Origin of the sequence: Streptomyces triticagri, from assembly GCF_003429565.1 — a bacterium.
GTDB classification, from domain to species: domain Bacteria; phylum Actinomycetota; class Actinomycetes; order Streptomycetales; family Streptomycetaceae; genus Streptomyces; species Streptomyces triticagri.
Map to the genome: position 1 here is coordinate 1 of NZ_QUAK01000054.1, position 57671 is coordinate 57671.

Annotated in this window: 49 protein-coding genes and 1 pseudogene (1 of these 50 running past the window's edge); 23 read left to right on the plus strand and 27 right to left on the minus strand. The window is 72.1% G+C overall.

Going from position 1 to position 57671, the window contains the following annotated elements; translation table 11 throughout:
• Nucleotides 1-163: 163 nt before the first annotated feature.
• The gene (locus DY218_RS09990) at nucleotides 164-1021 is read left to right on the plus strand and encodes an alpha/beta fold hydrolase (protein WP_128555581.1); all 858 of its coding nucleotides are present in this window, start codon (nucleotides 164-166) and stop codon (nucleotides 1019-1021) included.
• On the opposite strand, the gene DY218_RS09995 is transcribed toward DY218_RS09990, so the two are convergent.
• The 5 genes from DY218_RS09995 to DY218_RS10015 all read right to left on the minus strand — a co-directional run bounded on the left by DY218_RS09995 (nucleotide 1004) and on the right by DY218_RS10015 (nucleotide 6098).
• The gene (locus tag DY218_RS09995; protein ID WP_128555582.1) at nucleotides 1004-2020 is read right to left on the minus strand and encodes an acetylxylan esterase; all 1017 of its coding nucleotides are present in this window, start codon (nucleotides 2018-2020) and stop codon (nucleotides 1004-1006) included. The two genes, DY218_RS09990 and DY218_RS09995, sit on opposite strands and share 18 nt — an antisense overlap.
• Nucleotides 2021-2513: 493 nt before the next feature.
• Nucleotides 2514-3569 carry an endonuclease/exonuclease/phosphatase family protein gene (locus tag DY218_RS10000; RefSeq protein ID WP_128555627.1) on the minus strand — a complete coding sequence of 352 codons (1056 nt, stop codon included), beginning with the start codon at nucleotides 3567-3569 and terminating at the stop codon, nucleotides 2514-2516.
• 23 nt (nucleotides 3570-3592) lie between these two features.
• Nucleotides 3593-4192 carry a M15 family metallopeptidase gene (locus DY218_RS10005; protein WP_128555583.1) on the minus strand — a complete coding sequence of 200 codons (600 nt, stop codon included), beginning with the start codon at nucleotides 4190-4192 and terminating at the stop codon, nucleotides 3593-3595.
• Nucleotides 4193-4324: 132 nt separating this feature from the next.
• A complete protein-coding gene (locus DY218_RS10010) occupies nucleotides 4325-5410 on the minus strand; it encodes a sensor histidine kinase (RefSeq protein ID WP_128555584.1) in 1086 nt (361 codons plus the stop codon).
• Nucleotides 5403-6098 (minus strand): response regulator transcription factor, encoded by a 696-nt coding sequence (locus tag DY218_RS10015; RefSeq protein ID WP_128555585.1) that lies wholly within the window; start codon nucleotides 6096-6098, stop codon nucleotides 5403-5405. Before DY218_RS10015 ends, DY218_RS10010 begins: the two co-directional genes overlap by 8 nt.
• Before the next feature lie 575 nt (nucleotides 6099-6673).
• Here DY218_RS10015 and DY218_RS10020 point away from each other — a divergent pair.
• From DY218_RS10020 to DY218_RS10050, 7 genes are all read left to right on the plus strand, one after another.
• Nucleotides 6674-7921, plus strand: a complete 1248-nt coding sequence (locus DY218_RS10020; RefSeq protein WP_128555586.1) for a sugar ABC transporter substrate-binding protein — start codon at nucleotides 6674-6676, stop codon at nucleotides 7919-7921.
• Between the two features lie 51 nt (nucleotides 7922-7972).
• Entirely contained in the window at nucleotides 7973-8965 is a 993-nt protein-coding gene (locus tag DY218_RS10025) for a carbohydrate ABC transporter permease (protein ID WP_128555587.1), read from the plus strand.
• On the plus strand, nucleotides 8962-9852 hold the full coding sequence (locus DY218_RS10030) for a carbohydrate ABC transporter permease (protein ID WP_128555588.1): 891 nt from the start codon (nucleotides 8962-8964) through the stop codon (nucleotides 9850-9852). Before DY218_RS10025 ends, DY218_RS10030 begins: the two co-directional genes overlap by 4 nt.
• A 60-nt stretch (nucleotides 9853-9912) precedes the next feature.
• Nucleotides 9913-11112, plus strand: a complete 1200-nt coding sequence (locus DY218_RS10035) for a glycoside hydrolase family 1 protein (RefSeq protein WP_128555589.1) — start codon at nucleotides 9913-9915, stop codon at nucleotides 11110-11112.
• Between the two features lie 195 nt (nucleotides 11113-11307).
• Nucleotides 11308-12717: a glucoamylase family protein gene (locus tag DY218_RS10040; RefSeq protein WP_128555590.1), complete on the plus strand. Its 1410-nt coding sequence runs from the start codon at nucleotides 11308-11310 to the stop codon at nucleotides 12715-12717.
• Nucleotides 12718-13060: 343 nt separating this feature from the next.
• A complete protein-coding gene (locus DY218_RS10045) occupies nucleotides 13061-15085 on the plus strand; it encodes a TPM domain-containing protein (protein WP_407703596.1) in 2025 nt (674 codons plus the stop codon).
• Nucleotides 15086-15239: 154 nt separating this feature from the next.
• Nucleotides 15240-15953 (plus strand): PspA/IM30 family protein, encoded by a 714-nt coding sequence (locus DY218_RS10050; protein WP_128555591.1) that lies wholly within the window; start codon nucleotides 15240-15242, stop codon nucleotides 15951-15953.
• Nucleotides 15954-15974: 21 nt separating this feature from the next.
• Here the strand turns inward: DY218_RS10050 and DY218_RS10055 are convergent, their stop codons facing one another.
• From DY218_RS10055 to DY218_RS10110, 12 genes and pseudogenes are all read right to left on the minus strand, one after another.
• On the minus strand, nucleotides 15975-18479 hold the full coding sequence (locus DY218_RS10055; protein WP_128555629.1) for a SpoIIE family protein phosphatase: 2505 nt from the start codon (nucleotides 18477-18479) through the stop codon (nucleotides 15975-15977).
• Nucleotides 18480-18688: 209 nt separating this feature from the next.
• Nucleotides 18689-19090, minus strand: a complete 402-nt coding sequence (locus DY218_RS10060; protein ID WP_128555592.1) for an ATP-binding protein — start codon at nucleotides 19088-19090, stop codon at nucleotides 18689-18691.
• Between the two features lie 149 nt (nucleotides 19091-19239).
• Complete coding sequence (locus tag DY218_RS10065; protein ID WP_233521462.1) at nucleotides 19240-19632, minus strand: NUDIX hydrolase; 393 nt, start codon at nucleotides 19630-19632, stop codon at nucleotides 19240-19242.
• 274 nt (nucleotides 19633-19906) lie between these two features.
• Nucleotides 19907-20089, minus strand: a complete 183-nt coding sequence (locus tag DY218_RS10070) for an SPOR domain-containing protein (protein WP_128555594.1) — start codon at nucleotides 20087-20089, stop codon at nucleotides 19907-19909.
• Between the two features lie 201 nt (nucleotides 20090-20290).
• Nucleotides 20291-21043, minus strand: a complete 753-nt coding sequence (urtE, locus tag DY218_RS10075) for an urea ABC transporter ATP-binding subunit UrtE (RefSeq protein ID WP_128555595.1) — start codon at nucleotides 21041-21043, stop codon at nucleotides 20291-20293.
• Nucleotides 21040-21807: an urea ABC transporter ATP-binding protein UrtD gene (urtD, locus tag DY218_RS10080; RefSeq protein ID WP_128555596.1), complete on the minus strand. Its 768-nt coding sequence runs from the start codon at nucleotides 21805-21807 to the stop codon at nucleotides 21040-21042. The genes urtE and urtD overlap by 4 nt, the downstream gene beginning before the upstream one ends.
• Nucleotides 21804-22943: an urea ABC transporter permease subunit UrtC gene (gene urtC / locus DY218_RS10085; RefSeq protein WP_128555597.1), complete on the minus strand. Its 1140-nt coding sequence runs from the start codon at nucleotides 22941-22943 to the stop codon at nucleotides 21804-21806. Before urtC ends, urtD begins: the two co-directional genes overlap by 4 nt.
• Nucleotides 22940-23836, minus strand: coding sequence for an urea ABC transporter permease subunit UrtB (gene urtB / locus DY218_RS10090; protein ID WP_128555598.1), 897 nt, complete (start codon nucleotides 23834-23836; stop codon nucleotides 22940-22942). The genes urtC and urtB overlap by 4 nt, the downstream gene beginning before the upstream one ends.
• Entirely contained in the window at nucleotides 23836-25026 is a 1191-nt protein-coding gene (gene urtA, locus DY218_RS10095; protein WP_128555630.1) for an urea ABC transporter substrate-binding protein, read from the minus strand. Before urtA ends, urtB begins: the two co-directional genes overlap by 1 nt.
• A gap of 350 nt (nucleotides 25027-25376) precedes the next feature.
• Nucleotides 25377-26129, minus strand: a complete 753-nt coding sequence (locus DY218_RS10100; RefSeq protein ID WP_128555599.1) for a GntR family transcriptional regulator — start codon at nucleotides 26127-26129, stop codon at nucleotides 25377-25379.
• A gap of 363 nt (nucleotides 26130-26492) precedes the next feature.
• The gene (locus DY218_RS10105; protein ID WP_158574004.1) at nucleotides 26493-27401 is read right to left on the minus strand and encodes a DUF4190 domain-containing protein; all 909 of its coding nucleotides are present in this window, start codon (nucleotides 27399-27401) and stop codon (nucleotides 26493-26495) included.
• Between the two features lie 170 nt (nucleotides 27402-27571).
• Nucleotides 27572-28795 (minus strand): annotated as a pseudogene (locus tag DY218_RS10110) (S8 family peptidase); the annotation flags it as partial.
• Nucleotides 28796-29094: 299 nt separating this feature from the next.
• Here DY218_RS10110 and DY218_RS10115 point away from each other — a divergent pair.
• The 6 genes from DY218_RS10115 (at nucleotide 29095) to DY218_RS10140 (ending at nucleotide 35636) form a co-directional block, all read left to right on the plus strand.
• The gene (locus DY218_RS10115; RefSeq protein ID WP_128555602.1) at nucleotides 29095-30180 is read left to right on the plus strand and encodes a threonine synthase; all 1086 of its coding nucleotides are present in this window, start codon (nucleotides 29095-29097) and stop codon (nucleotides 30178-30180) included.
• A 277-nt stretch (nucleotides 30181-30457) separates the two neighbouring features.
• The gene (locus DY218_RS10120; protein ID WP_128555603.1) at nucleotides 30458-32365 is read left to right on the plus strand and encodes a right-handed parallel beta-helix repeat-containing protein; all 1908 of its coding nucleotides are present in this window, start codon (nucleotides 30458-30460) and stop codon (nucleotides 32363-32365) included.
• Between the two features lie 160 nt (nucleotides 32366-32525).
• A complete protein-coding gene (locus DY218_RS10125) occupies nucleotides 32526-33110 on the plus strand; it encodes a TerD family protein (RefSeq protein ID WP_128555604.1) in 585 nt (194 codons plus the stop codon).
• Between the two features lie 126 nt (nucleotides 33111-33236).
• On the plus strand, nucleotides 33237-34139 hold the full coding sequence (locus DY218_RS10130; RefSeq protein ID WP_199566684.1) for a LysR family transcriptional regulator: 903 nt from the start codon (nucleotides 33237-33239) through the stop codon (nucleotides 34137-34139).
• Nucleotides 34140-34288: 149 nt separating this feature from the next.
• Complete coding sequence (locus DY218_RS10135) at nucleotides 34289-35263, plus strand: DUF1648 domain-containing protein (protein WP_128555606.1); 975 nt, start codon at nucleotides 34289-34291, stop codon at nucleotides 35261-35263.
• 4 nt (nucleotides 35264-35267) lie between these two features.
• Nucleotides 35268-35636, plus strand: a complete 369-nt coding sequence (locus tag DY218_RS10140; protein WP_128555607.1) for a GntR family transcriptional regulator — start codon at nucleotides 35268-35270, stop codon at nucleotides 35634-35636.
• Here DY218_RS10140 and DY218_RS10145 read toward each other — a convergent pair.
• Nucleotides 35621-36181 carry a dihydrofolate reductase family protein gene (locus DY218_RS10145; protein ID WP_128555608.1) on the minus strand — a complete coding sequence of 187 codons (561 nt, stop codon included), beginning with the start codon at nucleotides 36179-36181 and terminating at the stop codon, nucleotides 35621-35623. The genes DY218_RS10140 and DY218_RS10145 overlap by 16 nt on opposite strands.
• Before the next feature lie 206 nt (nucleotides 36182-36387).
• Between DY218_RS10145 and DY218_RS10150 the strand changes: the two genes are divergently transcribed.
• The 4 genes from DY218_RS10150 to DY218_RS10165 all read left to right on the plus strand — a co-directional run bounded on the left by DY218_RS10150 (nucleotide 36388) and on the right by DY218_RS10165 (nucleotide 41048).
• Nucleotides 36388-36951, plus strand: coding sequence for a toxin-antitoxin system, toxin component (locus DY218_RS10150; protein WP_128555609.1), 564 nt, complete (start codon nucleotides 36388-36390; stop codon nucleotides 36949-36951).
• 3 nt (nucleotides 36952-36954) lie between these two features.
• Nucleotides 36955-38118: an MAB_1171c family putative transporter gene (locus tag DY218_RS10155; protein ID WP_128555610.1), complete on the plus strand. Its 1164-nt coding sequence runs from the start codon at nucleotides 36955-36957 to the stop codon at nucleotides 38116-38118.
• Nucleotides 38119-38196: 78 nt separating this feature from the next.
• Entirely contained in the window at nucleotides 38197-39396 is a 1200-nt protein-coding gene (locus tag DY218_RS10160; protein WP_128555611.1) for an MAB_1171c family putative transporter, read from the plus strand.
• Between the two features lie 95 nt (nucleotides 39397-39491).
• Nucleotides 39492-41048 (plus strand): FAD-dependent oxidoreductase, encoded by a 1557-nt coding sequence (locus DY218_RS10165; protein WP_128555612.1) that lies wholly within the window; start codon nucleotides 39492-39494, stop codon nucleotides 41046-41048.
• 19 nt (nucleotides 41049-41067) lie between these two features.
• Here DY218_RS10165 and DY218_RS10170 read toward each other — a convergent pair whose 3' ends face one another.
• Nucleotides 41068-42186 carry a serine hydrolase domain-containing protein gene (locus DY218_RS10170; protein ID WP_233521463.1) on the minus strand — a complete coding sequence of 373 codons (1119 nt, stop codon included), beginning with the start codon at nucleotides 42184-42186 and terminating at the stop codon, nucleotides 41068-41070.
• Between the two features lie 154 nt (nucleotides 42187-42340).
• Between DY218_RS10170 and DY218_RS10175 the strand changes: the two genes are divergently transcribed.
• Nucleotides 42341-42991 (plus strand): TetR/AcrR family transcriptional regulator, encoded by a 651-nt coding sequence (locus DY218_RS10175; protein WP_128555614.1) that lies wholly within the window; start codon nucleotides 42341-42343, stop codon nucleotides 42989-42991.
• Between the two features lie 46 nt (nucleotides 42992-43037).
• Here the strand turns inward: DY218_RS10175 and DY218_RS10180 are convergent, their stop codons facing one another.
• The 5 genes from DY218_RS10180 to DY218_RS10190 are packed head-to-tail and all read right to left on the minus strand — an operon-like array spanning nucleotide 43038 to nucleotide 49239.
• Entirely contained in the window at nucleotides 43038-43373 is a 336-nt protein-coding gene (locus DY218_RS10180) for a hypothetical protein (protein WP_128555615.1), read from the minus strand.
• Nucleotides 43373-46006: an Hsp70 family protein gene (locus DY218_RS10185; protein ID WP_158574006.1), complete on the minus strand. Its 2634-nt coding sequence runs from the start codon at nucleotides 46004-46006 to the stop codon at nucleotides 43373-43375. The genes DY218_RS10180 and DY218_RS10185 overlap by 1 nt, the downstream gene beginning before the upstream one ends.
• Nucleotides 46003-46608 carry a hypothetical protein gene (locus tag DY218_RS34180; RefSeq protein ID WP_158574008.1) on the minus strand — a complete coding sequence of 202 codons (606 nt, stop codon included), beginning with the start codon at nucleotides 46606-46608 and terminating at the stop codon, nucleotides 46003-46005. Before DY218_RS34180 ends, DY218_RS10185 begins: the two co-directional genes overlap by 4 nt.
• Nucleotides 46605-47249, minus strand: a complete 645-nt coding sequence (locus DY218_RS34185) for a hypothetical protein (RefSeq protein ID WP_158574010.1) — start codon at nucleotides 47247-47249, stop codon at nucleotides 46605-46607. Before DY218_RS34185 ends, DY218_RS34180 begins: the two co-directional genes overlap by 4 nt.
• 25 nt (nucleotides 47250-47274) lie before the next feature.
• Nucleotides 47275-49239 carry a hypothetical protein gene (locus DY218_RS10190; protein WP_128555617.1) on the minus strand — a complete coding sequence of 655 codons (1965 nt, stop codon included), beginning with the start codon at nucleotides 49237-49239 and terminating at the stop codon, nucleotides 47275-47277.
• A gap of 98 nt (nucleotides 49240-49337) precedes the next feature.
• Between DY218_RS10190 and DY218_RS10195 the strand changes: the two genes are divergently transcribed.
• The 3 genes from DY218_RS10195 to DY218_RS10205 all read left to right on the plus strand — a co-directional run bounded on the left by DY218_RS10195 (nucleotide 49338) and on the right by DY218_RS10205 (nucleotide 51961).
• Complete coding sequence (locus tag DY218_RS10195; protein WP_128555618.1) at nucleotides 49338-50150, plus strand: inositol monophosphatase family protein; 813 nt, start codon at nucleotides 49338-49340, stop codon at nucleotides 50148-50150.
• A gap of 159 nt (nucleotides 50151-50309) precedes the next feature.
• Entirely contained in the window at nucleotides 50310-50960 is a 651-nt protein-coding gene (locus DY218_RS10200; protein ID WP_128555619.1) for a phosphotransferase, read from the plus strand.
• Nucleotides 50961-51181: 221 nt separating this feature from the next.
• Nucleotides 51182-51961: a M23 family metallopeptidase gene (locus DY218_RS10205; RefSeq protein WP_233521464.1), complete on the plus strand. Its 780-nt coding sequence runs from the start codon at nucleotides 51182-51184 to the stop codon at nucleotides 51959-51961.
• Nucleotides 51962-52028: 67 nt separating this feature from the next.
• Here the strand turns inward: DY218_RS10205 and DY218_RS10210 are convergent, their stop codons facing one another.
• A complete protein-coding gene (locus tag DY218_RS10210; RefSeq protein WP_128555620.1) occupies nucleotides 52029-52622 on the minus strand; it encodes a TetR/AcrR family transcriptional regulator in 594 nt (197 codons plus the stop codon).
• Between the two features lie 168 nt (nucleotides 52623-52790).
• Here DY218_RS10210 and DY218_RS10215 point away from each other — a divergent pair, with 168 nt between their 5' ends.
• The gene (locus DY218_RS10215; protein WP_128555621.1) at nucleotides 52791-55271 is read left to right on the plus strand and encodes a glycoside hydrolase family 3 protein; all 2481 of its coding nucleotides are present in this window, start codon (nucleotides 52791-52793) and stop codon (nucleotides 55269-55271) included.
• Here DY218_RS10215 and DY218_RS10220 read toward each other — a convergent pair.
• Together DY218_RS10220 and DY218_RS10225 are read right to left on the minus strand one after the other, a co-directional pair.
• Nucleotides 55268-55927: a response regulator gene (locus DY218_RS10220; protein ID WP_128555622.1), complete on the minus strand. Its 660-nt coding sequence runs from the start codon at nucleotides 55925-55927 to the stop codon at nucleotides 55268-55270. The two genes, DY218_RS10215 and DY218_RS10220, sit on opposite strands and share 4 nt — an antisense overlap.
• Nucleotides 55928-56412: 485 nt before the next feature.
• Nucleotides 56413-57671: the 3' portion of a sensor histidine kinase gene (locus DY218_RS10225; RefSeq protein ID WP_233521465.1), read on the minus strand. The gene runs 88 nt beyond the window's last position; the window shows 1259 of its 1347 coding nt (coding positions 89-1347); the start codon falls outside the window, past its right edge; its stop codon occupies nucleotides 56413-56415.

The following is a 57671-nucleotide window of genomic DNA, read 5'->3' on the forward strand; positions in this document are numbered from 1 at the left end:
GAGGTTCGCCGCGGGACCCGCTCCGGGCGGCGGGCGGCGGGCGGCGGGCGGCGGGCGGCGGGCGGCACGAAGGGTGTCGTGGTGGTCCGCGGCGCGTCATGCTGGGGCACGGCCGGGACACGCCGGGGCCCGGTCGCCGGAACGCCGACGGGAGGACCGCCTCATGCCACTCGCCACGACCGACTCTCCGCTGCTCCTTCTGCCCGGACTCTGGCACGGTTCGTGGTGCTGGAGCGAAGTGGTGGCGGAGCTCGCGGGTGCCGGACGGGCATCCGTCGCGGTGGACATGGCCGGGCACGGGCTGCAGGCCCGGCGCGAGCCCCGGTGGTACACCCGGCGGTCGTACGATCCGGAGGCGGTCGCCACCGAGGTCTCCCCCGTCGCGGATGTGCACCTCGACGATGCGGCCGAGCTGCTGACCGCGCAGATGCGGCTGGTCGGCGGCGGCGCGCCCGTCACGGTCGTCGCGCACAGCGCGTCGGGGATCGTCCTCACCAGGGTGGCCCAGGAGACACCCGAACTCCTGGCGCGTGCGGTGTACTTGACCGCCTTCATGCCCGCGTCCGGCGTGCCGCCCGCGACGTACAACGGGATACCCGAGGCGGGCGAATACCGACTCGGCCCGCTGTTCACCGGCGATCCGGCCGTGACGGGTGCCCTGCGGCTGGACCTCGCCACGGAGGATCCTGCGTATCGGGAGGCGTTCCGCGAGGTGATGTACCACGATGTCGCCCCGGACCTCGCCGATGCGGCGATGGGGCTGCTGACGCCGGATGCACCCGTCGGCATCACGCTCGGCACGACGACGCTGACGGCGAACGGCTTCGGTTCGGTGCCGCGGACGTACATCACCTGCTCGCGGGACGTGGCGCTGCGGCCGGCCGTGCAGGACCGGTTCATCGCCGAGGCCGACGCGGCCTTCCCGCACAACCCGACGTCCGTGGCCGACCTGCCCTCCTCCCACTCGCCGTTCCTGTCGATGCCGCGTGAACTGGCCTCGGTACTAAGGGATTTGGGCTGAGCCGGCGTCGGCGGACCGGCGGGTGAGGTGGCGGGCGAAGAACTCGGTGCGGGCGCGGCGCAGGGCGGCCAGCTCCTGTTCGGTGCCGTCGTGCTCGAAGTGGCCCGCCCGGAGGGGGAAGAGTTCGCCCACGCCCTGCAGGGCGTTGTGGACGGCGTACTGGCCCGGCGGAGGTACCGCGGGGTCGAAGGCGGCGGGGGCCGTCATCGTCGGGGTACGGATCAGGGTCGCGGCCGTGGCGGCGTCGAAGTAGGCGAGTACGTCCGTGACGTGGGGGTGGGTGCGGTGGTACTCGCGAACCGCCTCGCCGCTGCCGGTGCACGGCAGGGTGAGGCGCAGCGGATGGTTGCCGAAGGTGGGCACGGTGAGCTGCGCGGCGGCGAACCGGTCGTCCCAGGGCAGCGCGAGCGCGCCGAGCCCGCCGCCGAAGCTCTCGCCGAGCAGACCGAGACGGGGGCGGCCGCGGGCCTCGGTCAGTGACGGGACGAGTTCCAGGAGGGCCGAGGCCGCGCACCACAGGTCGGCCACGCAGTCGCCGATGACGTAGGTGTCGCGGGACTCGATGCCGTGCAGGACGTGTTCGGCGGCGAGTGAGGGGATGTCCGGGCGGAGGCTGCGCGTCCCCATGCCGCGTACGCAGGGCAGCAGGACGGCGGAGCGCGGGAGCGGAGGCGGCAGGTCGGGGCCCGGGGCGTCGCGTCCGCCGTAGCCATGGGCGATCACGAAGCCGTGCTCCACGGGGCCTTCGGCAGGCAGGGCGAGCCAGCCGCCGAGGCGGGTGCGGTCGGTGGAGGTGTAGGTCACGCTATGGATGCGGAGGCCGTCGCGGATCTCCTCGAGCTTCCCGAGCACGGGGGTGGTTGCGGTGGCGCGGGCTCTCTCGTGTCTGGCGCGCCAGTACTCCGTGAAGTGGGCCGGGGGTGGTGGGGCGACCACGGTCGCCAGGTCGGCGGTGGTGTGGCCGTGGGCGGGGTCGAAGGGGAAGCCGTGCGGCAGCATGCCGCGAGTATGCCCGTCCGGCACCGTCAGCCGGTCCGGCGTTTGAGGACACGGCCCGTCCAGGGCAAATCTTTCAGCCCGTTCAGGGCAAATCTCAGCCCGTCCGGCGTTTGAGGACACGGCCCGTCCAGGGCACATCTCAGCCCGTCCGGCGCTTGAGGACACGGCCCGTCCAGGGCAAATCTTTCAGCCCGTTCAGGGCAAATCTCAGCCCGTCCGGCGTTTGAGGCCACGGCCCGTCCAGGGCACATCTCAGCCCGTCCGGCGCTTGAGGACACGGCCCGTCCAGGGGCCGTTTCGGTTCCAGGCATCGGCCTGGCGGCCTCGTCCTCAAACGCCGGACGGGCTTGATTTTGGCCTGGACGGCCTCGTCCTCAAACGCCGGACGGGCTGGAGATGGCCTGGACGGGCCGAAAGATGTCCTCAAACGCCGGACGGGCTGAAGTTGCCGGACCGGCCGAAGTTGCCGGACGAGCTGACGTTGCCGGATGAGCTACGAGTCGTCGGACACGCTGAGCGTCGTCGCAACCGCGCGGTGGTCGCTGGGGGTGCGTGGGAGAACCCACGCGTCAGCGGGCCGTACGCCCCGTACCAGGACATGATCGATCCGGGCCACCGGGAAGGCCGACGGCCACGTGAAGCCGAAGCCGGATCCGGCCACGTCATGGGCCGGCGTCAGCCGCGACGTGAGCCCGGCGAGCGCCCGGTCGTCCGTCGTGCCGTTCAGGTCACCGAGCAGCACCACCCGTTCATTCCGCTCCGCGGCGATCGCCGCGGCAAGCGCCCGCGCGTTCCGGTCGCGGGTGTCCGTCGAGAAGCCCGCCCGGGGGCTGACCCGTACGGACCCCAGGTGGGCCACATACACCGCGACGGGACCGTGCTCCGTGGTCACCGTGGTGCGCAGTGCGCGATTGCCGACCAGCGTCGCCTCCGCCGGCTTGGCGTCCCCCAGCGGACCGACGTCCTGCTCCGTGTCGACCGGCGAGCTGCCGGACAGCGGCAGCTTGCTCCACAACCCGACGGTGCCCTGCACCGTGTGGTGCGGATAGGTCTTCGCCAGCTCCTTCTCGTACGTGCCACGGGCCTGCTCACTGACCTCGACGAGCGCGAGCACGTCCGCTCCGGAGTCGGCCAGCTCACGTGCGGTACCGGTCGGATCGGGGTTCTCCGCGCCGACGTTGTGGCTGACCACCATGAGGTCGCCGGCCCCCTCGGACCTGCCCCCGAAGGCCTGCCCGCCGAAGAGGCTCAGCCACACCACGGCGGGCAGCAGCAGCGCGACCACCGCGGAGGCGGACCGGCGCCACAACGCACCGAGGAGGAGTACGGGGACGAGGACCCAGCACCACGGCAGGAACGTCTCCACCAGACTCCCGAGACCCCCGACTCCGGGTATCTGCGCATGCAGCAGCATGACCAGGCCGAGCAGCAGCGCGAACACGGCGACCACGAGGCCGCGCCTCCAGGGGCCCGGCGAGCGGGTGTTCTCCGGACCGGGCCCCACCGAGTCCACCCGGGGCGTCGTCGCTGTCGTCGCTGTCGTCGCCATGGTCGTCGTGCTCCCGCTGTCGTTCACTGCTGCATCCTCGGGTCCTCGGTGGGGTCGGCGTACATCTGCGGGCAGCCGCCGTCGACGGCCTCGGGGCGCAGCTCGTAGTGCCAGGGTTCGTTCCGGTAGATCCGGCACAGCCCGTACCGGGCGCCGTGCTCGGACAGCCACGCCGTCGCGGTGGCGCGCCCCAGGTCGACCGCCTCCCCCGACACATGGGGGGACGTCTCCGCGGTGGCCACCCAGCGCGCGGCCTCGCGCTCGGACCCGTACTCGGAGACCGCCTCGCGCAGCAGCTGGTCCTGGTAGTCCGGGGAGCGCCAGCCGCTGTTGACGTAGAAGGTGACTCCGGCGTCCGCCGCGTCCGCCGCGGCCCGGCGGAGCGCCTCGAGCAGTTCGGCGTCGAGTCTCGCGACGGCCGGGATCCGACCGTCGAAGACGGTCGTGCCATCGGGCACGACCCCATCGGCCTCACCGGCCGGTGACGACGCGGAGAGCTCGGCCGACGACGACTTCGACTCCTGGTGGCCGAGGGCCACGGCGATCACGGCCACCGCGACCAGCAGACCGGCGGCGAGCCGAACCAGCCGTGTCCGGGTGGTTGCTGGGGTGGTTCGATTCATACGGCCAGTCAAGGCAACGCGATGTTGCCGTCCCGTATGCGCTTTTCGATACACCGGCGATACACCGGCGAGATGCCCTGACTCGGGGCCCCGGGGCCGTTCCCGTGCGGACCGCCGAGGCCGGCCCGAGGCTCACCCTCCCCGTGCCGCGGGAAGCTCCACCGTGACGCAGAGCCCGCCGGCCGGGCGCGGGGTGAGCGTGAGCGTCCCGTCGTGTGCCTCGGTGATGGTCCTGACGATGGCCAGGCCGAGGCCGACGCCCGCCTGGTCGGTGTGGATGCGCTCGGTGCCGCGCCGGAAGGGTTCGGTGAGGGTCGCGATCCGTTCCGGGGTGAGCCGTTCGCCGGTGTTCTCGACGGTGAGGACCACCGCCCCGGGGCGGGCGCCGGTGTGGACGCGTACGGTGCCGCGCTCCGGCACGTTGTGGACGATCGCGTTGTGTACGAGATTCAGGCTCAGCTGCAGCAGGAGCGCGGGCGAGCCGCTGGTGGGCGTGATGTCGCCGCTGGTCTCGACGGCGACGCCGTGCTTGTCCGCGAGCGGTTGCAGCGTCTCGGCCGCTTCCTCCGCGACGAGGGACAGGTCGACGTGTTCCCGGGTGAAGGACCGCTGGTTGGCGCGGCTCAGCAGGAGTAGTGCCTCGGTGAGGTCGATGGCCCGGGAGTTGACGGTGTGCAGGCGGTCGACGAGCTCGCCCGTGTCGTGGTTCGGATCGGCGCGGGCGACGTCGAGGAGTGTCTTCGAGATCGCCAGCGGGGTGCGCAGCTCGTGCGAGGCGTTGGCGGCGAATCTCTGTTGCTCGGCGACATGCGCTTCGAGCTGGGCAAGCATCGTGTCGAACGCGTCGGCGAGCTCGCGGAACTCGTCCTTGCGGCCCGGCATACGGATCCGGTGGGACAGCGATCCGGTCGCGGCGGTACGGGTGGCGTGGGCGATCCGGTCCAGGGGGGCGAGCATGCGTCCGGCGAGGAACCATCCGCCCACCAGGCCGAACACCATCAGAAACACCATGATCACGGCCGCCACGGGCCCGAACCCGCGCACGAAGTCGATGCCCGGCGATGCTCTCCACGCGCCCGATTCGTTGGTCTGAAGCCACCCCTGCCGCAGCAGGAAGAGCCCCACCCCGACGAGCAGCAGCACACCCGCGAGCACCAGGAATCCGGCGTAGCTGAGGGTGAGTTTGAGGCGGACGCTCAAGCCCGGCTGCCTAGGCACGGTCACTGCCCTCTTGCCCGGGGCCGGGTGCGGTGTCGATGCGGTAGCCGACGCCGGGCACGGTGGCGATGATCCAGGGTTCGCCGAGGCGTTTGCGCAGGGCGGAGACCGTGATGCGTACGGCGTTGGTGAACGGGTCGGCGTTCTCGTCCCATGCGCGCTCCAGCAGCTCCTCGGCGCTGACGACACCGCCTTCGGCCGCGACGAGGACGTCGAGCACCGCGAACTGTTTGCGGGTGAGTGCGATGTAGCGGTCGTCGCGGTACACCTCGCGGCGGAACGGATCGACGCGCAGGCCCGCGATCTCGCGTACGGGGGGCCGGTTGTGGGCGCGACGGCGGTCCAGGGCCCGGAGCCTGAGTACGAGCTCCAGGAGGTCGAAGGGTTTGGTGAGGTAGTCGTCGGCGCCGAGCTCGAATCCGGAGGCCTTGTCGTCGAGCCGGTCGGCGGCGGTCAGCATGAGTACGGGCATGCCGGTGCCGGAGGCGACGATGCGTTTGGCGACCTCGTCGCCGGAGGGGCCCGGGATGTCTCGGTCGAGGACGGCGATGTCGTACGTGTTGATGCCGAGCAGCTCCAGGGCGGTGTCGCCGTCGGCGGCGATGTCGGCGGCGATTGCCTCCAGGCGGAGGCCGTCACGGATGGCTTCGGCCAGATACGGCTCGTCCTCGACGATCAAGACACGCATCCCTCAAGGCTACGAGGAGACCCATATCGTCCGCGTATCCAGAAAGAGCCCGTCCGACGTTTGCGGACACGGCCCGTCCAGGGCCGTTCCCTCCAGCCCGTCGGGCACCTCCAGCCCGTCCGGCACCTCCAGCCCGTCCGGCGTTTGAGGACAAGGCCCGTTCAGGGCCGTTCCGGTCCCAGGCATCGGCCTGGCGGCCTCGTCCTCAATCGCCGGACGGGCTGAAATTGGCCTGGACGGCCTCGTCCTCAAACGCCGGACGGGCTGAAGATGCCGGACCGGCGGAGGTGCCGGACCGACTGAAGATGCCGGACCGGCTGAAGATGCCGGACGGGCTGAGGTGCCGGACCACCGAACACCACGGATCACCCCGGACCGCAGGAAATCGGTCACAAAGTTCCCGCACCCCGCACCCGGGGTGATTCATTGGGTGGCGGGTGGGCCCGGAGATGACCCGCCCGTTACGGGAGTGTGACCAAGACCCCCCTTGCAACACCCCCCACCCCTGAACGACAGTGATGTATGCGCTTACAGACAGCGCATACATCCAGGTAGTGCTCAAGGAGGAGCCGCCCATGCAGCGCGCAGCCAGAACCGCTTCGGCCGTCATCGCCGCCAGCACGGTGTTCGCCGTGACGGCCTGCGGCGGCTCCTCCGGCGCCGAGGTGTCCGCCGGCGAGAAGCAGACGCTGACCGTCTGGGCGATGGGCGCCGAGGGCGAGAAGCTCGGCGACGTCGCGAAGGCGTACCAGAAGGCGAACCCGAACATCACCGTGAAGGTGACCCCGGTCGGCTGGGACGTGGCCCACCAGAAGCTGGTGGCGGCCGCCGCGGCCGGGAACCTCCCGGACATCGCGCAGATGGGCGGCAGTTACATGGGCGAGTTCGCCGAGCTCGGCGTGCTCGAGCCGGTGGACACCGAGACCTTCGACGAGAAGGACTTCTTCCCGGCCGGCTGGCAGCAGGGCGAGGTGGACGGCGAGGTCTACGGCGTCCCGTGGTACGTCGACACCCGGGTCCTCTACTACCGAACCGACCTCGCCGAGCAGGCCGGCGTCGACAAGGCGCCGACCACCTGGAAGGAGATGCAGGACCTCGCCGCGGCCTACCAGAAGAAGGCCGGCACCAAGTGGGGCCTGTCCATCCAGCCCAGCGGCCTGGACACGGTGCAGAACTTCTACTCGTTCCTCTACTCGGCCGGCGGCGAGATCGTCGACGAGAAGGGCAAGGCCGTCGTCGACAGCCCCGCGGCGGTCAAGGCGCTCGAGGAGTACGCCTCGTACTTCGACAAGGGCCTCGCCAACAAGTCCGTGCAGCCGGGCTACGACGTGGTCAAGGACTTCGGCAACGGCCGGGTCCCGATGTTCCTCGGCGGCCCCTGGCACGTGACGCTGCTCGACGAGGGCCAGCCCGGCATCAAGGGCAAGTGGGCCGTCGCCGAGGTGCCCGCGGACAGGACATCCACGTCGATGGCCGGCGGTTCCTCGCTGACGATCTCGAAGGACAGCGAGCACAAGCCCGCGGCCGAGAAGTTCATCAAGTACCTGACCGACACCAAGGGCCAGGCCGACTGGTACGAGCGCACCAAGGACCTGCCGGCCAACACCTCCGCCTGGAAGTCGGGCGATCTGACCGCCGACCCGCATCTGCAGGTCTTCGAGAAGCAGATGAAGACCGCCAAGTCCTCGCCGTCGCTGCCCAATTGGTCCGAGATCACCGACAAGGTCGACATCGCGATCGCCAAGGCCACCCAGGGCAAGGCGAGCGCGAAGGAGGCGCTCGGCGACGCGCAGTCCCAGATCGAGGGACTGCTCGAGAAGTAGGACGTACGGCAGGAGCACGCCGGCGCCGGAATCAGGAGCGAAGCAGGAGCCATGAGCACTACGACCGGACGGGCCGCCGAAGCGGCCGAGGTTCCGGCCGGGTCCCCCGCCGCGGGCGCCCCGGCCGGAGCCGGTGGCGACCGCCGCAGCCGCAGACGGCCTCGGCTCGGCGTGCAGAACGCAGCCGGCTGGCTGTTCTCCACTCCCTTCCTGGCGCTGTTCACGGTGTTCATGGCGTTCCCGATCGTCGCCACCCTGCTGATGAGTTTCACGGACTTCGGTCTGCGGAACGTCACGAATCCGCTGGACGCGGAGTTCATCGGCCTGGAGAACTACACGAAGCTCTTCGGTGACGAGCGGTTCCTCAAGTCCCTTTTCAACACCGCGTACTTCGTGGTGGTGGGCGTACCGCTGACCATCGGAATCGGCCTGGTCGTCGCGGTGCTGCTCAACAACGGCATCGACCGGGCGCGGACCTTCTTCCGGGTCGGCTTCTACGCCCCGGTCGTCACCTCGATCGTCGCGATCGCCGTGGTCTGGCGCTTCGTACTCGATCCGAGCGACGGTCTGATCGCCGGCCTCGCCTCCGAAGTGGGCCTGACCTCACCGGACTTCCTCGGTTCCGAGCTGCTCGCGATGCCGTCGATGATCGTGATGGCGGTGTGGCGGAACCTGGGCACGGTGATGGTCCTGTTCATCGCCGGTCTGCAGGCCATCCCCACCGAGACGCGGGAGGCCGCCCGCCTGGACGGCGCAGGACCCTGGCAGGAGTTCCGGCGGATCACCGTGCCGCTGCTCAGGCCGACCATCCTCTACGCGACGGTGATCACCACGATCGGCTATCTCAATGTCTTCGAGGAGCCGTTCGTGATGACCCAGGGCGGTCCGTCCGACGCCACCCTGACCGTCTCCCTGAACATGTACCGCGAGGGCTTCAACTTCTTCCACATGGGCTACGCGAGCGCGATGGCGTACGTGCTGTTCGTGGTGATCATGGCCATCACGGTGCTGCAGCTGCGACTGCTGAAGGACAACACCGAATGAGCGCCCCCACCCAGGCCCCGGCCGGGCACCGTACGCAAGCCGGCCCGCAGCCCCGCCGCCCGAAGCGCCGTGCGCGCAGACCCCTGACGTACGTCCTGCTCTCGGTCGGTCTGCTCGTGATGTCGGCCCCGTTCCTGTGGATGGGTCTGTCCGCCTTCAAGACGGGGAGCGAGCTGACCGCCAGCCCGCCGGTGTGGATCCCCACCGAGTGGACGCTGAGCAATTTCCGGCAGCTGCTCGACGACCTCGATCTGCCGCTGTACTTCATGAACTCGGTGATCGTGGCCGTCCTGGTCACCGTCTCCAACCTGGTGTTCTGCTCGATGCTCGGCTACGCCCTGGCCAAGCTGAAGTTCGTCGGGCAGAACAAGGTGTTCGCGATCGTGCTCGGCGCCCTGATGGTGCCCGGCAATCTGATGCTGCTGCCGCTCTTCGTCCTGATGAGCAGGCTGCAGCTGATCGACAGCTACGCCGGTCTTGTACTGCCGTTCGCCGCGGGTGCCTTCGGGGTGTTCCTGATGCGCCAGTTCATGCAGTCCATCCCGGACGAGCTGCTCGAGGCGGCCCGGATGGACGGCGCCGGCGAGTGGTACATCTTCTGGCGGATCGCGATGCCGCTGGTCAAGCCCGCGCTCGCGACGCTGTCAATCTTCACCTTCCTCGGCTCCTGGAACAACTTCGTCTGGCCGCTGATCGCGACCAACAACCCGGACAAGTACACGCTGCCGGTGGCCCTCGCCACCTTCGCCACCGACCCCAACAAGGCGGGCGGGTCGAACGGTGTCCTGATGGCCGGATCGTTCCTGATCGTGCTGCCCGTGCTCGTGGTGTTCATCGCCATGCAGCGGCACTTCACCCAGGGCATCGCCACGGCCGGCATGAAGTAGTCCGCGCCCGCTTCCCGTACCCACCTCGCCCTCCCCCACGTATCAGAAAGACATGCCGCGATGACGCACAGCACCATCCCGTTCCCCGAAGGCTTCCTGTGGGGCGCATCCACCGCCGCCCACCAGATCGAGGGCAACAACACCAACAGCGACTGGTGGGTGAAGGAGCACTCCACCGGCACGCACATCCAGGAGCCGAGCCTGGACGCCTGCGACAGCTACCACCGCTGGCCCGAGGACATGGATCTGCTCGCCTCGCTCGGCTTCACCGACTACCGGTTCAGCATCGAGTGGGCGCGGATCGAGCCGGCCGAGGGACAGTTCTCGAACGCCGAACTCACCCACTACCGGCGGATGGTGGACGGCGCGATCGAGCGCGGCCTCCGTCCGATGGTGACGCTGCACCACTTCACCGTGCCGCAGTGGTTCGAGGCGCGCGGCGGCTGGACCGCGGAGGGTGCGGTCGAGCTGTTCGCCCGCTACGTCGCCGCCTGTGCGCCGGTCATCGGCGAGGGCGTACGGCATGTGTGCACGATCAACGAGCCCAACATGGTGTCCGTGACCGCGGGCCTCGCCAAGCGCGGCGAGATCGGCTTCCCGCCGGCCGGCCTGCCCACGCCGGACGAGGAGACCACGCACGCGGTGATCGCCGCGCACAAGGCCGCCGTCAAGGAGGTCCGCGCGATCAACTCCGAGATCCAGGTGGGCTGGACCGTCGCCAACCAGGTGTACCAGGCGCTGCCCGGCGCCGAGGACGTCACGGCCGCCTACCGCCACCCGCGCGAGGACATCTTCATCGAGGCCGCCCGGGACGACGACTGGGTCGGCGTGCAGTCCTACACCCGTACGGAGATCGGCCCCGAGGGCCCCATCCCGGCGCCGGAGCATGTCGAGCGGACCCTGACGCAGTGGGAGTACTACCCGACGGCCGTCGGGTACGCGCTGCGGCACACCGCCGAGATCGTCGGGGACGTCCCGCTGATCGTCACCGAGAACGGCATCGCCACCGGTGACGACAGCCGCCGCGTCGACTACTACACGGGCGCGCTCGGCGAGGTCGCCGCGGCGATCGAGGACGGTCTGAACATCCAGGGCTATCTGGCGTGGAGCGCCCTCGACAACTACGAATGGGGCTCCTTCAAGCCGACGTTCGGCCTCATCGGCGTCGACCGGGAGACCTTCGAGCGCACCGCACGGCCGTCCGCCGAGTGGCTGGGCAGCCTCGGCCGCAGCCGCGAGCTGCCGCGGCGGGCCGCCTGACGGGCGCGGAGCGCCTCCGCTCCGCACAGGCGCCCTTCGACTCGGGGGCCGGCGGTCCTGACGCCTCCGGTCCCCGCAGCACCCCGGCCGGTCCTGCACCAACCCCCGCCCCGTCGGGGCCGGCCGGTTCCTTCCTTCGTCTCGATCTCGTACGTCCTGTCACTGCCCCTTCCCTCCGCCAACGGGAGCCGCACCATGGATCGTCGTACGTTTCTCACCGCCGCGTCGGTCACCGCCGCCGGGTCGGTGTTCGCCCTGTCGGGCTCGCCCGCGCTCGCTTCGAGTTCCGGTCAACGGGCCCTGCTCCGCAGGTGGTTCACGGACACCTACCGCTCGCTGACCACCATGACCACCGACTTCGGCCTCACCACGGACAAGATGGACGTCAGTGGCGCGGTGCCCGAGCTGTCCCGGCAGACCTCGCCGACGAACATCGGCTGCGGACTGTGGTCGACGGTGGCCGCGGCGGGCCTCGGGGTGATCGGTGCGGCCGAGCGCCGGCGGCGGCTCACGCATACCGTCTCCGCGGTGGAGCGGCTCGAGCGATTCCACGGGTGGTGGGTCAACTGGTACGACGCTTACGACGGTTCGGTGCTCAGCAGCTGGCCGGGGACGGGTGAGACGGTCCGGCCCTTCCTCTCCTCGGTCGACAATGCGTGGCTGGTCACCGGCCTGCGGATCGCCGCCGATGCGGAGCCGTCACTGCGGGCCCGTGTCGCGCGGCTGCTCGCCGATGCGGACTGGTCGTACTTCTACACGCCGTACGACGCGGCGGACCCGGTGGCGAACCCGGGGCAGCTGCGCGGCGGCTACTGGGTGGACGAGCCCGGCAAGGGCGAGCCGACCGAGCATCACTACGGTGCGCTCAACACCGAGCCCAGGATGGCAAGTTACCTCGGCATCGCGGACGGCTCGCTGCCCGCGGACCACTACTGGCACCTGCTGCGCACGATGCTCCCCGAGCATGAGCAGGAGCAGCGGCCCGGTGGGTCGTACGTGACGGTGGACGGCATCCGGGTGTGGCAGGGCCACTACACCTACCGGGGGCGGAAGCTGGTGCCCAGCTGGGGCGGCTCGATGTTCGAGGCGCTGATGGTGCCGCTGTTCGTGCCCGAACCGGAGTGGTCGCCCCGGTCCTGGGGGCGGACCCACGAGCGGTATGTGCGCAGCCACATCGAGCACGGGCTCTTCGAGGAGCGCTACGGCTACTGGGGCTTCTCGCCGTCGAACACGCCTGACGGTGGGTACGGCGAGTACGGGGTCGATGCGATCGGGATGCAGGTGGAGGGGTACAACTCGCTGGGTGTGGTGACCCCGCACGCCTCCTTCCTCGCGATGCCGTACGCGCGCGACGAGGCCGTCGCGAATCTGCGGGCGCTTGCGGCGGACTTCGGGGCGTACGACGAGCGGTTCGGGTTCCGGGACTCGGTCGATGTCGGGGGTGACGGTCGGGTGAGCGACTTCGTCCTTGCGCTTGATCAGGGGATGGTGGCGGCGGCGGTGACGCAGAGCCTGCGGCCGGGGCTTCTGAAGCGGGCCTTCACGGGTGGGGGGTTCGCTCGGCGCCTCCGCCCTCTGTTGCGGGCAGAGCGCTTCCACATCTGACGCCGGCCCGTCCGGCATCCTCAGCCCCGTCGGCGACCTCAGCCCGTGGGGCACCCCTGGCCCGTCGGCACCCCTAGCCCGTCCGGCGTTTGAGGACAAGGCCCGTTCAGGGCCGTTCCGGTTCCAGGCGTCGGCCTGGCGGCCTCGTCCTCAAACGCCGGACCGGCTGAGATTGGCCTGGACGGCCTCGTCCTCAGACGCCGGACCCGCTGAAGGTTGGCCGGACGGCCCCTGTGTCGCGGAAGGGGCAAATCGGCCATACGCTCCCCGTGTGAGGTCGAGCCCGTCGTCAGGTGATACCCGGGGCCGGAGGCCGCGTCGTCGCCGCTGGGCCCCCGCCGCGATCCTCGCGCTCACCGTCGCCCTGGGCCCCGCGGGCCCCACCGCGGCGGAGGACCCCGTACCCCTGTCGCGGGACGGACAGATCACCGACCGCAGCGACGCACTCGGCGTGCGGAAGGACGACGCCGTCGCCGCCCTCGACCGGCTCTACGAGGAACACGGCCTGCAGCTCTTCGTCGTGTACGTACGCGACTTCTCCGGCCGGCCGGCCCAGGCCTGGACCGACGCCACGGCCGAGCGCAACGGCCTCGGCGCCGACGATCTGCTGCTCGCGGTCGCCACCCACGACCGCCAGTACGCCTACTCGGCCGACCCCGGCTCCGGCCTCGGCCCGCAACAGCTGCGGGACGTCGCCCGTACCGCCGTCGAGCCGGCGCTGCGCGCGAACGACTGGCCGGGTGCCGCGATCGGCGCCGCCGACGGCTACGCGGCCGCACTGTCCGGCCGGCCCGTGCCCACCCCCGCGATCACCCCCGGCAGGAGCGACCCGGGCGGCGGCTCCGGCTCCGGGGCCGATCTGGCGCTGCCACTGATCGCCGCGGCCGGCGCGGGCGGGGTGGCCCTGTATGCGTACACCCGGCGCAGGCGCCGCGCCGCGACCCGTACGACCCCGCACGGCGGGACGCCGGAGCCGGTCACTCCGCTCCCCGAGCTCGATGCGCAGGCCCGCCGCCTCCTGGTCGGGACGGACGACGCGGTGCGTACCAGCGAGGAGGAACTCGGCTTCGCCGCGGCCCAGTTCGGGGACGAGGCGGCAGCGCCATTCGCCGCCGCCCTGGCGTACGCGAAGACCGAGCTGACCGCGGCCTTCCGGATCCGTCAGGAGCTGGACGACGCCTTCCCCGAGGACGATGCGACCAAGCGCCGGATGCTGGAGGAGATCGTCGCGCGCTGCACCGCCGCGAACGGCCGGCTCGACACGGAGGCGGCCGCCTTCGACGAGCTGCGGGCCCTGGAGCAGCGCGCACCCGACGCCCTGGCCCACGCGGAGCAGGCATTCCGGGATCTCGCCGGCCGCGCCGGCCGCGCCCGGGACACCCTGGCCACGCTCGGCGAGACATACACGGACACGGCGTACGCGCCGGTGGCCGGCCACCCCGCGGAGGCCACCGAGCGCCTCGCCTTCGCCGAGGCCCAGCTGACCGCGGCCCGTACCGCGGTCGACGCCGGCGACAACAGCGCGGCCGCCGTGCCCCTGCGGGCCGCCGAGGCCGCCGTCGACCAGGCCGGGACCCTCGTGGAGGCCGTCGACCGCCTCGCGGGCGAGCTGTCCGAGGCCGCGGAACGCCTGCCCGGTGCACTCACCGAGACCGAGACCGACCTGGCGGACGCCCGCGGCATGCTGCGCGGCACCGCCGAGGGCACCTCGACCGCCGATCTGCAGGGCCGGATCGCCCGCGCGGAGTCCGTGCTCGACGAGGTGCGCCGGGAGAGCGCCGGCCGCTACGACCCGATCGCTGCCCTGCGCCGCCTGGAGGAGGCGGACACGGCCCTCGACGAGGCGCTCGCGGGCGCCCGCGAGCGCGAGGCCGCCGGTCTGCGGGCCCGCGGGCTGCTCGACCAGGCTCTGCTCACCGCCCGCAGCGCCATCGCGGCGGCCACGGACTACATCACCACGCACCGCGGCGCGGTCGGCAGTACGGCGAGGACCCGGCTGGCCGAGGCCCGGCGCCGTCTCGACCGGGCCCGTGAGCTCGGCGTCCCCGACGCCTCCGCCGCGCTCGCCGAGGCGCAGCAGGCCGATGCCCTGGCCCGGCAGGCGCAGCAGCTCGCCGAGCAGGACGTGCGGTCGTACGGCGGGCCCGGCGGACCGTTCGGCGGCGCGGGAGGCGGTCGTGGCGGTACGGGCGGTGCGGTGCTCGGCGGGATCCTGATCGGCCAGATCCTCGGCGGGATGGGCGGGCGCGGGCCCCGCGGTGGCGGGGGCTTCGGCGGGGGTGGCGGTGCCGGCGGCGGTTTCGGCGGTCCAGGGAGCTACGGCGGCGGGGGCACCCGGGGACGGATGGGAGGTGGCGGACGGTTCTGACCGACGGCCGACGGCCGACGGCCGACGGCCGACGACCGGCGACCGGCGACCGGCGACCGGCGAGCAGCGCAGCACTCCGCGCCGCCCCGTACTGCGTACCCGCCCCGGCCCCCCGGCCCCGCACCCCCGACACCCCGTACCGCAGGAGTTCCTCATGACCAAGCAGACCATCCTCGGCCGTGTGACCCAGCTGGCGAAGGCGAACATCAACGCGCTCCTGGACCAGGCCGAGGACCCGCAGAAGATGCTGGACCAGCTGATCCGCGACTACTCGGGCAACATCCAGGAGGCCGAGGAGGCCGTGGCGACGACGATCGGCCAGCTGCGTCTCCTGGAGGCCGACCACCAGGAGGACGTCGAGGCGGCCGGCGCATGGGGCGGCAAGGCGCTCGCGGCCAGCAGCAAGGCGGACCAGCTGCGCGCCGACGGGAACGGCGCGGAGGCCGACCGGTTCGACTCGCTCGCGAAGGTCGCGCTGCAGCGCCAGTTGCAGTCCGAGCGGGAGGCCAGGGACGCGGAGCCGACGATCGCCGCGCAGAACGAGGTGGTGGCGAAACTCAAGGACGGCCTCGCCCGGATGAACGAGAAGCTCTCCGAACTGCGGGCGAAGCGCGACGAGTTGGTGGCCCGCGCGAAGACCGCCGAGGCGCAGAACAAGATGCTGGACGCGGCGGCGAGCATCGACGTCCTCGACCCGGCGAGCGAGCTCGGCCGGTTCGAGGACAAGGTGCGGCGCGAGGAGGCCAGGGCGCTCGGCAAGCAGGAGCTGGCGGCCTCGTCCCTCGACGCGCAGTTCGAGGAGCTCGACGCGCTCGGCGACCGTGCGGAGATCGAGGCCCGCCTCGCGTCCCTCAAGGCGACGACCTGACGCAGCGGGCCACGCCCCCGGTCAGAACATGCTCAGCAGTTGCTCCACCGTCGGCTCCGCCATCGGTTCGCCGTCCGGCAGGGGCAGTTCGAACCAGACCGTCTTGCCGCGTGGCGTACGCCGTGAGCCCCAGCCCGCGCTGAGCAGACCGACCAACTGCAGTCCGCGTCCGCCCTCGTCGGTGGCGCGGGCCCGGCGCCTGCGGGGCTGGACCAGGCCGGCGTCCCAGACCTCGCAGACCAGCGTCCGGTCGAGCAGCAGCCGGAGTCTGATCTCGCCCTCGCCGTACCGGAGTGCGTTGGTGACCAGTTCGCTGACCAGCAACTCCGTGGTGTCGACGAGGGATTCGAGATGCCAGCTCTGCAGGCGGGCGCGGGCCAGTTCGCGTGCCTTGCCGACCGAGCGCGGCTCGCGCGGCAGCGTCCAGTCGCCCACCGCATCCTGCGGCAGCCCCTGCACCCTGGCCACAAGGAGCGCGATGTCGTCCTCGCCGTGGTGGGTGTCGAGGGTGTTGAGGACGTGGTCGCAGACGTCCTCGAGGGCGGGGGCCGGATTGTCGATGGCGCTGCGCAGGGCGCGCAGGCCGTCGTCGAGCGGGTGGTCGCGGGACTCGACGAGGCCGTCGGTGTAGAGGGCGAGCAGGGCGCCCTCGGGGAGTTCGACCTCGACCTCCTCGAAGGGTTCGCCGCCCACCCCGAGCGGCATGCCCGGCGGCACGTCGAGCATCAGGGCCGCCTCGTCGGGCTCCACGAGTACGGGCGGCAGATGGCCGGCGTTGGCGAAGGTGCAGCGGCGGGTGACCGAGTCGTACACGGCGTACACGCAGGTGGCGAGGTAGACCTCGGAGGGGTCGGCATCGCGGCTGGTGGCCCCGGGCCTGGTGGCACCCGTGCGCTGGTGCCCCCAGGGGGTGCCGAGGCCGCGGGCGATCTCGTCGAGCGCGGAGAGCACCTCGGCCGGCTCCAGGTCGAGCAGGGCCAATGTCCGTACGGCGGTACGCAGTTCACCCATGGCGACCGCGGCGCGCAGTCCGCGGCCCATCACGTCGCCGACGACGAGGGCGGTGCGGTGGCCGGGCAGCTCGATGACGTCGAACCAGTCGCCGCCGACCTCGGTTGCCGCATTGCCGGGCAGATAGCGGCAGGCGATGTCGAGGCCCGCGGCGGCGGGGTCGCCCGGGGGCAGCAGGGAGCGCTGCAGGATCAGGGCGCGCTCGTGCTCGCGGCGGTAGAGCCGGGCGTTGTCGATGCAGACCGCGGCGCGGGCGGCGAGTTCCACGGCGAGCGCACGGTCCCGTTCGCCGAAGGGCTCGCTGCCCTTGGCGCGGGAGAAGCGGGCGAGGCCCACGACGGTGTCGTGGGCGACCATCGGCACGGCGAGCGTGGAGTGGACGAGGCTGCCCGGCTCGGCGGGGACGATCGCGGGGCGCGCGGTGCGCAGCGCCTCGGCGTCGGCCGAGTTGAATCCGTAGTGGTGCACGGAGCCGACCGGGACCGGGTCCTCCTCGAGCGGTGCCTCGGAGACGGCGCTGGAGAAGGCGACCCGGCGCAGTTCCGCGCTGCCGCCGCCGGTGTTGGAGCGGGGGTGGCCGCCGATGCCGGGCGGTGCCTCGTCGCCGTCGAGGAGTCCTTGGTAGAGGTCGACGGAGCCCAGGTCGCAGAAGACCGGGACGGTCACGTCGAGCAGTTGGCGTGCGGTGGCCTCCAGGTCGAGGGAGTTGCCGATGCGGGCGCCGGCCTCGTTGAGCAGGGCCAGATTGCGGCGGGCGTGGGCCGCGTCGCGGGCGGCCGCGTGCCGGCGGGTGACGTCGGTGCCGAGGCCCGCGACACCGATGGGCCGGCCGGAACCGCTGTGCACCCGGTAGAGGTTGATCGACCAGTGCCTGCGGTCCGAGGATCCGGGTGCGGGCCCGACGATCTGCATGTCCGTCACGGACTCGCCGGTCTCCAGGACTCGCTGCAGCTCGGCCGCCATCCGGTCGGCCTCCTTGCGCGGCAGATAGTCGTGTACGGTCCGCCCGCGGTGGTCGTCGGCGGCGCCGCCGAAGACGGAGGCGAAGCGGCGGTTGGCGCGCTGGACCTTGAGGTCCGTGCCGAACAGCAGGAATCCGAAGGGTGATTGGCCGAATATGGCCTCCGATGCGGCGATGTCGGTCTCGATACGGCGCAGGGCCCGTACGTCGACGACGATGCACACGGCGCCCTTCTCGCCGTCCTCGGTCTCGGTCGGCATCACATACACCTCGGCGACGCCGTCCATCGTGCCGTCGGCGGCGAGGCGGAAGGGGACGACACCGGTCCATTCGCGGCCGTCGAGGATCTCGCTGACCTTGCGGTGTCCGAGGTCACGCAGCTCGGGCGGGACGAAGGCGTCGATCGGGTCCCGGCCGACGGCGTCCTGCGGCGGCACCCCGAAGAGTTCGGCGGCGCGGGTGCTCCACTGGTCGACGAGTCCGTCGGGGCCGATGGAGAACGAAGCGATCTGCACGTAGTCGTAGATCGACCCGGGCGGGCTGCTCTGCCACATGATGTCGCCCGGCGTCCGGCCCTCCGCGGGCTCCTGCGCCCTGGCTGGTATCTCGCTCACGCGACCGTCCCCTCCAGCTCACCGCCGACCGACCGACCAAGTGCGTCCGGCGGCTTGCCCGCAGTATCCAGCACTACGGCTCCGCGCAACACCACGTTCACAGCTCCCGTCGACCTCGTCCATTTTCGGCCGAGCGAAGGAACCGGTGGTCAGCCGGGAGGCTGGGCCAGCTCGAACCACACGGTCTTCCCCGTCCTGCCGGGACGCGTACCCCAGCGACGGGCAGAACAGGCCACCAATTGCAGACCGCGCCCTGACTCGTCGTCCGTGCCGGCCGGCCGCTCCCTCGGCAGGTCCGGCAGCGGGTCGGAGACCTCGACGAGCAGCGGGGCGGTGGGGCCGGCCGGTCGGGACAGGCGGACACCGATCGGGCCGGAGGCGTGGCGCAGGGAGTTGGTGACCAGCTCACTGACCAGCAGTGCGGTCACATCGGAGAGGGAGGCGAGCCCCCAGGCGGCCAGTTGTGCGCGCACGGCGCCGCGCGCCGTGCGCACTGCGCCCGGTTCCGCGGGAAAGGCCCACTCGGCGCAGTCGCCTTCGGTATCGAGCACGCGCGATCACTTCCCAGTACGGCGAACACCTGGTCCGATTTCATCGGATTTACCAGGGCTATTCGGCACATACCCGGTATGCCACGGAATGTACCGCTGGCGTTCACTCAGATCGGTTCGCCCACTGCATGGATCGGGCCGCCGCCCGCTCAGCTCAGTTCGCCGCGCGACTTCAGGTCGTCGAAGAGCAGCTGGTCGACGGGGGCGACCGCCGGGCGGTCCGCGTAGCCGAACCAGGCCGTCTCCTCGATCTCGGCGGCCGCCGAGAGCGTGCCCCGGTAGTCGGCGGCGTAGCAGCTCATCCGGACCAGGACGCCGTCCGCCTCGCCGTGCGCCTGCGCCTCGTAGACACCGAGCGAGGCGGCGCTGGACTCGACGATGGCCACGCTGAGCTCCTCCTCGACCTCGCGGATCAGCGTCTGCAGATCGCTCTCGCCGTCCTCCCGCTTGCCGCCCGGGATGTAGAACACGTCCTTGCCGCGGGAGCGGGCGCAGAGGATCCGCCCGTCCTCCACCCGCACCCAGGCCACTGTGTCGATCAACGCCGCGCCCTCGTCCGTCACCTCGGCCGGCCGTCGGCCGCCCCTTCCGGACGGGAGCCTACCGGTGCGGCCGGAGCTCGCGGCCGGCGTCGCGCGCCGGTGGCGCCGGAGGGGCGCACGACAGGCGCGCGACGGAGCACGCCGGTGGCAGAGGCGGGGCGTACGAGCCCGGGGGCGGGGCTGCCATACGCCGCCTCGCGGGGCGGCAGTCGGCCGAAAAGATGCGGCCGGATCCCCCGAAAAGATGCGGCGGTCGCGGACGGCCCGCCCGCGCTCAGCCCGTCTTCTGGCCGAGGCGCTCGACCCAGTAGACCTGCTGATGCTGGGAGCGGCCGCCGAGGGTGTCCACGATCCGCTGTGCCTCGGCCTTCGTCGCGTACCTGCCGATCCGGTAGCGGTTGCCGCTGTCGTCCTCGCGTATCACCAACCAGGGAAGTACTGCGCCGCTGTCGCTCATCTCGGCCCTCCCCGTGACGTCGATAACCGCCGGGCGGCGCCTGTCGTCGGGGGCGCCGTCGAAACCTCACTCCGCATATGCCCGAGCGTACGCCCGACCTTCACTCAGCGGATACGGAATTGCACAATGAGGTACGCAACCAGCCATGCCTCAGGGGGCGCACGGAATCCCGCGCGCCCCCCTCTGGTCATCCCCCGCGCTTCAGACGCTGAGGGCCTCGCGCACCGCCCCGTGGGCCGACTCCCCGCCCGCCCCGCTGGAGGTGATACGGCCCGCCTCCAGGACGTAGTACCGGTCCGCGGCCCGCAGTGCGAAGCCGACGTGCTGCTCGACGAGGAGCACCGAGAGGCCGCCGCGCCGGGTCAGGGCGAGGATCGTCTCCTCGATCTCGGCGACGACCGACGGCTGGATGCCCTCGGTGGGTTCGTCGAGCAGCAGCACCCGAGGCTCGGTCACCAGGGCACGGGCGAGGGCGAGTTGCTGGCGCTGCCCGCCGGAGAGCAGTCCGGCCCGGCGCCGGGACAGCTCGCGCAGCGCGGGGAACAGGTCGAGCGCCTCGTCCGTCGCCGCCCGTCCGCGGGCCCGTCCGTCGGCGACCAGGCGCAGATTCTCCGCGACGGTCAGCTGCGGGAAGCACTGCTGGCCCTGCGGTACGTATGCGAGCCCGCGGGCGACCCGCTGGTGCGGGGCCCGCCGTGTGACGTCCTCGCCGTCGAGCCGCACCCGGCCCGAGCGCGGGACGAGCAGCCCGGCGGCGGTCCTGAGCAGTGTGGACTTGCCGGCGCCGTTGTGCCCGAGCACCGCGGTGACGCCGTCGCGCGGGACCGAGACCGTCACCGCGTGCAGGACGGGGCTGCGCTGGTATCCGGCCCGTACGGCGTCGAGCTCGAGCGCCTCCGCGGGCTCACCTGCCGTGCTCCGCACGCCGGTCGCCTGCTCCGTCGTCGCCGTCATGGTGCCTCCCGCGGTTCGGGGGCCGGCGCTGCGGCGTGGCCCAGATAGACCTCCTGCACCCGGGGGTCGGCCTGCACGTCCGCGACCGTCCCCTCGCTGAGCACCCGGCCGGCGTGCAGCACGCTCACGCTGCGCGCGAAGGACCGCATGAAGGCCATGTCGTGCTCGATGACGACGACGGTGCGTTCCTCGGCGATCTGCCGGAGCAGTGCCCCGGTGGCGTCGCGTTCGTCCTGGCTCATGCCGGCCACCGGCTCGTCGAGCAGCAGCAGCCGTACGTCCTGGACCAGGAGCATCCCGATCTCCAGCCACTGCTTCTGCCCGTGGGCGAGCACGCCCGCCGGGCGCTCGGCGAGCTCCGCCAGGCCGATGGTGTCCAGGGCACGGGTGACCGGCTCGGGCACCGAGCGGCGGCGCCGGAGCAGGGTGCCCGCGCCGCGTCCCGCGCCGGCCGCGATGTCCAGGTTCTGCAGCACCGTCAGCTCCTCGAAGACGGTGGCCGTCTGGAAGGTGCGGCCGATGCCGGCGCGCGCGATGTGGTGGACCGGACGGCCGAGCAGCTGCCGGCCGCCGAACTCGACGGAGCCGGTGGCGCGCACCAGACCGGTGACCGCGTCGACGAGGGTCGTCTTGCCCGCGCCGTTCGGGCCGATCAGGAAGCGCAGGTCGCCGGGTTGTACATCGAGGTCCACACCGTCCACGGCGGTGAATCCGTCGAAGGCCACCCGCAGTCCGCGGATCCTGAGGCCGGGCAGCTCGGTCATGCGGTCACCCCCTCGGGCTTCTTGGCGGACGCGGGTACGGGGGCGGGCGCGGCATCGGCGCCGGCGCCGGGCACGTCCTCCGCATCGTCGGGCGCCGCACTCCGCCGCTCCCGCGCCTTCCGTACGAGAGAGGCGAGCCCGCCCGGCAGGAAGGCGAGCGCCACCACGAAGAGGAGACCCTGGAAGTACGTCCAGGCGCCCGGGAACTCCTCGGACAGTGTCGTCTTCGCCCACATCACGGCGATCGCCCCGAGGATCGCCCCGACGAGGCTGGCCCGCCCGCCGACCGCCGCGCCGATCACGAACTCGATGGACGGCACGATGCCGATCAGGGCGGGCGAGATGATCCCGACGGCGGGTACGAACAGGGCGCCCGCGAGTCCGGCCGCGCCGGCCGCCACCACGTACGCGACGAGCTTGACGCGGGCCGGGTCGTAGCCGAGGAAGCGGACGCGTTCCTCCGAGTCCCGTACGGCGACCAGGAGTTCGCCGTACCGGCTGTGGATGAGCTGCCGGACGCCGGCGGCGACGGCGAGCAGGGCCGCGGCGATGACGAAGTACACCGTGCGCTGGTTGACCGGGTCGTTGAGGTCGTAGCCGAAGAAGCCCTGGATGTCGGTGAGGCCGTTGGTGCCGCCGGTGGTGGCCTGCCGGCCGATCAGCCAGAGGGCGAAGGCGGCGGCGAGCGCCTGGCTGAGGATCGCGAAGTACGCGCCCTTGACCCGGCGCCGGAAGACCAGCGTGCCGATCACCGCGGCGACCGCCATCGGAAGCAGCACGGTCGCCGCGAGGGCGAACAGCGGTGACTCGAACGGCCGCCACCACCAAGGGAGTTCACCCGTGGCTCCGTACAGGACCATGAAGTCCGGCAGCTCGCCGGGGCCGGCGTCGGCGAGTTTGAGGTGCATCGCCATCGCATAGCCGCCGAGGCCGAAGAACAGGCCCTGGCCGAGGGTGAGCAGCCCGCCGCGTCCCCAGGCGAGACAGATGCCGACGGCGACGATGGCGATGCACAGGTACTTGGCGAGCAGCCCGAGCCGGAAGTCGGTGAGCAGCAGCGGGGCGGCCGCGAAGAGGAGCAGGGCGGCGCTGCCGAAGCCGGCGGCCGGGTGGGTGAGCAGCTTCGGGATGGTCATACCAGGCTCCGGGTGCGCAGCGTGTAGAGGCCCTGGGGCCGCCACTGGAGGAACGCGACGATGCCGACGAGGACGAGCACCTTGGCGACGGACACGGTGGTCGAGTACTCGAGGACGGCCTGCAGTACGCCGAGGACGAAGGCGGTGATCACCGTCCCCTTCAGCCGGCCGAGCCCGCCGACCACGACGACCAGGAAGGCGTCGATGATGATGTTGGTGCCCATGGTCGGCCCGATCGGACCGACGAGGGTGAGGGCGACTCCGGCCACACCCGCGAGCCCCGAGCCGACGAAGAACGCCGTACGGTCCACGCGCGCGGTGGAGATGCCGGACACCTCGGCCAGATCGCGGTTCTGCACGACGGCCCGGATGCGGCGGCCGAGCGGGGTGAGGGCGAGTACGAGGGCGAGGGCTGCCACCGCGGCCAGTGCGAGGCCGAGGATGAACAGCCGGCTGTTGGCGACCGTGAGCGGGTCGTCCCCGCCGATCAACGTGACGTTCCCGGTGAGGAGTTCGGGCGCCCGGGTCTGCACATTGGGCGCACCGAAGACGTCACGCGCGAGCTGCTGCAGCATCAGCGAGACGCCCCAGGTGACCAGGAGCGTGTCGAGCGGCCGCAGATAGAGGCGCCGGATGAGCAGCCATTCGAGCAGGGCGCCGAGCGTGCCGGCCACCGCGAAGGCGACGGGCAGCGCGAGAAGGAGCGAGAGGCCCGCGTCGCCAAGGGCCTTCTGCAGGACGTAGGTGGTGTAGGCGCCGGCCATGATGAACTCGCCGTGCGCCATGTTGATCACGCCCATCTGACCGAACGTCAGGGACAGGCCGAGGGCGATGAGCAGCAGGACGGCGCCGATGCTGATGCCGGTGAAGGACTGGCCGAGGATGACGGTCATCAGGACAGTCCCGAGGCCCAGTCGTATCCCTTGAGGTACGGGTCCGGCTCGATCGGCTTGCCGGAGTCCCAGATCTGCTCGATGAGTCCGTCGGCGCCGATGCGGCCGATGCGGGCGGTCTTGTGGATGTGCTGGGTGGGTCCGTCGACGGTGACCTCGCCCTCGGGGGCGGCGTAGGTGACTCCGTCGGCGGCGGCCTTCACCTTCTCCGGGTCGAAGGACTTCGCCTTCTCGACCATGGCCTTCCACAGGTGGACGGAGGTGTAGGCCGCCTCCATCGGGTCACTGGTCGGCTTGTCCTTGCCGTACTTGGCCTTGTACGCCTTGACGAACGCCGTGTTCTTCGCGCCCTTGGTGGTCTGGTAGTAGTTCCAGGAGGTCAGCTGGTCCTTGAGGTACTGCGGTCCGATGGACTTGACCTCCTCCTCGGCGATCGAGACGGAGACGACCGGCATCTTCGGGGCGGTCAGGCCCGCGGACTTGTACTCCTTGAAGAAGGCCACGTTGGAATCGCCGTTGAGGGTGTTGAAGACGGCGTCGGCCTTGGCGGCCTTGACCTTGTTGGCGATGGTGGAGAACTCGGTGGAGCCGAGCGGCGCGTAGTCCTCGCCGAGCACCTTCATGCCGTTGGCCTTCGCATAGGCCTTGATGACCTTGTTGGCGGTGCGCGGGAAGACGTAGTCGGAGCCGACCAGGTAGATCGACTTCTTGCCCTGGGACTTGAGGTAGTCGAGGGCCGGCACGATCTGCTGGTTGGTGGTGGCGCCGGCGTAGAAGATGTACGGGGACTGCTCGAGGCCCTCGTACTGGACGGGGTAGAAGAGCAGCGACCTGCTCTTCTCGAAGACGGGCTTGACCGCCTTGCGGCTTGCGGAGGTCCAGCAGCCGAAGGTGGCGACGACGCGGTCCTCCTTGATGAGCTTTCCGGCCTTCTCGGCGAAGGTCGGCCAGTCGGAGGCGCCGTCCTCGCCGACCGGGCGGATCTTCTTGCCGAGTACGCCGCCGTCCGCGTTGATCTCGTCGATGGCGAGCCGTATCGAGTCCCGTACGGTCACCTCGCTGATCGCCATGGTGCCGGAGAGGGAGTTGAGCAGGCCGACCTTGACGGTGTCCCCGGAGGTGTCGGCCTCGACGCCCTTGGCGGTGGAGCTGCCGGTGTCGGTCTTGGCACCGCAGGCGGAGAGCACCATGGCGGCGGACAGGGCCACGGCCGGGGCCGCGACTCGACGTGGGAAGTACCTGGACAACGTCCACCTCCTGGCCCCGGGACGGGGCTCGTGAAACAGGGACCGAGAGCTCGCGGAGCGCGTCCTTGCGGACCTGCCCCGAGCGCGTCCACAGCCTCAAGCGGGCCTGTTTCCAAGGTGTTTCACGGCACTTTCCCGTGCGTATATTCGCCCGCGGCCGACGCCTGTCTCACCCTTCGGACGGGCGGTGGGGTCGGTCGTCGTATACGGAGGACAGGCAGCGGTGTACCGGTAACGGCATTGCGGTAACGGGCAGTTCACCGTCGGCCCCCGCGACGGGCGGCGGCTGTCCGCTACTTGACCGGCAGGTGGTACCCGACCCGGTACCGGTCGGCGGGGATGACGATGTCGGCCGTCTCGACCGGGCGGCCCGAGGCGTAGTACGTCCGCTCCACGACGAGGACGACATGGCCGGGCACCCCGCCGAGTGCGTGCAGCTCCTCGGCGAGGCCGGGGCGGGCGGAGACGTCCTCCGCCACGTTGTCCACCACCAGGTCGATGGCCGCCATGCGTTCGACCACTCCGCAGCCGCCGAGCGGGCCCTCCTCGGGGAGCATCACCGGGGTGCGGCCGGTGAGCGCCAGTGGCTCGTACGAGGTGGAGAGCATCATCGGATCGCCGCCGTCCCGGAAGACGTACCGGGTGCACATCACGCGGTCGCCGGCCTTGATGTCGAGGCGACCCGCGATCTCCTGGTCCGCCGGGGCCTGTTCACTGCGGGACTCCCAGGTGCCGCGTGCCCTGCTGTCCGCCTGCTCCTGGCGGAAGGGTGTGGTGCCGTCCCCCGCGCGGTATCCGGACCGGGTCACACGCCGGAGCACCGCGCGCTCGCGCACATAGGTCCCCGAGCCCGAGCGGCCCTCGACCAGGCCCTCGGCCATCAGCACCTTGCGCGCCTCGAGCGCCACGGTGTCCGATACGCCGTACTCCTCGCGGATGCGGGCCTGCGAGGGCAGCCGGGTGTGCGGCGGCAGCGAACCGCTGACAATCTGCTGCCTGAGATCATCCGCTACCCGCAGATACGCCGGCTGCTCACCGAAAGTCACTGGCCGCTCCCATCAGGTTGACAGACAGCGACAGGGTGGCAACCGTGGGTTGTTGACCGCAACCCCAGGCCAGAGAACCACTCAATGTGATGACCCGTGCCTCTCGGGGAACTTTCCGCCACGCCCCGCGATCAAGGGAACTCGCCCGTCCACCGCGCTCCTTGGGCGCATCGCGGCCCGGCGCCGGACCCGCACCCGGTCGTCACCGGATCACCACAAGCCGGGACGGAACGACCCGGCCGTTCACTCGATCCGGTCACGGAGCGCACTCGCTACCCCGCGCCAAACCTCACGCTCCGTGTCTTGGACGCACCGTCAACTGCGGCTCGGGGACGGCCGGTCGACGGCTCGGGACCGCGCCGGTCAGACCTCGGCGCCGGGGCCGGGGCCGTCCTCGACGCCGCCGCCGGTGTCGCCACCGCCGCCGCTGTCGCCGTCACCGCCGCCCGTACCGCCACCGCCCGTACCGCCCCCGTCGCCGCCCGAGTCCCGCAGCGAGCCGGTCAGTTTGCCGTTCTCCTTGCCGAGGATGCAGGACACCTCGCGGTCGCCGCCCGAGTAACTGCCGACCGTGGGCCCGTAGAAGTAGAGATAGAGGTCGTCGCGCGCACCGTCGGAGTCGCCCAGGTAGTTGTCGACCAGGCTCGAGCACCGGGCGTCGGCCATCGCCGTGAGGCGCTTCTCCCCCGGGTACCCGCCGTCGGAGAGCCGGAAGGAGCCGAACACCTCGCCGTCGTGCGGCTCCTCGCAGGAGACCACGTCGACATCGCGCGCGACGCCGCTCATCCGGCCACCCGGTGCGTTGAAGCAGTCGCCCTTCGACAGCGAGAACGAGCCGCCGTTCTTGCGCGCGTCCTGCATCCCCTCGCGGAAGCCGTCCATGAAGTCCCCGGCCGCCCCGGTCACCAGCGACACCGAGAGGAGCACCGCCCCGGTCGCGGAGAGCGCGATGCCGGCGACGGCCATCCCCTTGCCGCGCCCGCCGCGCTTGTTGATCTGCGAGAGCGCGAGCACGCCGAGGACGAGCCCGACGAGCGGCAGGAAGCAGAGGATGCCGAGCACGAGCGCGGCGATCGCGAGACCGTTGACCGGCGGCTGCTGCGGGACGCCGTAGCCGTACGGCTGCACGCCGGGCCACGCTCCGTACTGCGGCGGCGGCTGCTGCGCCGCGTACGGCTGATCCGCCGCGCCGTGCGGATACGGATGGCCCGGGTACGGCTGCCCGGGCGGCTGGGGCGGGTGCGGCCCCTCGGGCGGCGGCGGTATGGCCACGATGTGTCTGCTCCCAGTCAATTCCGGCGAACGCAGCGCGATCGTACGCCGTGCGCGCCGCGCGGCCGAGCGCGATGCCCGCGCACGCCCTGGGAGCGGCGTGCGCGGGCACCTGGTGCGCATCGGCGTCACCCACCGGGGCGGGGACGCCTTTCAGGCCCTTACTGAGGGACGTTCAGGAGCAGGTTCGGCGAGCCCGGACCGGGGTTGCCGACGACCCCGGGGCTGCCCAGATCGACCAGGGCGTCCCGCACCTCGTCCGGCGACGCACCGGTGTTGTCCGCGAGGTAGAGGGCCGCCGCGCCGGCCACGTGCGGGGCCGCCATCGACGTGCCGGAGATGGTGTTGGTGGCCGAGTCCGAGGTGTTCCACGCCGAGGTGATGTCCGAGCCCGGGGCGTAGAGGTCGAGGACCGAGCCGTAGTTGGAGTAGTAGGCCGCGGCGTCGGAGCTGTCGGTCGCTCCGACCGTGATGGCCTCCTCGACGCGCGCGGGCGAGCGCGTGGAGGCGTCGGTGGATTCGTTGCCCGCGGCGAGCGAGTACGTCACGCCGGAGGCGATCGAGTTGCGCACCGCCTCGTCGAGGGCGCTGTCGGCGCCGCCGCCGAGGCTCATGTTGGCGACCGCCGGCTTGACCGCGTTCTCGGTCACCCAGTCGATGCCGGCGACGACCTGGGCGGTGGTGCCGGAGCCGTTGTCGTCGAGTACGCGGACGGCGACGATGTCGGCCTTCTTGGCGACGCCGTGCAGGGTGCCCGCGACCGTACCGGCGACGTGCGTGCCGTGGCCGTGGCCGTCGTCCGCGGAGTTGTCGCCGTCGACGGCGTCGTAGCCGTGGGTGGCGCGGCCGCCGAAGTCCTCGTGGCTGATCCGGACGCCGGTGTCGATGATGTACGCCGTGACGCCCTCACCGGCCGAGTCCGGGTACGTGTAGCTGTTGTCGAGCGGCAGGGACGGCTGGTCGATGCGGTCGAGGCCCCAGGACGGCGGGTTCTCCTGGGTGGCATCGATGGTGAAGGTGCGGTTCTGCACGACCGAGGCCACGGCCGGGTCCGCGGCGAGGCGTTCGGCCTCGGCCTTGCTCGCCTTGACCTGGTAGCCGTTGAGCGCGGAGCGGAAGGTCTGCTCGATGTCCGCGCCGTACTCCTTCGCGACCTGCTTGCCCGCCTTCGAGCCCGCCCGTGCGGCGTCCTCGTCGAGCGTGACGATGTAGCTGCCGGATATCGCTCCCGGCGCTCCGGCGTTCTCGATGACGCCCTTGGCGGCCAGGCCGCTCTCCGCCGCGCCTGCGGGGAGCGCCGCGGTCAGGCCGAGCGCGACGGCTGCCGCGGCGGCCGTGGCGGCCATACCGGTCAATCGGCGGGGTCTGCGGGTGTGGGGACGCACAACTGCCATCTGAGGGTCCTCCTCGTCGATGGTGCGCTGGTGGGGGGATGCGCGGCAGGAGCATGACAATCCGTAGGAGCATGCCGATCCGTCCGGATTCCGGTGTCTCCGGTTCGTACTCCTGACTGCTTCCGCTGAAAGATTGACCGATGCACAGGATTCCCACAAGAGGCCCTCACCGGCTCAACATCCCTGCCACAGCAGCGTCATGACGTCATGTCACCTCCCGCCATGACGTCATGTCACCTCCCGCCATGGCGTCGTGTCACCTCCCGCGGACGCCCCCTCGGCGCGACTACGCTGCGCGAATGAGCGCCTTGCCCGACTGTGTCTGCCCCGCCGACGGCACCCGCGTACGCACCTCGCTCGAGTGGTGCTGCCCGGTCTGCAGAGGGCCGCTCGACCTCGATCACCACCCCACGCCCACCCCGCTGAAGTCACTCGCGGGACGGGTCGACTCGCTGTGGCGGTACGCAGAATGCCTGCCGCTCGGCAGCCCCACGGTCAGCCTCGGGGAAGGCCGTACGCCGCTGGTGCCGCTGGCGGGGAACGTGTCGGCGAAGCTCGACTTCCTGCAGCCCACCCTGTCGTTCAAGGACCGCGGCGCCGTGCTGCTCGCCGAGCTGGCGCTGCGGCTCGGCCCGGACCGGGTCGTCGCGGACAGCACGGGCAATGCGGGGACCGCGGTCGCCGCCTACTGCGCGCGGGCGGGCCTGCCCGTCACGGTGTTCGTGCCGGGCGGTACGTCGCCGAAGAAGCTGACGAAGATGCGGGCGCACGGGGCGCGGGTGGCCGAGGTGGACGGCGACCGCGAGGCCGCCGCCGCGGCGGCACGCGAGGCGGCGGACGAAGCCGGCACGTTCTACGCCAGCCACGTCTTCAACCCGTACTTCCTGCACGGCACGAAGACCTATGTGCACGAGCTGTGGGAGGACCTCGGCGGGCGGCTGCCCGAGGTCCTCGTGGTGCCGGTCGGCAACGGCACGCTCCTGCTCGGCGCGGCGCTCGCACTGCGCGAGCTGCACGGCGCGGGCCTGATCGGCCGGATGCCCGCGCTGTACGCGGTGCAGGCGGAGGCGGTGTCGCCGATCGCGACGGCGTGGCGCGCGGGTGCGCGCGATCTGGGTGAGCCGGCGTCCGGGGCGCCCACATCGGCGGACGGCATCGCGATCGCCCGCCCACCGAGGGCCCGTCAGATCCTTTCCACGGTACGGGAGTTCGGCGGCGACGTACTGACCGTGACGGACCCGGAGATCGAAGCGGCCCAACGGGACCTCGCAGAGCGCGGCCTGTACGTGGAGCCCACGGCGACCGCGTGCTGGGCCGCCGTCCGGGGGTCGGAGCGATGGGGTTCCCGAAGCCTGGTCGTGCCCCTGTGCGGGGCGAACGCCTGACGTCCTCCTTGGAGCCGGCACCTTCCGGTCCCGTCCCCGGCCAAGTCGGCCGTCCACGCCCGCGCGGCCCCGTGGCGCCGCGCGCGCGGCAACTCCGTTGTGTCGCAAGGGGCGTGAGGACCGTTGACAATCGCGTGGACCGCGTTCAGCCTGTGACACGCGTACGCAAGACATCGATGAGTCAGCTCAAAAATTTGACTCAAGCCCTGCAAGTTCACGACTAGCGCACGGAATTGACCCGCGACAGCGAGCCGTAGAGGACGCAGAGGACTTCCGCATGACTTCCACGACCCCCATGAACCCCCCGAGACGCAGGCATCTGATCACCGCGGCCGCGCTGGCCGGTCTCGTCGCCGCCGGGCTCGCCCCGGTCACCGCGTCGGCCGCCGACACCGACAAGGCGCTGCCCGCGGCGGCGGCAGCCGAGGCGCGCGGCGCCGATGTGCCGTACGTCGAGTACGAGGCCGAGGACGCCACGTACGAGGGCACGCTGCTCGAGACCGACCCGAAGCGCACCTTCGGGCACACCAACTTCGCCACCGAGTCGTCCGGGCGGGCATCGGTCCGGCTCGAGAAGACCGGCGACCACGTCGAGTTCACGTCCACCGCCGCCGCGAACTCGATCGTCGTACGCAACTCGGTGCCGGACGCGCCGGGCGGCGGAGGCGCGGACACCACGCTGAGCCTCTACGCCGACGGCGAGTTCGTGCAGAAGCTGGACCTGACGTCCAAGCACAGCTGGCTGTACGGCAGCACCGACGACCCCGAGGGGCTTACGAACACCCCGGGCGGCGACGCCAGGCGGCTCTTCGACGAGTCGCACGCGCTGCTCGAGAAGTCCTATCCGGAGGGCACCGAGTTCAGGCTGCAGCGGGACGAGGACGACGACGCGGAGTTCCAGATCGTCGACCTCATCGACCTGGAGGAGGTCGCGCCGCCGGCCGAGAAGCCCGCCGAGTGCACCTCCATCACCGAGTACGGCGCGGTGCCCGACGACGGCGAGGACGACACCGAGGCCATCCAGAGCGCGGTCACCGCCGACCAGGAGGGCGAGATCGACTGCGTGTGGATCCCGGCGGGCCAGTGGCGCCAGGAGCAGAAGATCCTCACCGACGACCCGGAGGACCGCGGCGAGTACAACCAGGTCGGCATCCGCGACGTCACGATCCGCGGCGCGGGCATGTGGCACTCGCAGCTCTACACGCTGACCCCGCCGCACGAGGCGGGCGGCATCAACCACCCGCACGAGGGCAACTTCGGCTTCGACATCGACGACAACACGCAGATCTCCGACATCGCCATCTTCGGCTCCGGCACCATCCGCGGCGGCGACGGCAACCACGAGGGCGGCGTCGGCCTCAACGGCCGCTTCGGCAAGGACACGAAGATCAGCAACGTCTGGATCGAGCACGCCAACGTGGGCGCCTGGGTGGGCCGCGACCACTCCAACATCCCCGAGCTGTGGGGTCCGGGCGACGGCCTCGAGTTCAGCGGTATGCGAATCCGCAACACCTACGCCGACGGCGTCAACTTCACCAACGGCACCCGGAATTCGACGGTCACCGACTCCTCGTTCCGTACCACCGGTGACGACGCGCTCGCGGTCTGGGCCAGTCAGTACGTGAAGGACCCGGCCGTCGACATCGGCCACGACAACCACTTCACGAACAACACCATCCAGCTCCCGTGGCGCGCGAACGGTGTCGCGATCTACGGCGGCCACGACAACACCGTCGAGAACAACGTCATCTCCGACACCATGAACTACCCGGGCATCATGCTGGCCACGGACCACGACCCGCTGCCGTTCTCCGGCGAGACGCTGATCGCGGGCAACAGCCTGCACCGTACGGGTGGGGCGTTCTGGGGCGAGGCCCAGGAGTTCGGCGCGATCACGCTTTTCGCCGCATCGAAGGACATACCGGGCGTGACGATCCGGGACACCGAGATCAGCGATTCGACGTACGACGGGATCCAGTTCAAGTCGGGTGGCGGGGCCGTACCGGACGCGAAGATCGAGAATGTCACGATCGACAAGTCCAACAACGGCGCGGGCATCCTCGCGCACGGCGGTGCCCGCGGCAGCGCCACTCTCACCGATGTGAGCATCTCGGGCTCGGCCACCGGCGACGTGGTGATCGAACCCGGCTCTCAGTTCGAGATCGACGGGGAGCCGACGGGCTGACCGGGGCAGAACGGACACGGTGAACGGCTCCGCCCCTGGACACGGTCCGGGGGCGGAGCTCCGGTACCCGCCGCGGGAGGGCACACTTGTAGCGGGCGCGTGACGAGTGCCGTGCGGAACCGTCACGCACCTCCCAAGTCCACCACGGAGGGGAAGACGCGTGATCACGCTCAACAAGGAAGACGGCCCGGCGGACCTGGACGGAGTCACTCATCTGTCCATCGGCGCGTCCTGGGACCCGACGGCCGGCAGCAGCGGCGGTGTGGTCGGCAAGCTGCGCCGCAAGACCGGTACCGACCTCGACCTGATCGCCATCGCGATGCAGGGCGACGACCCGGTGCGGCTCGCCGGCCTCGACTCGCTCGACCCGCTGGGCAACGGCTCGCTGGTGCACAGCGGCGACAACCAGACGGGGCACGGGGACGGCGACGACGAGACGGTCACCGTCGACTTCGCCCAGGTGCCGAACAACATCACCAGCATCGTGTTCATCGCCGCGGCCTACAAGAAGCGCAGCTCGTTCCAGGCCGCGCGGAACGTGAGCTTCAAGGTGTACGACGCGACCGGCGGCAGCACCCAGCAGGTCGCCGACATCTGGCCGAGCCTGCTCACCACGGACAACGGCTGCGCGGTCGCCAAGGCGATGCGGGTCGGCTCCGGCTGGAAGCTCCAGGTGATCAACGAGACGGGCAAGATCAAGCAGGGCGACGAGCACGCCCTGATGCGCTTCGCCGTCAGCAAGTAGTCGACGGCCGCCGGGGGCCGGCCGCGGCCGGCCCCCGCCGCACTCCCCGTCGGCGCGGCCAGGGCTGGACCGTGGCGTCGGACTCGGTGATGATTGAGCGCTGTTCACCGATCGGGGGAGGCGCGGGTGGAGCGGCACGAGATCGAGGCGTTCCTCGCCGTGGCCGATGAGCTGCACTTCGGGCGGGCCACCGAGCGGCTCGGACTGTCCCAGGGCCGGGTCAGCCAGATCATCAAGCGGCTCGAGCGACGCATCGGCACCCCGCTCTTCGAGCGCAGCAGCCGCCGTGTCGCCCTGACGCCCGTCGGCAAGCAGCTGCGGGACGACCTGCTCCCCGCGCACCGCCAGATCCGGCAGGCGTTCGCGCGCGCCGTCGAGGCGGCCCGCACCTCCACCGGCACCGTGCGCGTCGGCTATTCCGGATCGCCGGTCGGCGATCTGCTCCTGCGCGCCGCCGACACCTTCCGCACGGCGCATCCCGGCTGGCAGGTCGACGTCCGCGAGGTGCCGCTCGGGAACCCGCTGACCCTGCTCCGGTCCGGTCAACTCGACCTGCAGATCACGGAGTTGCCGGTGAACGAACCGGACGTGGCGAACGGCCCGGTGGTGCGCACCACGTCTCTCGCCCTGCTCGTGCCGGCCGGCCACCCGCTCGCCGGCCGGCCTACCGTGACGTTCGAGGATCTCGCGGACGTCGAACTGCTCGCCCCGAGCGGCGACATCCCGCAGCATTTCCTCGATCGGTTCTTCCCGTCGGCCACACCGTCCGGGCGGCCGATCCGGCACGGGCCCACGGGGACCAACTGGCAGGAGCTGCATCTGCGGGTCGCCGCCGGTGAGGGCGTGACCATGGTGGCGACGTGGGCCGACCCGTTCTATCTGCGGCCCGGGGTCGTCGTCGTCCCGTTCTCGGACACCCCGCCCCTGGAGTTCGGCCTGCTGTGGCCCGAGGGCCAGCCGCCGACCGGGCCGCGCGCCGCGTATGTCGACGCCGTCGTGCGCGAGGCGGGCGGCGACACGACGCTCTGACGTCACCACGTCACCACGTCACCACGTCACCACGTCACCACGTCACGCGCGAGGGGCTCGCCATCCGCGGCTCATTGTTCTAGCATGATGCGAACAATGCACGGACAGGATGCGAACGAGACGCGTCGCCGACGAACGGGAGGCCCCGCATGAACGGCTCGACCCCCGCACCCGCAGCACACCGGCGCGCCACACTCGCCGCGCTGCCCGCGGTGCTCACCGGCCTGACCGTGGGCGCGGTCGCCGCCGCCCAGTGGGCCCGGCTGCCCGATCCGGTGGCCGTGCACTTCGGCACGGACGGCGCCGACCGGGTGGCGGCGAAGTCCGCGTTCGGCTGGATCGTGCTTGCGGTGTTCCTGGCGCAGGCCGTCGTACTCGCCCTGGTCGCCCACCGCGACAGCGCGCCGTCCCGCCCGGTGTACGTCACGGCCTTCGCGCTGCCGGCCGGACTCGGCGCGGTCTTCGTCATGGCCCTGCTCGCCAATGCGGCGGTGGACGACGCCCTGGAGGCCGAACTCCCCTTCTGGCGCATCGGGGTGGCCGCCCTGGTGGCCCTGGCGGCCGGCCTGATCGGCGCCCTGCTCACTCCCGCACACGACGGCTCCGAGGACGCCGCGCGCGCCGGTGAACAGCCCTCCTCGATCGGGCTCGGCGCCGGGGAGCAGGCCGTGTGGGTGGCACCCGCGTCACCGGTCTGGGTCCGGGCGGCCGGTGGCGCACTCACCGTCGCCGGACTGATCGGCTTCCTGCTCGAGCTACCTCAACTCGTATGGATCGCACTGCCGTTGGGCGTCGTGATGCTGGTGGCCGGGCAGCTGCGGGCCAGTGTCACCCGGCACGGCTTCGCGCTGCGGCTTCCCTGGCTGCCCTTCCCGCGCCGGGTGGTCGCACTCGCCGAGGTCCAGCGGGCGAGGGCCGGGCGGATCCGGCCGCTGACCGACCTCGGCGGCTGGGGCTACCGGCGGGTGGGCCGTCGCAGCGGTCTCGCCTGGGCGTCCGGCGAGGGACTGTGGATCGAGCTGACGCGCGGACGCGAGTTCCTGATCGTCGTACGGGACGCGAAGACGGCGGCCGCGCTGCTCAACGACCTGGTCGCACGTCAGGGCCGGGGCCCGGAGGCGTAGCGGCATGCTGATCAGAGTGGACTCGGCCGCAGCACGGCCGCTGGCCGAGCAGATCGCGGCCTCGGTACGGCGCGCCCTGGCCGAGGGTGAACTGGCGCCCGGCGACCGGCTCCCCAGCGCACGGGAGACGGCCCGGCTCCTGGAGGTCAACATGCACACGGTCCTGCGCGGCTACCAGATCCTGAAGGCCGAGGGACTGATCGATCTGCGCCCGGGGCGCGGCGCCGTGGTGACCGCGACACCGGAGCGGGCCCGCATCCCCGAGCTGATCGACCACCTGGTCGAGGGCGCGCGCGGCGCCGGCGTCACGGACGCGGAGTTGCTCTCCCTGGTCCGCTCGGCCCTCGGCGGACCCGATCAGGCCGGCTCGTAGCGCATCAGCACGACCTGGGAGTCGAAGGTCCGGGCCTCGACGAGGCGTACGCCGAAGCGCTGCGGGTCCTGGAAGACGGGCCTGCCGCCGCCGAGGACGGCCGGGTGCACCGAGATCCGGTACTCGTCGATGAGGCGGTGCTCGGTGAGATGGGCGGCCAGGGACGCGCCACCGAACAGGACCAGATTCGTGCCGGCGTCCTTGAGGGCGCGGATCTCGCCGGCGACGTCGCCGTTGATGACGCGGGTGTTCCAGTCCGCCTTCTCCAGGGTTCGGGAGGCCACGTACTTGGGCTTCTCGCGCCAGATCGGGGCGAACTTCAGGTCGTGCTCGTGGTCCGAGAGCTCCTCGGCGCGCGGCCAGTAGCCCGACATCATGTCCCAGACCACCCGGCCGTAGAGGAACGCGTCCGCCTCGTCGCTCACCTCCTGCGAGTACGCGGAGAGTTCGGGATCCATCACGGTCCAGTCGAACTCCCCCTGCGGTCCCTCGATGTAGCCGTCGAGAGACTGCGCCACGAAGTGGATGAGCCTGCCCTGCGTCATGCGGTGTCCTCCTTGACCGGCCGGGTACGGGTCGCCGTCCGCTCAACGCGGCATGAGTCCCGCTCACCGCCTCCGGGCGGGTGTCCCCCGATCCGTTGAAGTGTGGTCTTCGGCGGGCAGGGTTTGGCATAGTGCTGGGACCGGAGCGAGGAGGACCGGGCGGGCGCGCCGCACACGCTCCGGTACCCGCCGAAGGGGGAAGTACGGTGCGCAGGCGCAGGCCGCGGGAGGTCAAGGACCTCATCACCCGACTCGGGAACCGGCTCGACCTGCCGGTGCCCGCCGAACCGGAGCAGCTCTTCACGGCGCTCCTGGCCGCCGCGTCCGACCTCAGAGGCCGCCGGATCGTCCTGCTCAAGGAGGAGTTCCCGCACCAGACGGCGACCGGTCTCTGGCTGGATCTGCCGGACCGCGATCTGATCGTGGTGGACGCGCGGGCGACGCCGTTCCATCAACTGGCCATCATCTGCCACGAGATCTGGCACATCCTCAAGGGCGACTGCGGCCACCACGACGAGGCGGCGAGCGGCGCGGCCCAGGCGCTGCGCGACCGTTCCGAACTGCACAGTGCGGTACGGCAGGTGGCGGCCCGTACCGCCTTCGACGAGGCGAGCGAGCAGGACGCGGAGACCTTCGCCCTGTACGCCGCGGCCCAGTTCCGCAGCCGGCTGCAGGACGGCGGCGCCGCTGCCCCCGCCCCCGCCACCGACCGTTCGGGCATCGGCGGCCGCATCAGCGCCTCCCTCGGTGACGGCCGGCCGCAGGTCTGAGCCGTGCGGACGTGGGGTTACTACTTGCCGGTCCTGGCGCTGTGGGCCGCACTCGCGGTGAAGCTCCCCTCCCTCGTCAAGTGGCGTGACCCGCTGGTCCGTTCGGTGTGCGTGGTGCTCGCGCTCGCGGGCGCGGGTTTCCTCTTCGCCGCGCCCTCCACGATCAGGTTCGTCAATGAGACGGCCGGGATCGCCAATCTCTCCGGGCCCCTTGTGTACGTGATCATCAGCGGGTTCAGTGCGGCCTGCCTGCTGCTGATCCTGCAGTGGCGCGGCGGACCCGAGGAGCAGGTACGACGCGTCTCGCGGCGCTGGGCCACCGGGTACGCGGTCCTTGTCTCGGCCCTGGTGGTGCTGTTCGCGATCGGGGACGCGCCCGTCGAGCGGCGTACCGACTTCGACACGTATTACGCGCGCACGCCCTGGATCGGCCAGATGGTGCTGCTCTATCTGCTCGGGCACATCACCGCGGCCGTGGCCTCGTCGGTGCTCTGCTGCCGGTGGGCCGGCCAGGTGCACGGGTGGCTGCGCGCCGGCCTGTACACGATGACCGTGGGATGGATCCTGAATCTGAGCTTCAGCGGCCTGAAGCTGGCTGCCGTGGCGGCGCGTTGGTCGGGCCGGGACTGGGACGCGCTCAGCTCCGTCGTGGCGCCCGGCTTCGTGGGCCTTGCCGCGGTCTGGGTGACCGCCGGGATCCTGATGCCGCTGGTGGGGCCGCGGCTCGTGGCGACCTGGCGCACCCTCGCCGCCTGGCGCGGCCTCGCCCCGCTGTGGCGCGAGCTGAGCGGCGCGGCGGACCGGCCGCTGGCCGCGTCGATCCCCTGGTACTCGACGCCGCGTATCCATCTCGTCCGCCGGGAGGCCGGCATCCAGGACGGACTCGCCCTGCTGCGGCCGTACTTGGACGACACGGTCCGCACCCGCGCACAGCACCGGGCGACGGCGTACGGGGACGGGGCCGTGCAGGCGGAGTGGGTCGGTCACGCGGCGATGATCGCGGCGGCCGCGCGGGCCACCGGCACCTCGCCCGCCACCACGCCCGACCGACCCGCCTCGCCTCCGCCCGCCGCGCGCGACACGCTGATCGGAGTCGCCCGCGCCCTGCACACCTCGCCCGTCGTGGCGGACTTCCGCAAACCCCCCACGGAAAGAGTCCGGTTGTGACCCACACCCCCACCCGCGACCACCACTCTCCCCATCCGCCGAAGGCCACCGCACGCCGCCCGGCGCCGGGGCACTGACATGGAGAACGGTCTGGTCTTCTACGTACCGGCGGCGGTTCTGCTGCTCGCGGTCGTCCTCAAGTTCTCCTCGCTGCGCGGCGAATGGCGCGATCCGCTGATCACGGCCAGCGGCACGATCCTGGTGGTCGGCGCGCTCGCCTGCTTCCTCGCCGCCCCGCCGACCATTCGCGTGGTGAACGACGTGACGGGGATCAGCAACTTCTCCGCGCCGCTCGTCTACAGCGGGATGTCCGCGCTCAGCGCCTCGTACCTGGTCCTGATGATGTACTGGCAGGGCGGCCGGCCCGAACGGCTGCGGCGCAACACGCAGTTGGTGGTCGGAGCGTACGCGCTGGTCATCGCGGGCATCGTGGTGCTGTTCTCACTCGCCGACGTGCCGGTGGAGCGGGACCGGGACCTGGACACGTACTACGCCAACACGCCGTTCATGCGCGAGATGATCCTGCTCTACCTGGTCGGCCACTCGGCCGCGAGCATCACGCTGACGGCCCTCGGGCTCAAATGGGTGCGGAAGGTGCGGGGCCTGACCCGGATCGGGCTCACCTTCATCGTGGTGGGGTTCGCCTTCGACGTCGTGTTCCAGTTCGCCAAGTACGCGGCCATGGCGGCACGTTGGTTCGGGAACGACTGGGACTGGCTGTCCACCTCGTTCGCGCCGCCGATGGTGCTGCTCGCCGGGATCTGTGTGGGGACCGGGTTCGCCCTGCCGCGCATCGGGCCGGCGATCGGGGCGACCTATCGGACATGGCAACGTTGCCGCCAACTCCGCCCACTGTGCGAGGAGTTGGCCGGTCTCGGCGCGCCCGCCACCGCCGTGGTGCACTGGTGGGACCGGCCCGCCGTGCGCCTGGCCCAGCAGGAGGTGCTCATCGGCGACGGGGTGATCGCCTGCTCCCCCTACTTCGACCAGGAAGTACGCAAGGCCGCCCATGCCGAGGCCCGGGCGGCCGGCCACGACACGGCGGCGGAGCGGACGGAGGCCGTGGCGGAGGCGGCGATGCTCACCGCCGCCCGGGTGCGGGTGACGGCCGAGCACGAGGCGGCGCCGCCCGCCGAGGTGGGCCGGCTCACCTCCCTGTCGAGCGCCGACCGGATGGTCGACCTCGCCAGGGCGCTGTCGTCGCCGATCGTCGCCCGGGCGCGCGCCGACGCGGCCGAACGGACCGCGGAGGAACGGGCGTCCGGGACGGCGCACTGACCGGTCGGCACACCCGCGAAGGCCCGGTGCGCCGGCCCGGGCGGCTTTCGATCACCCGTTCCCAGGACAAACGCGGTGATGAGAGAGTGACGCCCATGCACGCCCCACCCACCCCACGCAGCAGGGCCGTTGTCCTCGGCGGCGGCATGACCGGCATGCTCGCCGCCCATGCCCTCGCCGAGGTCGCGGACGTCACGGTGATCGAGGACGACGTCCTGCCCGAAGGTCCCGAGCCCCGCCGCGGACTCCCCCAGGCCCGGCACGCCCATCTCCTCTGGTCGGGCGGGGTGCGTGCGCTCGACGAGCTGCTGCCCGGGATCGTCGACCGCCTGGTCGACCGTGGCGCCCGGCGCGTCCCGATCATGAGCGGCCTTGTGTCGAAGGCGCCGAGCGGGCAGTGGTTCCGGCGGTTCGCGCATGCGCAGCACACCAATCTGGTGTGCAGCCGCGACCTCCTGGACGCGGTGATACGGACCGCGGTGCTCCGCAACCCTCGCATCACACTGCACCCGCGCACCCGCGCGGTCGGGCTCGAGGGCTCGGCGTCCCGGGTGACGGGCGTACGGGTCGAGTCGGTCGTACGTGACGGGGCGGGCGTACGTGACGGGTCTGGCGTACATGACGGGGCGGGCGTACACGACAGGTCTGGCGTACCTGACAAGCCCGAGGCCGGAGCCGGAGCCGGAGCCGGAGCAGGAGCACGAGCAGGAGTCGAGACCCTCGCCGCCGATCTGGTGATCGACGCCTGCGGCCGGGCCAGCCGGACACCGCAGTGGCTGCGCGCGCTCGGCCTGCCGGCGGTCGACGAACGGGTGGTGGACGCCGGTGTCGGCTACGCGAGCCGGCTCTACCGGGCGCCCGGCAGCACCGCCTCGATCCCGATCGTCAACGTCCAGGCGGACCCCCGGCAGGCGCCCGGCCGCGGCGGCATCATCCTGCCGATCGAGCACGGCCGACTCCTGGTGACGCTGTCCGGAACCGCCGGCGGACGCCCCACCGCGGACAACGACGCATTCGTCCCCTTCGCACTCACGCTGCAGCACCCCCTGATCGGCGAACTCCTCGCACACGCCGAGCCGTTGACCGACGTCGTCACCAGCCACAGCACGGCGAACCGGCGGCGCTACTACGAACGGGCCCGCATGCCCGGCGGGTTCGCGGTCCTGGGCGACGCCCTGGCCGGCTACAACCCGGTGTACGGGCACGGCCTCACCGCCGCGGCACAGGGCGCCGTCGCCCTGCGCGACACCCTGCGGCGCCATCCGCTCCCGGCGCCCGGCACCGCGCGCGTCATCCAGCGTGCGGTCGCCCGACCCGTGGGCCACGCCTGGGACCTGGCGGTCGGGCAGGACGCCGGCTATCCCGGCGCCACCGACCAACCACCCAGCCGCATCGAGCAGTTGACCGCCCGCTATCTGGACCGTGTCGTCGACACCGGTGCCCGCAACCCGTACGCCCTGCGCATCCTGCTCGACGTGATGAGCATGCAGGCCCCGCCCACCAGGCTGCTCCGTCCCGACATGCTGCGACTGGTCCTGACGGGCCGCAAGAAGCCACTGCTCGACGCACCGCCCCTCACGGCCGAGGAGCGGTCGGCGATCACCCGCGCACGGCCGCCGGTCCACGAAGGCGAGGGCCGCGCCGCCCACTGACCTGCCGCGCCCGCCCCGGTCACCCGTACAGCGCCTTCTCCGTGAAGGCGGCGAGGGCCTCGTCGATGGGGTGGGGCTCGGGTGTGCCCTGCGGGGAGAGGGCGTTCCACCGCTGGAGGTTGGTGGCGAGGGAGAGTTGGCGGCGGCCGTCGCTGCTGGACATGGCGAGGGTGCCGCCGCCCCAGACCGTGCCGCCGTGCCCCCAGCGGGCGGGCCGCCCCGGGGACTCGGTCGGGTAGAGGCCGAGGCCGTAGTCCATCGGGTGGCCCTCCTGGGAGACGATCCGCACGGTCCGCTGCATCTGCTCCAGCGACGGCCGGCTGACGATCTCGCCGGTGAGGAGCAGGCGGAAGAACCGGTTGAGGTCCCCGACGGTCGAGATCAGCGAGGCCGCCACACCCGTCCAGGACATCTCGAAGACGCTGTAGTCGCGCGGCGGGTCGATCATGCCGAACCACGCCTCGTACAGCCGCGAGTGCGGCCCTTCGACGTGCTCTCCGGTGGGAAAGCCGGTGTCGCGGAGTCCGGCGGGCTCGACGACGTCCCGGGTGATGCACTCCTCGGGCGTCATGCCGGTCTCCAGGGCCAGGAGTTCGCCGAGGAGCAGGTAGTTGGTGTTGGAGTACAGGCCGAGCGGGCCGCCCGGCTCGCCGGTGGCGGGCGCTGCGACGCCCATCCCGATCAGATCGGCGATGGCGAACCGGGTGTGCCGGTGGTCGTCCAGGCTCTTGGGCGAGGTCCCCGCGACGGCCGGCATGCCCGCGAGGGACGGATAGGCGTACGGGAGGTACTCGGCGAGGCCGCTGGTGTGGTTGATGAGCATCCGGACGGTGATCGCGTCACCGCGCTCGCCGGGCACCAGCTTCGGCAGGTACCGGGCGATCGGCGCGTCCAGGTCGATCCGGCCCCGCTCGGCCTGCCGCAGTACGGCCGCGGCGGTGAAGGTCTTGGTGACGCTGCCGACGCGATGGCGCAGATCGGCGGTGACCGGGCGGCCGGTGTCGAGGTCCGCGACCCCGGCGGCCCCGCGCCAGACCCGCTCACCGTCCCGCACCTCGGCGAAGATGCCGGGCATCCCGGCGCGGTGCACATCGTGGACGGCGGCGTCCAGCGCTGCGAAGTCGAGTTCATCGCTCACGACAGGTGTCCCCTCGTAGCAGTTCGCACCCAGTGCCCGGCACGGTGGTCCGAAGCCGTGGGCACCCTCATGCATCCATTATGCACGCACCGCGTGCATCACCAAGTGCATAAGCTAGGCTGTGAACCCCCGACGATCCCCCGAGAGGTACGAAATGGCAGGTCGCAGGCGCTGGTCGACCGAGGAGATCCTGGACGCGGCAGAGCAGGTGCTGCGCACGAGCGACGCCGACTCGTTCAGCGTGCGAGGGCTCGCCGCGACGCTCGGGACCGACTCCTCCAGCCTCTACCGGCACTTCCGCAGCAAGACGGAACTCCTGCGCGCGGTCGCCGACCGGATCCTGCTCGCCGCGGTAGAAGGCCACCGGCCCGAGGGCGACTGGAAGCAGCGCATCACCGAACTCGCCCTGCACGTACGGGAGGCCTTCGGCCGACAGCCCCAACTCGCCGCGATCTGGGGGCGCTACGCGTCCGGCGGCACCGGATCCCGCCTGGTCATGGAAGAAGTCCTGCAGGCACTGCAGACCTCCGGCCTGCCCGAGGAGAAGATCCCGGCGGCCTACCACCGCATCGCGATCCTGCTCACCTCGCTGGTCGCCTCCGAGGCCGCGATCAGCACCCTCACGCCCAAGGAGTACGACCAGGGCCTGGAGCTGTTCCGCGTCGCGGTCCTCGGCGCCGACCCCGACCACTTCCCGGCCCTCTCCCACTTCGCCCGCGAGATCCGCCCCCTCGGCGCAGACCGCGACCAGGCCTTCCACGAGATCCTCGCGGCCCAACTGGCCCAGATCGAGACGGCGCTCTAGGAGGCGTCTCCCCTGCCGGCGAGGACGCGTCAGCTGCGCGCACGCGTCAGCTGCGGGAACGCATCCGTCTCGACAGCCCTCGCCCACGTCCTCGCTCACGTCCGCGCCTCTGCCGCGGAGTGCGGTCCGCGAGGTGCTGGTGGTGTCGGACCTTTGTCAGGAGGGTCTGGGCCTCCGTGTCGGTGGGGTTGAGCAGGAGGGTGCGGGCGAGGTGTTCGGAGGCGGTCGCCCAGTGGCGGGCACGGGCCGCACGTACCGCCTGGTTGAAGTGGTGGTCGGCGAGCGCACGGAGGTGACGCAGGGGCGTCAGGTCGGCGTGGCAGGCGTAGCAGTGGGCGGGCAGGCCGGGGAGGGCCTTGTGGCAGGCGGGGCAGGTCAGCATCAGAGGGTCTCCCCGCCGGGCGGCGCGGTGCGCGGCAGGACGACCTGGACGCCCTCGGCCTGGCCGAGGCCGCGCAGCCAGTGGCCGATCTGGGCGTGCAGCGGCTCGATGCGCTCCTTGTAGATACCGATGAGGCGGCGCCGGGTGTCCGGGCCGTCCTCCCGGGCGGCCTGTTGCACCACGTCGCCGACGGCGTCCGCGATGCGGTCCGCGAAGGCGTCCGCCTCGGTGCGGTGGCGGTGTCCGGAGTCCTCGTCGGCCTCCTGGACGGAGCGGCGCAGCTGCTCGAGTTCGGCGAGGAGCGAGCCGGCGATCCGGTCCGCCGTGAACGAGTCGGCGTCCGGGCCCGATTCCGGTCCGCCGAGGTCCGTACGGGCACCGTGGCGCAGGCGCTCGAGGCGGGTGCAGGCCTGGTGCCAGGCATAGCGGTTGCGCTCGGTGCGGGCGGCGCGTGCCGCGGTCTCCACGTCGACGAGTTCGCTGCGGTGCTGCTCGGCGCGGGGCGGGTCGGTGCGGCCGAGTTCGGCGATCAGGGCCCGGGCGTCGGCCAGGGCGGTCTCGAAGTCGGCGGGTGAGGGGTCCAGGGACCGGTCCCACATCTGCTGCTGTGCCAGGCCCTGAAGGAGCGTCTCGGCCTCCATGATCTTGTAGTGGGTCTTCGCCCGGTCCTGCCGCTCGGTGAGCAGGGCGTCGGTCTCGCCGAGGAGGCGGTTGAGGGTGGTCACGCCGTCGGCGGACCGGCGCCCGGAGCCGGGGTCCTCCAAGTGGCCGGCGTCCGGTGCCGGTGCGTCGTGGAGTTCCGCCCAGGCCTGCTTGGCGTCGCGGTGGGCGCTGCGCAGGGCGTCCCAGGCGGGGATGCGGCGCAGCGGGATGTCGATGACGGCGGTCGCGGCCGCGCCGATCGCCGGGATCGCCACCGCGGCCTCGATGGTCCAGCCCGCCTCGAAGGTCACCGACACCTCGACATCGGTGCCCACCGGCAGGCTGCGCGGCACGTCGGCGATCTCCACCGAGCCGATGTGCATCAGGCCCTCGTAGAGCCGGATGGAGAGGTACGAGCCCTGGGTGGCGGTCTGCAGCCGGAAGCCGGTGCGGTGCGGAAGGCGTACGCCCGAGGCGACGATGCGGTGCAGTCCGTCGGCCAGCTCGACGGAGAAGTCATGGGCGAGGACGTCACCGGTGACGGGTGCGGTCGCGGGTCCGGCGGAGGTGACCGTGACGCGGCGCGCCTCGATCTCCCGGCCGGCCGCGAGGAGTCGCACGGTGAAGCCGTTCTCGGTGCCGGGGGTGAGCGGCACGTCCGGGAAGAGGAAGGAGCCGCTCGGGCCGGCCGTCTCCTCCGTCCGGTGTGTTCCGTCGTCCGAGACGAGCAGTACGGATGCTCCGGCGGGGTCGGGGAGCAGTCTGCCGGGCAGCACACGGCCCGAGATGTCGGCGACCTCGCCGTCCGCCTCCGGACGGTCGAGCTCCAGGTAGGTGCCGCGCTCGGTGGCCTCCGCGGCCTTCAGGGCGGCGCCGGCGGCGATCGCCAAGTCCGGGTGGAGCAGCACCGGTTCGCGGCCGAAGCGCTCGCGCAGCAGGGCGCCGGCGAGCGGGATGCGCGAGGAGCCGCCGACCATGACGATCTCGTCGACGTCGGTGGGGGTGAGGCCCGCGCGGCGCAGGGTGCGCTCGCAGTGGTCGGCGGCGGTCTCCAGGTGCGGGCGCAGCAGGTCCTCCAACTCGGTGCGCCGCATGGGCAGATGGAGGTTCATCGGGGTGCCGTTGCGGTCCTCGCAGTACTGGCTGACGATCTCGGTCACCGGCATCCGCGACAGCTCCTGCTTGCAGGCCTCGGCGAGGAACAGGAGCGCGGCGTAACTGCGGGCGTCCGACGGCGAGTCGGGGTCGTAGGCGAGGTCGTGGGCGGGGAGGCGGTCGTTCATCCAGGAGACGACGGCGCGGTCGAAGTCGTAGCCGCCGAGGTAGCGGTCGCCGCCGAACGCCCGGTGCTCGAAGCCCTCTTCGGGATCGTCGGTGACCACGGAGGTGTCGAAGGTGCCGCCGCCCAGGTCGTAGACGAGGAGGGTGCGGGGCCGGTCCCCGGGGGCGGCGGAGGTGCGGTGTTCGCCGCCGTGGGCGACTGCGGCCGCGACGGGTTCGATGAGGGTCTCGACGACCTCGAGGCCCGCCGCCGCGCCGGCCTTGGTGGTGTCGTTCTTGGAGCGGGTCTCGAAGTACGCGGGGACGGTGACGACGGCGCGCTGCACCGGCGTGCCGAGTACGTCCTCGGCGATGGCGCGCAGCCGGCGCAGTACGGCCGTGGACGCCTCGACGGGCGTCAACTCGGCGTGTCCCGCGGTGAATCGCTGGTCCGTGCCCATGCTCCGCTTGAAGAACATCGCCGGGGGCGCGCCCTGCATCCGCGCCCGGTGCTTGGCGAGCAGCCCCACCTGGACTTCGCCGTCGGGTCCGACCCAGACGGCGGACGGCACGGTGGGCGACCCGTCCGGCGGTACCACGACCAGGGCCTCGCCGACCGGGCGCAGCCGGCCCTCGGCGATCAGGCGCTCCTTGTCGGGTACAGGGGCGTTGGCCGGCACGGCCACGCAGCTGTTGGTGGTGCCGAGATCGATCCCGACGACGAGGCTCATCGGCCCGTCTCCTCTCTGCGGGTGGTGCGGTTCGCGCCCGGGGCGCGGGCTTCGAGCAGGACCTGGGCGCGGCGTACCCGGCTGCCGTCGTGCAGCAGCACTCCGGGGCGTACGGTGCGGCTCACCACCAGGTCGGCGGTGTCGGCGGCGGGCGGTGCGTGCCCCACGTCGACCCGGGCGGCCACCTCGGCGTACGGCAGTCCGTGCGGATCGTCGAGCTGAACTCCCGCCTGCTGGAGCGCAGTTGCGAAGCGGCGGGCGACGGCCCGCAAGGGGGCGGGCGCGTCGTCGGGGGCCAGGCAGCCGCGCAGTTCGTGCAGGGCGACCGCGACATCCGCGGCGAGCCGCGCGTACCGCTCCCGCTCCGCCCCGGCCCGGACCCTGGCCTGCTCCCCGGCCGCCTCGCGGTCCTGCGCGGCGGAGGCCAGGAGCTGGTGCACGAGCTGCTGGGGCAGCGGTGGTACGCCGGCCGGTACGGGGCGCTCGCGCTCGGTGATCCGGGGTGGGCGGGGTGCGGCGATGCGGGTGCGCACGCGCAGCGGGCGAGGGCGCCTGCGCGGGGCGCGGGCGCCCGCGGACGATCCGGTGCGCGGTGCATTCACGCTCGGCCTCCGTCCCTTCGCGGCGTGACCCGGGGCGGCCGGACCGGGAGCCAGCCGAGGAGGGCCTCGGGGCGGGCCAGGACGAACGGTTCCGGCGTGCGGTCGTGGGCGGGGTCCGGTGCTGCGCCCTTACCGGGTTCCGGTCCGTGGTCTCCGGGTTCCGGTCCGTGGTCGCCGGGTTCCGATCCATGGTCTCCGGGTCCCGGTCCATGGTCGCCGGGACCCCGTCCGTGCTCCCCGGGTCCCGGTCCGCGATCCGCGCCGACGGCGGTCGTCGTGCCGGTGAGTCGGCCGAAGTCGGCTTTCAGGGACTCCAGTTGGGATGCGAGTGCGGCGTCCCGGGAGGAGTCGGGCGGGCGATGGGTGCGGAGTTCGGCGAGGAGGCGGCCCGTCGGGGTGGTGAGTTCCTGCTCGGCCGTGTTCACCTCCACCGCCTCCACCGGCCGGCCGAACAGCGGGAAGCGGTCGCCGCCGCGCTCGGCCCGCAGCCGTCTGCGGCGTGCGGCGGTGCGCACTGCCGCGCGGCCCGGCGTGCCCGCGGCGAGGCCGAGTATCTGCAACGGCGTGCGGAGGTACGGATTGTGGCCGTCCTGCCACTGCCAGGGGTTCGCGTGCTCCTCGTACGACAGCGTGTCCTCCACTCCTCGGGGCCTCCCGACTCCTCGGTCAACCGGCGCCGTGCGGCGTCCACTCCGGCGGCACCGGCTGCGGCACCGGCAGCGCGTACGTCACGAAGCGTGCCCACAGGATGCCGCCGAGGCGGGTCACTTCGGCACGGTTCTCGCGGTCCGACTCCGAACGGGGCGCCTCGTCCGCACCACGGGCCGACATCAACAGGCGCCAGGCCAGCTGGAGTTCACGCTCCCCGGCCTCGGACGGCCGACCCGTACGCCGGTCCAGGTCGAGCAGTGCCGAGGCCAGTGCGCAGCACGCCGTGGCGTCCGGCGCACCGGCCTCGCGGGCGCGCCGGATGCGGTCGCGCACCTCGGCCTCCGGCAGCCCGAGCGACGCGGCCGAACGGGCGGCCTGCGCGAGGACGCCGGTCGCCAGGCCGTCGAGGATCCCGTACTTGCGGGTGCGCCGCAGTGCGGGGTCCAGGGCGTTCGCGCGTGCGGCCGCCTCCGCGGCCCGGTCGGCGAGGGTGAGCCGGTGCGGGGCCCGGGCGTGCTGGGCCTGCAGGTCCATGGCCTGCCAGAACTCGAACCGGGCCAGTTCCACCAGGAGTTCGCGTCCGTGCCGGCCCGGCTGGGGGCCGAGCCGGGTGGCGATCCCGTCCATCCGGGACACCAGCGCGGACAGGCGCGTCGTGGGGCCCTCGGCGAACCACTCCTGTTCGGTGCGGTGCCGCAGCACGATCAGTTCGACGCGCAGCAGGTACGGATTGGCGGGGTCCACGTCGAGCGCGGGCGCCAGGGCCGCGGAGGCCGCGTCGTACTCGTGGCGCAGTACGGCCTCCTCGGCGGTCCGGACCGCGTCGGCCGCGAACGCCCGCCGGGCGCCGTCGACTTCGGCCTCCGGGAAGCCGGATGTCACGATCAGCGCCAGGTGTTCGCGGGCGCGCCGCGGGTCGGCCGACTGCGCACGGGCGGCGAGGGTGAGGTGCGGCGCCAGGAGGTCGCGGGGCAGCCGGGTGCGTACGGCATCGACGGTCTCCCGCGGTACGGGGGCGCCGGTCGCCGTCTCCAGTACGCGGTGCAACTCCGCCCAGAACGCGTCGTCCTGGTGGACCGCGGCCCAGTGCCGCAGCGCCTCGCGCCAGGCGGTGAACGTGTCGCCGCCGGACCGGGCGCCGGCCTCGAGCTCGTAGGCGCGGGCGTGCTGGGCGACCGCCAGGTGATGGTGGTGGCCGGCGGCGGCCGCGGACCAGAGGCGAATGGCCTCGGCGGACCAGGGGTGGATCTCCCCGTCGCGCTCGAGGTGGCCGTACGCCTCGCCCGCGAGCCGCTCGGCGAGGTGTGCGCGGAGGCGGGCGGCGAAGTCCGCGAGCTGGATCGCCTGGTCGGAGGCGGGGGCGTCGTCCGGCGGGCGCACCCGCGCGAGCGCCGCGTCCGCCTCGTCGAGGAGGTCCCCGGCGCGCTCGGTGTCCCCGTCGGACAGCGCGGAGAGAGCACCCTCGAGGTGCCCGCGCACGACGCCGCACCACAGCCCGCGCACCGCCTCCGGCCCGGGCCAGTCCCGCCGGCCACCGCCCTCCCCCGTCGCGAGGAGCTCGGCGAACACCCCGGGCGCGGTACGGGCGGCCGCCCCGAGCAGCGGCCCTACGCCCACCGGCGAGTACTCGGGCCAGCGGTCCCGGTAGCGCCGCAGGAGTTCACGGGCACCCTCGGTGATCCAGGTGTCGGCGCGCGCATGGGCCGGGTCCACGACCGCGGCGACGAGGCGGACGACCTTGCCCACCCCGCTGTCACCGAGCTCGGGATCGTCCCGTACGACACGCAGCGCCTCGGCCGCGGTCTCGCGGTCACCCGCGGCCAGGCTCTCCACGGCCCGGCGCGCGATGAGCAGCGCGCCACCCTTCCGCTTTCCCAACTGCCGGGCCACGCCCGCGAATACCTCGTCCAGAGCCGCCCGGTCGGGCGCCGGCGGGTAGCCGCCCGCACGGGGCGACGACGGTGCCGGATCCTCCGCCATCCACCAGACCCCCCGTCGGGACGTACCGCCGCTCATCGCGTACGGCTCAGCTCAGCATGCCAGTACGGGCACAGGGACGGTGGCCGTACGCTCACCCCATGGTCAACTCCAGCTCACCCGGGGCCCGTCCGAGCCTCGCGGATCACGAGGTCGCCGCTGCGGCGGCGCTGGCCGGGGCCGCGGCCGTCCGCGCCAGGTACGGCGGCCCGCTCCGCCGATTCGACAAGGGTGAAGGGGACTTCGCCACCGACGCCGATGTCGCGGCCGAGCAGGCGATCCTGGACGTACTGCGGTCCGCGCGGCCGGAAGACACCGTGTACGGCGAGGAGAGCGGCCGGCACGGGGCCGCGGACGCGGCACGGCAGTGGCTGGTCGATCCGTTGTGCGGCACGCTCAACTACGCGACGGGCGCGATGCTGGCGGCCGTCAATGTGACGCTGCGGGACGGCGCGGCCGCGGTGGCGGACCCATTCAGCGGCGAGGTCTTCGTCACCGACGGCGGCACGGCGTGGGTACGGAACGACGGCGAGGAATCGACGCTCGCCCCCACGGCCGCCTCCCGGCTCGTCGACCTGAACCTGGATCCGCCCTTCCCGAGCGCACCGGGCTTCCGCGCGGTGGAGCTGCTCTCCCTCTCCGGATTCACCGAAGCGTTCCGCCCGCGGGTGCTCTCCACGTCGCTCGCCGTCGCCTGGGTCGCCGCCGGGCGGCGGGCCGCGTACGTGACCGACGGCACGGGTCTGATCGACAGCGAGCACTTCGCCGCGGGGATCACCCTGTGCCGCGCGGCCGGCTGCATCGTCACGGGGATCGACGGCGCACCGCTCGACGCCGCCTCCCCGGGCCTCCTCGCCGCGGCCGACCCCACCACACACACCCGGCTCCTCACCCTGATCCGAGCAACGGCCTGACTGAGTCACTCCGTTGACGGGACATGAGGAGGCTCCCGCCCCCCGTCATCGACCAGTACGTTCGTGGACACGGCGTCCGCAGGGGCGGATGGCGAGGGAGCCGCCGAGGCGACGAGTGGTCGAGAAGCCGGGTGAACGGGCGAGGAGGGGTGAAGCACATTGGAATTGGTCGGGCAGGGGCGCGAGGCCGATGTGTACGCCCTGGACGGCGCGCGCGTGCTGCGTCGCTTCCGGGACGGGCGGCCGGCCGCAGGCGAGGCGCGGCTGTTGCGGTGGCTGGCCGCGCAGGGGTATCCGGTGCCGGCCGTGCACGCGGCCGAGGGCGCGGATCTGGTGATGGAGCGGCTCGACGGGCCGCTCCTGAGCGAGGCGTTGCGTTCCCGTCCTTGGCGGGCGCGGGCGTACGGGGAGATGCTCGGCCGGCTGCACCGGGAGCTGCACGTGCTGTCCGCCCCCGACTGGCTGCAACGGATCACCGGGGACGAGGGCACCGCCCGGGTGCTGCACCTCGATCTGCACCCGGAGAACGTCGTCCTGACGAGCCGGGGTCCGTACGTCATCGACTGGACCAACGCCCGCGCCGGCCGGCCCGAGATCGACCCGGCCATGACCTTCGTGATCCTGCGCGGACTCGTGCTGCCGCCGCACGAGCGGCTGATGCTCCGCGTGCTGCTGCGCGCCATGTCCCGCACCTGCGGCAGCGACCGTCGCGCCGGCATGCCCGCCGCCACCGCGCGCCGCCTCGCCGACCCCCACCTCACTCCGGCCGAGGCCGGTCGGGTCCGCCGCCTTCGGGTGCCCGGCACGTGAGCCCGGCCGGTCCCCCACCCGGCCCAGCCGACGCGGCGACGGGTCCTTGTTCGAGTAACCGCAGCTCCCTGCCATCGCTCTGACCTGCTGCCCAGCGGCCACGTTCACCCGCCGTTCGGACTCCGAACCACCCTCTCGACCCGGCCCAACCGGGCCGCCGCACCCTCCGATCGGCCCATCCGGGCATGCAATCGGCCGCCGACGCGGGTGTCCTGACGGACATGAACTCATCCACGGAACACCCGGACGGACAAGAGACGGCCCACCCGGACGTACTCGCCCACGAGCCGGGCACCACCCGGCGTGGCGCTCTCGGCGTGACCGCGGCCCTGGTCGGCGGCGCCCTGTCCATAGCCGCGGCGCCCAGCGCCGCAGCCGCCACCCGCGCCCGCCCGGCGCACACCCCCACCCACTCCCACTCCCACTCCCACCCCCGTCTCCGCGCCGATTCCGGGGAGGAGCGCGGGATCGGGACCGAGTCCGGCGAGCCGTGCATGGTCGGCTACGACGAGACCTTCGAGGACGCGCTGGCCGAGGCCGACTCCCGGCTGCCGGACGACGGCGCGAACGCCCAGCGCGCGGGCCTCGCCGGCATCTTCACCAAGCCGCTGCGCCGCCAGTTCCGCGTCACCGCCCGCTACGGGATCAAGGGCAACTGGATCGCCGGCCACCACACGGGCATCGACCTGGCCGTCCCCACCGGCACACCGGTCTACGCGGTCGGCGCCGGGACCGTCGTCCTCTCCGCCTGGTCCGGCGACTACGGAAACGCGGTCACCGTGCGCATGCCGGACGGCCACTACGCGGTCTACGCGCACCTCAGCCGCCTCCGCATCAAGGCCGGCGCGAGCATCAAGGCCGGTGCGCGCATCGCGGACAGCGGTGCCACCGGTCGCGCCACGGGCCCGCATCTGCACCTGGAGATCCGGTCGCAGCGCGGCTACGGATCGGACATCGACCCGGTCGCCTACCTGGCGCGCAAGGGCGTACGGCTCCTCTGACGCCGAGCCGGACCCCGGACCGGACCACGGACCGGACCCCGGACCGGTGGGCGTGCCGATGCGCCCCCTAACCGCCCCCGCCCCGCCCGTCGTCGGGCTCACCGCCCTCGATCAGCGCGAGGAAGTCGCGGAACGCGCTCGGCATGTCCACCGATTCCGGGTCGAGCAGCCACTGGTACTGCAGTCCGTCCATCACCGCCACCAGGAGCGGCGCCGCGCGCTCGGGCGTGAGTCCGCCGGGCAGCCGGTCGCCGTACTCGGCGCGCAGGACCCGTGCCATGGACTCCCGGGTGCCGACATAGCGGCGGGTGAAGAACTCCCGGGCCGGATGGCCCTCCGTGACCGATTCGCCGAGCAGCGCGGAGAAGGTCTGCACGATGCCGGGGCGCATGGCGTTGTACTCCACGAGCGAGCCGAGCAGGTCGATGCGCCATTCGCTGCCGGGCACGGCGTCCCACTGGTCGCGCGCCTCCAGGACGGCGAGGAGCAGGGCTTCCTTGGTGGGGAAGTGGTGCAGCAGGCCCTGCTGGGTGAGGCCCACCCGTTCCGCGACGGCTGCCAGGCTCGCGCCGCGATAGCCGCGTTCGGCGATGACCTCGAGGGCGGCGCGCAGGATCGCGGCCCGGCGTTCCTCGCTCCGGGCGGTCCTGGTGTCGCTCATGGGGTCGTCACCGTACGGCTGCTCATGCCGTCACCGTACGACAGGCGGAGAGCAGCCGAAGAGGGATGGATAACGCTGAAGTAACGAAACCTACCGCTCGCCAGGTACGGGGTGCAGGATGGACGCACTCAGACCCGTGTGCAGGACCCGTATCAGGAGGTGCCGGCAATGGCGTACCAGGCGGACGGCGAAGCCAGGAGCGGGGCCACGGCCCCGGAGCGGGCGCGGGACGAGGCCCGCGAGGCGGTGGTCGAGGCCGCGCTCGGCAAGCTCGACCTCGACACCAAGGCCCGGCTCCTCGGCGGCAAGGACGTGTGGTCGCTGCACCCGGTGCCCGCGATCGGCCTGAAGTCCCTGGTGATGTCCGACGGTCCGATCGGGGTGCGCGGGGTGCGCTGGACGGCCGCCGACCCGTCGATCGCGCTGCCCTCGCCGACCGCGCTCGCCGCCACCTGGGACCAGGACCTGGCCCGCCGGGCCGGCACGCTGCTCGCCCAGGAGGCCCGGCGCAAGGGCGTGCACGTACTGCTCGCGCCGACGGTCAATCTGCACCGCTCGCCGCTCGGCGGCCGGCACTTCGAGGCGTACAGCGAGGATCCGTATCTGACCGGGGTCATCGGCACCGGCTATGTGCAGGGTGTGCAGTCGGGCGGCGTCGGTACGACGGTGAAGCACTTCGTGGCCAACGACGCCGAGACGGAACGCTTCACGGTGAACAACCTGCTCTCCGAACGCGCCCTGCGCGAGCTGTACTTGGCGCCCTTCGAGGCCATCGTGGCGAACGCCCACCCGTGGGGCATCATGACCGCCTACAACACGGTGAACGGCACCACGATGACGGAGCACAGCTACCTGGTGAACGAGGTGCTGCGCGGCGAATGGCGCTTCGACGGCTTCAACGTCTCCGACTGGAGCGCCGCCCGCTCGACCGCCGGTGACATCAAGGGCGGCCTCGACGTGGCCATGCCCGGCCCGGGGACCGTCTACGGCGAGGCGCTCGCGACCGCCGTCCGCGCGGGCGAGGTCGACGAGTCCGAGGTGGACGCGGCGGTACGCAACGTCCTGCGGCTCGCCGCCCGGGTCGGTGCCCTGGAGGGCGCGGAGCCGGTCGTCACCGAGCTGCCCGCCGAGGTGGACGGCGAGGCGCTGGCCCGGGAGCTCGCCCGCCGCGCCTTCGTCCTGGTACGCAACTCCGGTGCGCTGCCGCTGCGTTCGGACACTCGGCTCGCCCTGATCGGGGCCGCGGCGCGGGATGCCCGGGTGCTCGGCGGCGGCTCCGCGACCGTCTTCCCCGACCATGTCGTCTCGCCGCTCGACGGACTGACCGCGGCGCTGCCCGAGGGCTCGCTCACGTATGCGGTCGGCGCCGATCCGAGTGGTGAACTCGCCGCCGCGGACAAGGGTTTCGAGCTGCACGCGATCTGCCGGGACGCGGACGGGGTCATCATCGGCGAGGGCCCGCTGCCGAACGGGCATGTGCAGTGGATGGGCGACGACCTGCCCGCCGGAGTCACCCACGAGACGCTGCACAGCGTCGAGATCAAGGGCGTCTTCACCCCGCGCGACAGCGGCGAGCACACCTTCGGCACCCGCGGGCTCGGCGCCTTCAAGCTGAGCGTGGACGGCCGGGAACTGTACGACGGCGTACAGGAGATGGGCGGCGAGTCCGACCCGTTCGAGGCGTTCTTCGGCTCACCCCAGGAGCGCGGCACGGTCAACCTCACCGCCGGTGAGCCGGTCGTGGTCTCGCTCGTGCACCCCCTTGACCGGTCGGTGGCGCCGCCGCTGCCCGCGATCGTCTTCAGCTTCACGCACCTCGGTCCGCGGCGTGACCCCGACGAGCTGATCGCCGAGGCCGCCGAGGCCGCCCGCGCGGCGGAGGTCGCGGTCGTCGTGGTCGCGACGACCGAGCGGGTCGAGTCCGAGGGATTCGACCGGAAGGACCTCCGACTCCCCGGCCGCCAGGACGACTTGGTACGTGCGGTGGCCGCCGCCAATCCGAACACGGTGGTGGTCGTCAACTCCGGTTCGCCGGTGGAGCTGCCCTGGCGGGACGAGGTGGCGGCGGTGCTGCTCAGCTGGTTCCCCGGCCAGGAGGGCGGCGGGGCGCTCGCGGACGTGCTGCTCGGGGTCGAGGAGCCGGGCGGGCGGCTGCCCACCACCTGGGGCTCGCTGGCGGACGCGCCGGTCACCCGGGTGACTCCGGTGGACGGTCGACTCCCTTACGAGGAGGAGCTGTTCATCGGCTACCGGGCCTGGGACCGCGCCGGCGCCACACCCTCGTACCCCTTCGGGCACGGCCTCGGCTACACGGACTGGGCGTACGAATCGCTCGAGGTGGACGGGACGACGGCGACCGTGCGGGTGCGCAATACGGGGAACCGGGCCGGACGCGAGGTCGTCCAGCTGTATCTCTCCCCCTCCCCCGCCTCGGCCGACGCGTCCCGGCCCGCGCGGTGGCTCGCCGGGTTCGCGGGGGTCACGGCCGGGCCCGGCGAGAGCGCGGAGGTGGTCGTCGAACTGCCGCGCCGGGCCTTCGAGATCTGGGACGAGGACACCAACTCCTGGTCCTACCAGGCGGGTTCGTACGACCTGACCGCGGGGCGGTCGGTGACGGACGGGCGACTGACGGAGACGGTGGTCGTCTAGGCCTCGGTGCAGACGCCGTTCTCCCAGGCCCAGGCGGCGATCTCGACGCGGTTGCGGGCGTCCAGCTTGCGCTGCACGTTGCCCAGGTGGGTCTTGACCGTCGAGAGGGTCACATACAGGTCCGCGGCGATCTCGTCGTTGGTACGGCCGCGGGCCACCCGGCGTACGACGTCCAGCTCGCGGTCCGTGAGCTGGGCCGATGCGGGTGGCGGCGTGCGGCGGTCCGGGGCGTCCGTCATGTGCTGCAGCAGGCGGACGGTGACGGACGGCGAGATCAGCGAGGCGCCCTGGGCCGCGGCGCGGACCGCCTCGGCGAGCAGGGCCGGGGAGCCGTCCTTGAGCAGGAAGCCGCAGGCGCCGTTGCGCAGGGCGCGGTACACGTACTCGTCGAGGTCGAAGGTGGTGGCGATCACGACGTGCAGGGGGTCCTGCACGCCGGGACCCGCCAGTTCGCGGGTGGCCGCGAGGCCGTCCAGGCCGGGCATCCGGATGTCCAGCAGGCAGACGTCCGGGCGGAGTTCGCGGGCGAGAGCGACGGCGGTGGTTCCGTCGGGGGCGTCCGCGACGACGTCGATGTCCGGTTGCGAGTCCAGGATCATGCGGTACGCGGACCGGATCATCTCCTGATCATCTGCGATGAGCACGCGGATCGTCATGCCGACGATCGTTGCACCTCAGCCCGTCCGGCAGCGTCACCGGGTCACCCCTCAGCCCGTCGGGCCCCCTCAGCCCGTCCGGCCCCCTCAGCCCGTCCGGCACCTTCAGCCTGTCCGGCGTTTGAGGACATCTTTCAGCCGGTCCGGCGTTTGAGGACGAGGCCGTCCAGGCCAAGAAAGAGCCCGTCCGGCGATTGAGGACGAGGCCGCCAGGCCGATGCCTGGAACCGGAACGGCCCTGAACGGGCCTTGTCCTCAAGCGCCGGACCGGCTGAAAGACTGCCCTCAAACGCCGGGCGGGCTGAGAGATTGGCCTGGACGGCCTCGTCCTCANGAACGGCCCTGAACGGGCCTTGTCCTCAAGCGCCGGACCGGCTGAAAGACTGCCCTCAAACGCCGGGCGGGCTGAGAGATTGGCCTGGACGGCCTCGTCCTCAAGCGCCGGACCGGCTGAAAGATTGCCCTGAACGGGCCGAAAGATGTCCTCAAACGCCGGACGGGCTGACGGTGCCGGGCGGGCTGACAGTGCCGGACGGGCCGGCCGTGGCCGACGGGCCGTGCGGTGACCCTCTGAAGATGCCGGACGGGCTGGTGGTGGCCGACCGGCCGTGGGGTGCCCCTCTACGGAGGTCAGGCACGGGAAGGCCCGCCTCCACTCGCCAACCACCCCCCGGCCCACGCCCCGCGGCGAACGTTCCGCCCGCCGCCGCAATCCGCTCCGCCAGACCGACGAGACCGAACCCCTCCCCTCGCCCCGCCCCGCGGGGACCGCGGCCGTCGTCCGTGACCACCGCCTCGATCAGGTCCGCCCGCTCGGGACTCAGCCGGACATCGACGACCACCTTGGAGACCGAGACCCCGTGCTTGCGCACATTGGTCAGCGACTCCTGCACAAGACGGTGCACCCCCGTGGTGATCTGCGGCGCCAGCGCGCGGTCCGCGAGCCGCGGGTCCAGGGTGAGTTCACAGGGCGGCCCGTGCCGGGCGAAGTCCGCGACCAGCGGCCGCAGCGCGGCGAGACTCCCACCGGGCCCGGTCCCCGCACCGGACGGCGCCCGCAGCACCGACACCATGCTGCGCATGGATGTCATCGCCTCCGAGCCCGACTCCTCGATGAGGGCCAGCATCCGGTCCAGGTCCGCGGCCGCCGGCGCGTGCCCGCCGGCCGTCGCGTACCGTACGGCCTTGGCCTGGGTGACGATCGCCGTCACATGGTGCGCCACGAAGTCGTGCAACTCCCGTGCGTACTCCAGGCGTTGATCCTGCAGCTCCGCGGCCCGCAGCCGCGCCCGCAGCGTGTCGTGCTGGCGCAGGTACAGGCCGAGGCCGACGGCGACGAGCTCGGCGAACATCAGCAGCGGCGCCACATAGTTGCCCACGTCGCTCCACTGCCCGGAGTCGATCCGCAGCAGCAGCGCCCCCGCGGCAAAGCCGGCGAGCAGCGCCAGGCCCACCGCCCGCGGCCAGGTCAGCTGACGCACGGACCGCGTGACGACGAGCAGCAGGGCTCCCGACTCGGCCATCCCCGGGGTGGTCTCCGGCCGGTGGGCCAGGGCCGTGCTGACGCCGGTGAGCAGGAGCGAGGCGGTCACCGCGATGCAGGCCAGGACGGGGAAGCGCCGGGGCGGCACCAGCACGGCCGCGATGCACAGGGCTCCGGTGAGCACGGTCGCGACGGTGGTGGGCAGGTAGTGGGTCTGCACCGCCTCGAAGACCAGGAGCGCGAGGAGGGCGGCGGCAGCCG

Coding starts and splice junctions, on each gene's coding strand:
- DY218_RS10025 (WP_128555587.1), top strand. CDS start 7,973: ATGAGCACTACGACCGGACGGGCCGCCGAAGCGGCCGAGGTTCCGGCC.
- DY218_RS10210 (WP_128555620.1), bottom strand. CDS start 52,622: ATGAGCGACACCAGGACCGCCCGGAGCGAGGAACGCCGGGCCGCGATC.
- DY218_RS10215 (WP_128555621.1), top strand. CDS start 52,791: ATGGCGTACCAGGCGGACGGCGAAGCCAGGAGCGGGGCCACGGCCCCG.
- DY218_RS10160 (WP_128555611.1), top strand. CDS start 38,197: ATGGAGAACGGTCTGGTCTTCTACGTACCGGCGGCGGTTCTGCTGCTC.
- DY218_RS09995 (WP_128555582.1), bottom strand. CDS start 2,020: ATGCTGCCGCACGGCTTCCCCTTCGACCCCGCCCACGGCCACACCACC.
- DY218_RS10140 (WP_128555607.1), top strand. CDS start 35,268: ATGCTGATCAGAGTGGACTCGGCCGCAGCACGGCCGCTGGCCGAGCAG.
- DY218_RS10040 (WP_128555590.1), top strand. CDS start 11,308: ATGGATCGTCGTACGTTTCTCACCGCCGCGTCGGTCACCGCCGCCGGG.
- urtA (WP_128555630.1), bottom strand. CDS start 25,026: ATGGTGCTCTCCGCCTGCGGTGCCAAGACCGACACCGGCAGCTCCACC.
- DY218_RS10220 (WP_128555622.1), bottom strand. CDS start 55,927: ATGACGATCCGCGTGCTCATCGCAGATGATCAGGAGATGATCCGGTCC.
- DY218_RS10165 (WP_128555612.1), top strand. CDS start 39,492: ATGCACGCCCCACCCACCCCACGCAGCAGGGCCGTTGTCCTCGGCGGC.
- DY218_RS10145 (WP_128555608.1), bottom strand. CDS start 36,181: ATGACGCAGGGCAGGCTCATCCACTTCGTGGCGCAGTCTCTCGACGGC.
- urtE (WP_128555595.1), bottom strand. CDS start 21,043: ATGACGGCGACGACGGAGCAGGCGACCGGCGTGCGGAGCACGGCAGGT.
- urtC (WP_128555597.1), bottom strand. CDS start 22,943: ATGACCATCCCGAAGCTGCTCACCCACCCGGCCGCCGGCTTCGGCAGC.
- DY218_RS10070 (WP_128555594.1), bottom strand. CDS start 20,089: ATGAGCGACAGCGGCGCAGTACTTCCCTGGTTGGTGATACGCGAGGAC.
- urtB (WP_128555598.1), bottom strand. CDS start 23,836: ATGACCGTCATCCTCGGCCAGTCCTTCACCGGCATCAGCATCGGCGCC.
- DY218_RS10035 (WP_128555589.1), top strand. CDS start 9,913: ATGACGCACAGCACCATCCCGTTCCCCGAAGGCTTCCTGTGGGGCGCA.
- DY218_RS10120 (WP_128555603.1), top strand. CDS start 30,458: ATGACTTCCACGACCCCCATGAACCCCCCGAGACGCAGGCATCTGATC.
- DY218_RS10195 (WP_128555618.1), top strand. CDS start 49,338: ATGGTCAACTCCAGCTCACCCGGGGCCCGTCCGAGCCTCGCGGATCAC.
- DY218_RS10180 (WP_128555615.1), bottom strand. CDS start 43,373: ATGCTGACCTGCCCCGCCTGCCACAAGGCCCTCCCCGGCCTGCCCGCC.
- DY218_RS10000 (WP_128555627.1), bottom strand. CDS start 3,569: ATGGCGACGACAGCGACGACAGCGACGACGCCCCGGGTGGACTCGGTG.
- DY218_RS10050 (WP_128555591.1), top strand. CDS start 15,240: ATGACCAAGCAGACCATCCTCGGCCGTGTGACCCAGCTGGCGAAGGCG.
- DY218_RS10115 (WP_128555602.1), top strand. CDS start 29,095: ATGAGCGCCTTGCCCGACTGTGTCTGCCCCGCCGACGGCACCCGCGTA.
- DY218_RS09990 (WP_128555581.1), top strand. CDS start 164: ATGCCACTCGCCACGACCGACTCTCCGCTGCTCCTTCTGCCCGGACTC.
- DY218_RS10005 (WP_128555583.1), bottom strand. CDS start 4,192: ATGAATCGAACCACCCCAGCAACCACCCGGACACGGCTGGTTCGGCTC.
- urtD (WP_128555596.1), bottom strand. CDS start 21,807: ATGACCGAGCTGCCCGGCCTCAGGATCCGCGGACTGCGGGTGGCCTTC.
- DY218_RS10135 (WP_128555606.1), top strand. CDS start 34,289: ATGAACGGCTCGACCCCCGCACCCGCAGCACACCGGCGCGCCACACTC.
- DY218_RS10030 (WP_128555588.1), top strand. CDS start 8,962: ATGAGCGCCCCCACCCAGGCCCCGGCCGGGCACCGTACGCAAGCCGGC.
- DY218_RS10205 (WP_233521464.1), top strand. CDS start 51,182: ATGAACTCATCCACGGAACACCCGGACGGACAAGAGACGGCCCACCCG.
- DY218_RS10020 (WP_128555586.1), top strand. CDS start 6,674: ATGCAGCGCGCAGCCAGAACCGCTTCGGCCGTCATCGCCGCCAGCACG.
- DY218_RS10190 (WP_128555617.1), bottom strand. CDS start 49,239: ATGGCGGAGGATCCGGCACCGTCGTCGCCCCGTGCGGGCGGCTACCCG.
- DY218_RS10015 (WP_128555585.1), bottom strand. CDS start 6,098: ATGCGTGTCTTGATCGTCGAGGACGAGCCGTATCTGGCCGAAGCCATC.
- DY218_RS10055 (WP_128555629.1), bottom strand. CDS start 18,479: ATGTGGCAGAGCAGCCCGCCCGGGTCGATCTACGACTACGTGCAGATC.
- DY218_RS10185 (WP_158574006.1), bottom strand. CDS start 46,006: ATGAGCCTCGTCGTCGGGATCGATCTCGGCACCACCAACAGCTGCGTG.
- DY218_RS10175 (WP_128555614.1), top strand. CDS start 42,341: ATGGCAGGTCGCAGGCGCTGGTCGACCGAGGAGATCCTGGACGCGGCA.